Below are 57,671 nucleotides of genomic sequence, written 5' to 3' on the forward strand. Positions count from 1 at the left end.
ATCTGGACGGAATGAAGCCAAAAAACTTTCTCTATCCTGCTCACTCATGCCCGTGTCCTGTATCAAAGTCCGTATTTCAGGGTAATTCTCCGTAAAGGCTTGATATACATTTTGCAAATAAAGGTACGATGGAAAAAACACCAGATAATTACCCTTCTTAGAAACCATTTGATTCAACGCCCGAGTCAACGGAAGGAGGGACGCTTCCCGGTCATGATAACGCGTCGAAACGGGTAGCACGGTCACTTCCCACTGTTCCTTCTGAAAAGGAGATGAGACGGTTAAACTATAATCTTCCTCCACTGCACCGATCATATCCCGATAATACGATAATGGAGAGAGCGTAGCAGAGAACAGAATCTGACTTCGAAAGCTCTTGGACATTTGCCGGAGCAAATGCGAAGGGTCCAAATTGAATAACTTGATATACACATCACCGCGCCGTACCTCAGCATAGGTTATGTAGCGTTCATCGTAAGTTTTAAAGGTACGAAGCATCCCTTGCACTGAAAAATACGTATCCAGGAGAACATTCTCACCTTCTGCTTCCCCATTCAGAGGAACAATGCTGGTGCTTGGATGTATAAGCTCCTGTTCCGCTTCCAAGGAGAAATTCTCAAGCAAAGCGGGTAACTCCTCCGGGAACGCAGCCCATTGTCCCTGCCCCTCATCATTACATATTTTACGAAGGGAGATGAAAAAGGCATTCACCGATTTAGCTGCAGCACTCAAATTTCCGTTAACACCCTTGTACTGACGCTGGAGCTCTAGAAAAGGCGCCTTCAGCAAAGAGGCGGAGAACATCTCCCTTCCTCGGTCTACCAGATTATGTGCTTCATCTACTAGAAGCACCGTTTCTCTCTTTCTTTCCTCCGTTAGCCGTTTCAGGCTGATCCGAGGATCATATATATAATTGTAATCACAGATCACCGCATCGCAGGCATAGGCTGCATCCAACGAGAACTCAAACGGGCACACTTTATGTTTATGAGCATACATTGCTATGGTGTCTTTGCTCATCAATGTCTCATGCTCTAGCAAATCCATTACCGCATCGTTAATCCGATCATAATAGCCATCCGTATACGGACAGGAATCCTTGCCGCAAATCCCTTCCTCTCGGAAACAGGCCTTCTCTTTAGCGGTAAGTGTGATGACATGCAGCTGAAGTCCCTGCTTCAGCAGTAGCGAGATTGCTTCCTGCGCGGTAAAACGGGTAACCGTCTTAGCCGTTAAATAGAACAATCCTTTAGCTTGTCCTTCGCCCATTGCTTTTAGGGCAGGGAATAAGGTCGACATTGTTTTTCCGATACCAGTGGGCGCCTGAGCGAACAGACTGACCTTTTCCACAATGGATTTGTACACCGCTCCGGCAAAATGCCGTTGACCCTTTCGATAGGAAGGAAACGGAAAACTCAACTCACGAAGGCTCTGCTCCTTTTTTGTATCATGAAGAACCATCATCTCCGCATATGGAGCATATCTGGCCACAGTGTCATTAGCGAATGAGGTCAGTTCTTCTAAAGACAACGTTCGGTACAAGCTTTTTTGCTCATCCGTTGCCCGGTGGACATAGGTAAGCTTTACCTGTATAGAGGAATGCTCCTGCTCCAGTGACACCATATATGCGTACATCAGTGCCTGCGCCCAATGTACCTCATGTCCTTCGTCCAGCATATCCAGCAGTCCGGAGGTTGATTTGATTTCTTCTACCGTAAGACTCCCATCCTCCGAAATAAGCAAACCATCACAGCGTCCATCTACTATATAGAGTAAGCTACCATAAGGGATTTCTGTTCTCAGATAGACCTCCTTGCGGTCGCCTTCTTTATATTGCTTTTGAATCTTCTGATGAATTCGTGTGCCTTCAACCATAGAGGCAGTGCCATGAAATCCAGACTCAATACTACCGCTGCGGAAGACATACTCAACGAGAGTTCTAACGGATAGAGTGACTGTATGATCCATCAATCCTCACCTCCCTTAATTAGCTATATATTCTTTTTATTCCCAATGTCTATTTTGGTCCTTTAATCGTTATATAACTCCATGTGATAGCATAAACATGATCTTTCACCCATGTCTATTCAAGTTTACGCGCTCCACAAAGCTTATACTTGTATTTTCGTTTTTTGACTTTCTCCAGCTAGCCCTGCATAATAAATTTTATTACTATGGAGTCACTTTGTCTTGACGCTGTTTCGTCCTATTTGGGAAATGGCGTTTTATCATGTAGAAAGAGGGGGAAGCTGTGTCATCCTTTAATATTAAACGTTGGATCATTAAACCTTTTGTGTTTTTCACAATACTTTTTATTCTAAAAGCATTTTTGGCTTGGGGCGTCATTTTTGATGATGTACTGCCTTGGAAGTCATTATTGACAGAAATCCCTTTTGCCTGGGCGCTCTTCTGTATTATTGAGCGGTTCGCATCCAAACGAAAGCTTGGATATTACATGACAGTCAATTTATTAGTAACAGCTATCTTTTTCGCAGCTATCATGTATTTTAAATATTATGGGGTCATTGTAACTTACCATGCGGCGGAGCAGGTGAATCAAGTCACAGCCGTCAGCAACAGCGTATTCTCACTAATGGATCCTTACTACCTGCTGATTTTTACAGATATCATTGTCCTAGGAGGCTATTTCTTCTTTAATAAGAGAGGCCGGGTCTATAAGAAAGAAAATATCAACCGTCGTAACGGAAAAATAAAATATAGTGTTCTATTCGCAGTCTCACTTGGTATATGCTTGTTCAACATTTTGCCTAATAAGGCTAGTATGAACGAAATTAAGAAAGCTCAGGAGATGGGTATTCTTAATTATGAAGCCTATACGATTTTTGCGAAAGAAGAACCGGAGCTTGTGCAATCAAGTGATATTACACAGGATGCCATCAACCAAGTGAAGGGGATTGATACTGCGGCTAGTTCTCCACTTCATGGCATCGCTAAAGGAAAGAATCTAATTATCATTCAATTGGAATCCTTTCAGAACTTTTTGCTTGGCCTTAAGCTAGACGGGCAAGAGATCACACCGAACTTGAACAAGGTGATGAAGGATAGTCTCTATTTCCCTAATTTCTATCAAATGGTTGGTCAAGGGAATACGTCGGATGCAGAGTTCGTAGTGAACACTTCCGCCTACATCCCTCCACGTGGAGCGGCAACCATGTCTTATGTGGATAAGGTGCTTCCAAGTCTGCCGCGCTTGCTTAAAGACAATGGCTATCAGACTGCAACCTTCCACACCAATGTCGTAGAGTTCTGGAACCGTGGTGAGCTGTATGACTCGCTGGGCTTCGACCATTATTATGATCGTAAGTTTTTCGGTGAAGATGATGTTTTCTTCTTTGGGGCTTCTGATGATACGCTATATAGTAAAACAGCCGACAAGCTGAAAGACATGAATAGCGAGGGTCAACCTTTCTATGCTCAGATCATTTCAATGTCAGCGCATCATCCATTCACGATCCCTGAGGAAAAATACCGCATGAAGCTACCAGAGCGTTATGAAGGCACTTTTGTAGGTGATTATATCCGTTCCCAGAACTATGCAGATGATGCTTTTGGACATTTCGTAGAAAAGCTTAAAGCAAATGGCGTATGGGACAACAGCGTGATCATGATTTATGGTGATCATATGGGATTGCCAATTTATTCTCTCGATCATGATGATAAACAATTAATGACTGAAATCTATGGTCATGAATATACCTATGCGGATATGCTAAACATTCCGTTGCTCATTCATGCAGGAGACAATACAGCACCACAGACCTTAGAACAAGTCGGTGGCGAAGTGGATATCATGCCAACTGCTGCCGGTCTTCTTGGAATTTCATTAGAGAACAACCTGGTTTTCGGTCAAGATCTACTCAGTCAGACTTATAATTTGCTACCAGAGCGATATTATTTACCTTCTGGTTCTTTCATCTCCAACTCGGGTCTACTTATTCCGGGTAACAGCTTTGAAGATAATACCCAATATCCTATTTATAATGGAAAAGCACCGACTGCCACTGAGGATGAATACAACCGAGCATTGAGACTTCTACAACTTTCCCATAGCTACATTACGCAGCTGCCAGACAAACCAATTAAACCCTAAGCCATCATAAGATACGTATTACAAATGAAGGCCACCTTCTCTCCGGAGAAGGTGGCCTTCTTTCTGTATCTATAGAGCCAGAGATTTACCGTTTCTGATCCTCGATCATACGGTAGTACTCCGCAAACTTTTGCAGCTCTTCCGGCTTCAGTATAGATAAATGCTCAGCAAGCAATTGTTTTGAACGGAAATGTCCTTCTTCAAGTATTTGCTGACCTTGCTCGGTGATGGTCACCACAACCGCTCTCCGGTCCGATCCATCCGTCTCACGCTTAATAAAACCCAGCGCTTCCAGGCGGTCGAGCATCACAGTAATGGCACTGGATTTGACCTCCATAGACTCCGCCAGTTGTACTACCCGCGATTTCTTCTCTTTCGCTACTATATTTAACAGACCCATCTGAGGTACGGTAAGTCCAAGTTCTTTATGCAATGACATTTGAGACATTATCTTACGCTGTACTCTCCACATGGATAATCCAAGACGCTCTATTAACGGATCTAATTGATGCGGCATCCTTAATTCAACTCCCAATCCGTTTTTAATAACTCAAGCGTACCACTAGAACTGGTTAGGATTCAATGCTTTTGTCTACTAAAGATTTCATAATCGCGTTTATTCCCATAATTTTCCTACTGTTTTACAATATCCGACACAAAAATACTATATTCTATGTAAGGTTCTAGGCCTAACGATACGCTATAATCGTAGCAGTGAGAGCGATTGTCACCGAAAACATAATTTGTCAAGGTTGGTGCAAAGAATGAAATTGGCAACTAAATTAACTTGGATGATGTTCATCGTGTTACTTCTTGTTGGATCATCCATCGGGTTCTTCGGATACCGTACTGCGTACAAGCAAGTAGACGAAGCTGCAGGTATCGAATTGGTAGGATGCGCCAATATTACAACCGGGCTGATTGACCCATCAGACATTACCGCATTAATTGCAGGAGATCAAAGCAAACTGGAGGCTGTCGAGGACCGGATCGGTTGGATTGTGGCACATAAGGCTATTTTTAAAGAAGCGTTCATTTTATCGCTAGATGGAAAGATCCTCGCCGCAGATTCAAGCTTCAAAGCAAGAGGTTATAAAGCAGGCGACGCTTTTTATTTCTCAGATGAAGAGAAGCAAATGATTGCTAAGTCTAAGCATTCCGCATACTCCAAGGTTTATACATACGATGGTACCTCACTCAAGACGGGCTACGGCCCCATCTATCAAGATCATGACCCCTCCAAGCCTATAGTCGCTCTAATGGCTATTAACTTCGATGGCCCGTTAATTCAAGAACGGACCCGAGACATCATTGTTCAGCCTTTTATTATCGGGACTTCCATTCTAGTTATTGCTATTGTGGCAGCATATCTCTTAATCCGCCGAATGGTAAGTCCACTAACGAAGCTATCCAGAGGCGTAAATCTTGTTGCACAGGGTGATCTTACTCATGATCCTATTTCATTCAACAGCAAGGATGAGATTGGTACACTAGCTCGAAATTTCAACGGCATGACGCAGAGCTTGCGCATGCTCATTACCGAAGTTAATGAAACCTCCATGCAGGTGGCGTCTTCATCCGAAGAGCTCTCTGCCAGTGCACAGGAAACTAACCGTGCTGGTGAGTACAGTGTCAACGTTTCGATTGAACTTGCCGATGGAGCTAATACACAATTGCAAAATTTGGAGGGTGGATATAAGTCTGTACAAGACTTGTCACACTTCATTACAGAGATTGCAGGAAATGCTGATAACGCAATGAATAATGCTACCAGTAACGCCGAAAAGGCTCGTACAGGTCGAGAAGCAATGGATTCTACTACACAACAGATGAGCATCGTCAGTGACAGCATCACTGATTTAGCTGTCATTATTGAAACCTTGGGCGGCTACTCCAAGGAAATTGAGAATATTGTGGGCACGATTGCGAGCATCGCAGAAGAAACCAACCTGCTGTCGCTGAATGCAGCCATTGAAGCTGCAAGAGCCGGAGAAGAGGGAAGAGGCTTTGCGGTAGTTGCACAATCCGTACGCAAGCTTGCCGAGCGATCCGCCCAATCTGCTGCTCAAATCGGACAACTCGTAAGCATCATCGTAAATCAGATGGACCAAGCAGGAGAAACCATGAAGCGCTCTACAGAAGAGATGGATCAAGGCCGGGAATTAATCGTAACAGCAGGTCAATCCTTCTCCGAGATTGAGATGTCTGTTTCTGGGATGGCTTCACAAAGTCAGCAGATTTCCGGAACAGTCCGCGAGCTAGCCTCCATCTCCGATGGTCTCGTTACTACTCTACAGAATATTGTAGACGTCGCTAATCAGACAGCAAGCGGTGCAGAAACCTTATCCGCCTCCTCACAAGAGCAGCTCGCAGCAATGGAAGAAGTGGAATCGGCTGCTGGTTTCTTGTCTTCGTTAGCGGAGAAGCTGCAGATTCTTATCGAACGTTTCAAAGTATAATCTTTATTCATGTAAGTTCTTAACCTTAAAGGGGCTAGCGACCAAGCAGAGAAATTCTGCTTGGTCGCTAGCCCCTCTTCTATGTATTGAGATTACGACGCTGCCGTATTCGCTATAAACCACTCACCCAGCTCATGTACAGGCATCGGCCGGCCGTAATAATAACCCTGCATGACTCTACAACCCAGTGATTTCAGCAATTCGATCTGCTCTGGTGTCTCCACACCTTCTGCCACGACTTCCATATTCAGATGGGTCGCAATCGCAATAATATTGCTGATAATAGCTTTCTTGGAATGCATTTTGCTGTTACGAATAAATACTTGATCAATCTTGAGTGTGTTGACTGGGATCTCATCCAAATTACCAAGGGAGGAGAAGCCTGTCCCAAAGTCATCCAGCGATACTCTTACCCCAAGCATTCGAAGTCTAGACAGCTGTGCAACCGTCTCTTTCATGTTATGCATCGCAATGGACTCTGTAATCTCCAGTTCGAGGAAGTGTGGCTCTAATTCTGAACATGTGAGTGCTTCCGCTACAACATCGTATAGACTTCCATCCTCAAACATCCTTGCGGACATATTAATGGATACCGGTACGTTAGCTATCTCTTCCTTATGCCAGAACTTGTTCTGGCTGCACACATCATGCAGCATCCAATAGGTAATCGGAACGATCAGTCCGGTTTCCTCTGCAATAGGAATGAATTCAGCTGGTGAAATGATCCCATGCTCCGGGTGTCTCCAGCGCAGCAATGCTTCAAGACCTACAGTAACATTCATATAGGAATCCCATTTGGGCTGATACACCACCATAAACTCAGAACGAGCTAACGCTTTACGAAGATCTTTTTCTAGCGACATCCGTCGCAGCTGATGGCGATTAGCTTCCTGATCAAACACACTGAACTTGTTCTTACCCGAATCCTTAGAAGTATAAAGAGCCGTATCCGCAGCTTTCATTAGCGTTGAGCGATCAGTCCCATGCAAAGGTGTCATACTGATTCCAATGCTTGCAGTAACATAGAGCTCATTGCCCTGAATGCGATAGAATCTCTTAAGTTCATGCATAATACGTTCTGCCTCTAACTGCGCATTTTCCAGCGTGCAATCTGGGAGAGCAATCAAGAATTCATCGCCGCCTAAACGGAAGACCTTCCCCTTATCTCTTACAGAACGAATTAATCTTACAGCAACCTCCTGTAGTAGCATATCCCCTATATCATGTCCAAGCGTATCGTTAATCGATTTAAAGCGATCCAGATCCACAAAAAAAACAGCACCCGATCTACTTCCGAAAAATTCATTTTTAAAATAGTGTTCCAATCCATGTCGATTCGGCAGCTCTGTTAATGAATCTTGATAGTCCATTCTCCCCGCGCATGCCTTAAACTTATAAAACATCAATATTCCAAGATAAGCGGATACTACAACAAGAGCTACGGCAGCACCTTGAGTCCACACATCATAATAAACCTTTGCCCCGATCCTTAAAGAAAACAACCCGATATAATGCATGGCCGAAATTCCGCTACCCAAAAGAATACCGCCTACTATTAAGCGCCATACTCCCAAACGTGTATCAGACGTTATATGGAATGCCAAATAACAGAACAACACACCAACCAATAGCGACAGTATAGATCTACCTGGATAGTAATTAACTAAGGGTAAATAGCTCGCCATGATCCCAACATAATGTAGCACCCAAATACCGCTACCAAGCACAAAAGCCCCCGAAATCAGCCATATGCGTCGAACTTTGCCGTTAGAACCGGAAACTTGCGCAATCAGATTCAGTGCGGAATAAGCAGCTGTCGCCACTAACGCCAATGATAGTAAAACAACCCAAACATTAAAGTGGATTCCCATTTTATCCATTAGTTAACCTCTTCACCGGTTTTGAATCCCGTAATCGCCCAGCGTATTTCTCAAGTAAACAATCCGTACACGAATATCAAATATGGAAGAGTGCGTAAAGATTATAGGTGATCCCCAAAAAAGAAACTTTAGATGTATTCTACTCTGTATTCAGAAGATTGTCTAAGTAAATACTGGAATTTATACCCTTTTTTATTACGCAAAAAATGTCCATTTTTGACACAACCACTCAGGCCGGAAAATTTGAACTATGACTTGTTGGCGATACGTTTTTTGGAAAGGTAATTCGCCATATCCATAGATTCAAAACTACCAGAACTAACAAGTAAATATATACTCCACCCGTAAACAAAGTGAAAACATAATGTATACCTGCCATCCCCATCAACAAGAATAACAACCCAAAGGAGTTTGCGGTGTAATCCTTCTGTTTAGCTGCCTCATAACGCTCTGAGAAAGGTAATACTGGGGGATAAGAACGGAAGCAAATGACCGCATAGATCAGCATTGCGAACAGCACTACTACTAAATCCGGCACAATCCGCGACCCAAACAACCAAAGATATACTATCGCTTCTATAGCGAATAAAGGGACTAGTAAGCGAACAATCGCTGCCTTGAGCATTCCACGATATATAAGTGCGGTGTTCGGTAGAGGAATCAGCTTATAAATCCAAGAACCTTTATAATTCGCAGAGTACCTTAGCATTAGGACAACCGTCTGAAGTAACGTCGCACCGAAGTAGATCATCAGATATGTGTTTGAATCCTTAATAGTGGATGCATTACCATCCCAAAAGATCCCAAATATAAAAATGAATGGGAAGACGATGGAATAGCCGATTGCCGGATAGACCTTTAACTTGAAGTCACGTTCATTCTTCATCATTGACCAGCTAAAACGAAAGAACATACCCTCTACCGGGTTGTTACAAGTTATTTTTGACAACCAGTCCACCATTCGGTCGTTACTTTTACCAACGTTGCCTTGCTCTGAAAGCTTCTGTAAGCTCTTTTCGAATAAAGGCATTAGCTTAATATAAGCCGCAATCAGAAGAACCGGAATTACTAAAGCTAACACCGAAAGCACCACGAAGTGTGTGTCTCTCGCTCCGCCAATCAACATCTCAAATGGAGCTGCAAACCAAACCGGAGAAATCAAATACTGCCACCATGCCGGTTTAAAAGAGAGGCTCAATTCAGCAATATCGAACAGTCTAACAACGAGCTGATACCCTACTGTAATCCCTATAGTCAAAATGATCTGTACATAATTAATAATATCCTTAAGCTTCTCCCCGTCGAAAAATTTCATGATCAGTAAATAAAGCAGCGCTGTAATGACGAGGATAAAGCAGTCCATCAGAATGATCTCAACAGCATATAGCAGGAAAAAAAGTACTCCCTGTTTGAACAAGCTAAGAATTAGCGAAGGGCCTGTCAATGTCAATGTCACTGAAAATAAATAAATAAGAATGTGGATACTCTTCGCCATGTTTAAGGTACGGCGGTTCACTGGCTTGGAAGCCAGTATGTTTTTATCCCGAAGATCAAGCATTACGGAAGAGAAATCAGAGATCAGTGTGGTCGTAATCATAAACATCACTACACCAAACACAAGGCTCATTTGCAGCATATAGTTGCCCGTTAACATCATAAGAGGAATTAACATGACGCCAAAAAGTAAATAAATCCATTGCACACGCAGCGGGGAGCCCTCTTTCTTCTCCTCCTTTTTCTGCATTCCACCAAGCACTGTTGGTGTTCTTCTGCCGTCCATCGTTAATTTGACCTGCAGAATACTTCGCATCACGTCATAATCAACACCGATTCGGCTAAACCCACCCCGCAGCTTATCCAGAAGCTTCAGCACATAGAAATCAGTCATGAGAATATCCCTCTTGCATGACCGCAACAAATTCCCCAGCAATATCACGGTATTTATCAAATCCAGTTAATTGATTAAAAATATCCTCCAGCGAACCTTCACGGCCTTTCTCTTGAAGCTCCGAAAAACTCCCATCCGCCACGATATCTCCACCATCGATCAAAACAATACGGCTACTGATCTTCTCCACCACATCCATGATGTGTGAAGAATAGAAGATGGTCTTCCCCCGTGCCGCCAAAGATGCAAAAATCTCCTTTACTACCATTACACTATTAGCATCCAGACCGCTCAGCGGTTCATCTAGGAATAAAATATCGGGATCATGAAGCATACTGGAGATCAGCAGTACCTTTTGTTTCATCCCTTTGGAGAAGGTTGCGATCCTCGAATCATAGGCTTTCTCAAGACCTAGCAAAGCCATTAACTTTCCAGCTTTATAGTCGACATCACTACGCTTCAATCCATACAACTCGCCTACAAAGGTTAAATATTCTCTAGCGGTGAGGCTATCATATAATTCAGCGACCTCCGGCACATAACCTATTCTTTTCTTATAAGAGACATCTCCATCAGCGATATCCCTACCGAAAATCTCTACTTTGCCGTTATAACCTTCTACCAGACCGAGCATAATCTTAACAGTTGTACTCTTTCCCGCACCGTTAGGGCCGATATAGCCAATGATTTGTCCTCTGTATACCTTAAGGTCAATGCCCTTTAGCACCATTCGATCAGTGTAGTTCATCCATAAACCAGAAATCGCAATGACTGGATCATCAGTAAGGCCCATATCCTAATCCCCTCTCTAGCGACTAATTGACGATGTTAAAAATTACTATTTCATACAATTACAATAATTGTATCATTCAACTGAATCCCACTCCATAATTTAACTCACTAATCTTATATCTATGAATGCTAATGCCCTTTTCAGCACAAAAGGGAGAACCCTTGGTTCCCCCTTAAAGTGTAGAGATCATCCCCCGCGAATTATTCCGCTCGATCCACTTGATCATATGAAGCTCTAGCCTGTTGAACCAATTCGTAATTTTTACTCGTCCACTGATTTAACGCTCTCATAGGTTCAAGTAATGATTCCCCTAAAGGAGTTAGAGAATACTCTACGATGGGTGGGACGGATGGTGTGATCTCGCGCTGGACCAGCCCATCTCGTTCCAGTTGCCGCAATGTTTGAGTTAGCATTTTTTTAGAGATGCCCTCAATTCTTCTTCTGATATCACTGTAACGAATGATTCCATCTTCCATGGCATAGATGACCAAAGCTGTCCATTTATTAGAGATAATGTCAAGGACCTTACTGTACCCACAAATCGATAACGAGATATCAGGCTCTACGGCATTCGTCGAAAATGGATGGTTCATATGAAGTCCTCCTATGCACTTTTTGGTTCCCTGGACACTATAAAGTGCCTTCTTACTTATGTGTAGTTTATGGATTATTGTATGTCTATGCACTTCAAAAAGGAGAGATTGCTCATGAAAGTATACGAAATTCAAAGTGAATTTGGCCTAGATCGCCTGAAGACAGCCGAACGTCCAATTCCTAATCCTGGTCCTGGTGAAGTTCGTATAAAAATGCGGGCAGTTTCCCTTAACGCTAGGGATTTAGGTGTGATTGATGGCTTTTATAACCCGATTTTGAGCTCACCATTAATCCCGGTATCGGACGGTGTGGGTGAAGTGGTCGCCTTAGGTAAGTATACGTCCAGATTCAAGATTGGTGATCGGGTAAGCGGTATTTTTACTCAAAGCTGGATTACGGGAGAACCTTCACAAGAAAATTGGGTGAGCTCGCTAGGAAGTCCGCTTGATGGGCTGCTAGCAGAATATGTTGTGCTTCCCGAGAAGGGGTTGGTTCGTGTGCCAGATCTTTTGACAGATGAAGAAGCGGCAACACTTCCTTGTGCAGGTGTTACAGCATGGCATGCTATTGTTGAAGAAGGAAAGGTGAAAGCCGGAGAGACTATAGTGATCCAAGGAACAGGCGGAGTTTCGCTATTCGCGCTTCAATTTGCCAAGCTTCACGGTGCACAGGTGATCATCACATCTAGCAGCGATGAGAAGCTTCAGCGGGCCAAGGGTTTGGGAGCAGATTTTGGTGTCAATTATTTAACAACCTCTGAATGGGATAAGGCTGTTCTTGAGCTGACAGGGGGACGCGGAGCAGACCATATTGTTGATCTCGGTGGATCTTCCACATTAAATAAATCAATCGGGGCGCTGCGGGTGGGTGGAAGGATCAGTCTGATAGGCGGTCTGTCGGGGTTCCAGGTGGAAGGCTTTGAAATTATCCCTGCAATTCTGAGAAAAGCGCGCCTTCAAGCCATCAATGTTGGAAGCCGTGACATGTTTGAGACGATGAATCGTGCGATCGAACAAAATGGACTTCGCCCGATCATTGATGCTGTATTTCCATTTGAACATTCTATTGAAGCATTGCAATACTTAGCTAAGGGTTCAACCTTTGGAAAAATTTGCATTAAATTTTAAGATTAGAAACCCCCTGCCTTTTTGCAGGGGGTTCCAATGTAATATACAGCTGCTGCTTAATTATCTCGACAGCAGATTATAAATGACCTGTGCCGCTTGCGCTCTTGTAGTGACTTCTTTAGGACTCAGCTTGCTATTCGCTCCGGTTACTACACCTCTTTCCACCAGCGCCTGAAGGGCTTCCTGTGCATAGCCAGCAATCTCCCCTGCATCACTAAAATCAGAAAGAGCTGCAGCCTTCTTCTCGGATGGCAGTTCACCTAGCGCTACGAGCGAGCGGTACAAGAGTGTAAATAGCTCCTGTCTAGTGATCTGAAACTCTGGCTGGAATTGATTATCCCCCGAACCTGTGGCTACCCCAAGGCGCTTAGCAGTCGCGAGATAGTTCGTGTAATACGTATTGCCCGCATCCTCAAAATTATCAGTTGCGGTAGCGTCCGGTGTGATGCCGTAAGCATTCAAGAGTAAGACAATAAATTGCCCTCTAGTTATTGCAGCATTCGGACTGTAATGCTCTGCATCCGTACCGGATGTGATACTGCGTGCCGCAAGATAACCTACAGCACTGCTATACCACGAAGTCTCTGAAACATCCGCAAAGCTTACCTTGTTATATCCAATAATATATTGGGAGAAATGTGTGGTAACAAAATCTATGGTTCCCTTTGCAGCGTTATAATTCCCGCGTACATTCTCCAAGCTTCCGTTGGTATTGATATGGTATACGATGACCGCATCTTTCTGTTCTCCTGCTTGCAGCGTATAGGGTACACTGATGTGGACACTGCCCCCACCAAAGGTAGAGATGGTGCTTTGGCCCGCCTTTACCGATAAATCATAAACCGGTCTGTCGCCGAGAACAGCCTTACCTTCTGCCGTTAACGAAACCTTAGCGATCGTTATGACAATATCCCCCGCATCCGAGGCTGCGCTAATACTTGCCAAAGATTTGGCATCGAGTGTAATCGTACCTACATTCTCATATTGAATGGTAATCTCGGCCTTTGTACCAGAGACTAACTCATTAATTATGCTTCTCGATAGGGTAAGCTCGGCTGTTTTGGTATCAGAAGTAGCTGCTACTTTAATTTCCAGTACAGCTTTCTTCCCATCCGCTTCTGCCTTTTTAGCAAGGTTCACTAGCTCGATAGCCGCTTCTTTCGTGATTGTAGCTGTGGTTACTCCTGTAGTTTTATCCGTTTTGGTTGCTGCTGTTGATGATAAATTCACAGTATTACCGGTTGTTGTTGCAGCAACCAGTTGAGGGCTTGCTGTTGGTGTTGGTGTAGCCGTGCTAGGCGCAGAATTGCTGCCGCCAGGCCCACTTGTTCCTGGGTCTGAAATAGATACATAAGCAGGGACAACGATAGCGGTCACTGGACTTGCCTTATACCCTTCTTTCGCTGCGTATCGAACTTGATACGTACCTGGTATTAGACCTGTAATCTCTTTATCTGGTGCATACACATAATTTGTCACACTGGACAGCTTATATTCTAAGGCTGTTGTGGTTCCTGTAATTTTCCCATCATTGTTCGCTGTAGAGGTAGGTGCTACCCCCTGCAAACCGGATGGCGCTGCTTGCTCTGCAGTGAATACTGGAACAATCACTTCTGCTGCTCTGCCCGCATTAAATCCCTCTTTGGCTGCATATCTTACTTGATATATCCCCGGTACCAATCCAACGATCTCTACATCTGTTGCGTAGACATAATCGGTTACCGTTGATAGCTTATATTCCAAAGCTTTCGTAGTCCCAGTGATTTTACCGTCATTATTGGCTGCGGTAGTCGGCGCTACGCCCACTAGCCCTGTAGGAGCTGCTTGCTCGCCATAGGCCGGAACTTCAACAGTAGCATCTTTACCTACGCTGTATCCTTCTTTTGCCGCAAATCTCACCTTATAAAAGCCCGGAGTAAGACCTGTGATGGCTACGCCTGTTACAGGCTTATAATCTGCTTCTCCAGCACCTTTATACTCCTGCCCCTCAACTGAGCCCGTAATTTGACCATCATCGTTAGCTTCAGAAGTAGGAGCTACCCCTAATAGACCTGTTGGAGCTGCTTGTTGATGGATATAAGCAGGCACCTCTACACTTACGTCTTCTCCAGCATTATAAGGAATGATCGTTGGTCCCGCTGCATTCGTTGGACCTTGATATCCTGATGTAGCCGCATATCTTACTGTATAAACACCAGGCGCAAGCCCTGTAATCGCTGAACCTGATACTTGCGTATATGCCGTATCTCCAGCCAGCTTATATTCCAAGGCCGAACTTGTGCCCAAGATTTGCCCATCCTTACTGTCTGCTGCGGTTGGTGCTACACCTGTAAGTCCAGCAGGCACAGCTTCAAGTTTTGAGAATAGCTTATCCAGCGCTGTTGTAGTGTTAGTGTATCTGGCTCCAATTGGGTAATTAGCCTGCACGTAATCCGGTTGGATGTTCGTCCAGCTATACATAAGCTCAATATGCCCTAGAATAGGTGCATTAGTACCACTTGCATCTTTGTTGTCCTTGTTATACGTGAACAGATATGGAACCTGAAGTCTATCTCCTATCACAGTATTTCCAAGCTCATTCACATAACTAATCACAGATGGTTTAGCTGCTGTATTGTTCTCGGTCTTAATATTGGTCAGATAAGTACGGACCAAATCAACATACAAATTTGCATATGGATGATTGGTTGTTCTAATCTGAAGCTCATTATTATTGTGCGGATTGGCATTGCCCTTGGTGCCGCTGTTGTTGCTTGGTTCAGCAACCGTCACCCCAGAGTCGAGCTTCGTATCGAAGAAGTAGACCTTATCGATATTATGCTTCTTGGCATACTCGTTAATATATTTGATAACCGCTTGTGTGTTGGGGCACCATGAGCCGCCTAACAAAATCGCATAGTTGCCATCACTCGCCAAAATTTGCTTCAGCTGATGATAGGTCACATGTTCATACACGAGCGTACCGTCCGATTCGTTGAAGATCGTAGGTTTGCCCTCATTTTCGCCCTCATAGTTCTTGTTAAATGCGGCCTTGATATAAGCAGATTCATCGATCGTGCTATACCCAGAAGCGGCACTAAGTACCTCTCTTACTGATGCTTTATAAGCATTAACTTTCGTAGCATCAAGCGTTCCGTTCGTTAGGAACTCATTCCACGAATAGCTCTTATCCAGATAGGATACAACAGGAGCACTATTTCCTTGTGCATCCTTGTGATCCTTGTTGTATACCAAGAGAAATGGAGATTCGATCTTATTAGCAGTTACGACATCCCCATTTTTATTGGTATAGCTAACATTGCGTTCTGGAACGTCCTTCGAGGACAGATTCAAATTCTTTAAATATTTGTTTACCAGGTCAACGTATTTGTAAGCAAATTTATTATTGCTGTCTGCAATCTGGAGCGTGTCACCGTCCAGCTTAGTATCAAAGTTATAAATCGTAGAGATGCCATATTCTTTAGCTACTTCATTGATAAAGCCGATATCGGCCTGTGTATTCTCGCTCCAAGCGCCGCCAACCAGAACAGCGTAAGTGCCTTCACTCTCAAAAAGATGAACGATATCCTCATAGGTTGCCGTTTTAAATACATGACTAGCATCATTCAAACGGTCATAAACATGACTGAAATAATCAAAGTGGCTTACACCGCTATTTGAGGCTAAAGAGGTTAGTGCCTCTGCGTTATCCGTTTCGGCATTAGCTCTGCCCGCTTGAAAAGGCAGGACAAGTAGGGAAGCTGCTAGAAGCAGCGTTACAATTTTTTTGAATCGCAATGGTTTTATCATTTATGTGCACCTCGCCTTATATCGATTTATGTGATGAATTTGCTGAAAGGAATCCTGAATGAGCACGCGCCCCATCAAGGACAAACCTCTTCCTCAGCGGCAGGTGCGGGTGCTTGAGCCGGTTCCGCTGGCGCTGGCGCGCTGACGGTGGATGATGGTGCATTAGTAGAAGTCTTTGGCTGAGCTACCTCAGCCACTGGAGCGGCCGTCGCTTTAACCACCTCAGTTGTAGAGAAAGTAATGGATTTCGATTTCGAAGGTGCTTCCGTTGCCGTTACTACAGGAGCCGAAGTTGCCTTTGGCTGAGCAGATACAGCAGGAGCAGACGTTGGTTGAGCCGCTTTGGCGGTTACGATTGCTTTGGGAGCCGTCGTAGGCGCAGCGGTTGGAGCCGGTGTTGCTGTCTGGGTTTGTGTTTTGACAGTAGCAGCAACCGTGGTTGTAGTTGTTGCAGCCTTAGCGGTGTCCGCCGCTGGAGCTGCGGTCGCCTTAGGTGCAGCTTCACCCACTACAGGAGTAGCTGAGGCAACGGTCTTAGTCTTTGAATCTACTGTGGCATCTGGAGCAGCAGTCGCTTCTGCCGAGACAGTCTCCACTGCTGGAGCTGAAGATTCCGGCTGAACCGTTTCTACAACTGGTGCCGATGTGGCTTCTGCTTGAACAACGACTGCGGCCGCTGCAGTAGCTACAGGTGCAGCCGCTGCAGAAACAGATACTGCTATATTACTGCTTGCTTCAATAGATGCTGCCTCTGCTGTCTTTTTATTAGCGGATACTGCGGCATACGTCAGTGCGGAGAAGACGACAGTAGCAGCAACCAAAGAGATCGTAAGCTTTTTCATATGTGTATCATCCTTTTCAATTAAAATAAGACCCAACACGGCACGTATTACGTACCTGTTGAATCTCTGGCTGTCCAGTAGATCCATGCTTCTTAACTACCATTGTTGTACCTTAACCCCTTATTTCTCCTTTCTCTAAAATAAAAAGAGACTCAACGAGACGCCTAACTAAGCGTCTTTCGTTGAATCTCCGGCTGTCCAGTCGATTCCAATTGGTCTAACGATTAAGTTCCATATTATTCATGCAAGAGTCCCTTGTCAATCAATTTTTATTTTTCGCATGGTTTTTGTCGGGATTGATTATTTTTAACATATTATTACATTGACTTTACTATAAATTCTATATAGATTGATCTCAATAGGATTAATCATATTAAAAAACTAGGTTTAAGGGGGTATTGGTAGTGAACATAGATAACAACTTGTTATCCGCCATCGAAACGAACTGGTATGGATTTGTAGCCTCCATATTTGTTTTTGCAATTTTGTTTCTACTGGCACGTAAACGCATTGGATTTGGTACTCGCGTACTCATCGGACTTGGCATCGGACTAATTGCCGGAATATTCTTTCAATACTTCGATTTAGAGACCAAAGCCATCAGCACATTCGGCAGCATTTATGTCAGCTTGATCCGCATGCTCGTCATTCCTTTAGTATTTGTACTCGTATTGAACAGTATTTCTTCCTTAACCAATCTGGAGTATTTGCGTAAAATAGGAATCAAAACCTTCGCCTGGTTCCTCGGAACGACGGGTATCGCTTCTATTATTGGCCTATCTGTTGCATTACTGTTCAATCCTGGTCAAGGGATACAACAGGACGTACCTGCAGATTTCGCCGCTCGGGAAATTCCGACCTTCTCTCAGGTTATTCTGGACCTTGTGCCATCCAACCCTGTGAATGAAGCAGCTACAGGCAAGGTTGTGCCTCTGCTCATTTTCGCTATCTTCCTAGCAGTAGCTATAATCAAAATTGGCTCCAAGAAACCGGAAGCCGTGAAACCTGTACGTGATCTTATTGAATCCCTGACACTGATACTGCATCAGGTCGTGAAATTCATTATTCGCTTGACGCCTTACGGTGTCTTCGCACTGATTGCAGGAATTACCGCGCGTTATGGCTGGGAAACGTTGCAGGAGCTGGGCAGTGTAATTATTACCTCATATGTCGCAATGATTATACATTTTGTTCTTATCTTTGGCGGGTTGGTTCTATTAGTAGCGAAGGTGAATCCAATTCGTTTCTTCCGCAAAATCTATCCAACCATTACCGTTGCCTTCACGACTAGAAGCAGCTACGCAACACTTCCTGTCAATCTTGAAGTCATTACGAAGCGCCTTCATGTCTCCCCGCGGATCGCTAGCTTTATTGCGCCGTTAGGAGCATCGGTCAACTTCAATGCGTGCGGTGGCATTTGGCCGGCAATTGTGGCTGTGTTTACCGCCCAAGTATTCGGTATTGATCTGAACTGGACTGACTACATTACGCTGGTCTTAGTAAGTATTATCTCTTCTATTGGTGTAGCTGGCGTACCTGGACCAGCCGTAATCTCCACTACGGTAGTCTTAACCGCTCTTGGTCTGCCGCTTGAAGGAATCGCTATCGTTGCAGGTGTAGAAGCACTCATCGATATGGGTCGTACCGCTGTAAATGCAACAGGAACAGCTGTAACCGCGTTGTTGGTCGCGAATTCAGAAGGTGAATTTGACCGTGAAGCCTTTAATAGCAATGATGACGAAGATGATATTCTTTTGAGCACAGTTTAAAATCCGAACATGCAATCAATAACGCCTTCGGCGTCCCTAGAGGACGGTAAGCGTTTATGCGAGAAATATAAAAAACCTTCGACTATCTGCTTATAGCAGAAAGCCGGAGGTTTTTTCGCATACATCTATATTAGATTCAGCTGTTACAGCATGCTAATTCTTTGCCGTTGTTTTGCTGAAGCAAGGCAGGTTTCAACCAGCCGCATACTTAGCACCGGATCCTCCGGTGCAATGAGTCTCTTACCTGTGAACACAGCGGTTGCAAAATCATCCACCTGCCGAATGTATGGATTAGCCCCTGTGGCATCGACCCGTCTCACCTCATCACCAGTGTACACAAAGAATTCCGCATCCTCGTCTCTAGCATTGAAAGGCATAGGCACCTCAATTCGCCCCTCAGTCCCAAGAATCTCCAAGAGCTGACGGTTATATGCCCACATGCCGCAATCAAAGATCAAGCTTAAACCATTTGGAAACTCTACCAGCCCTGAGGCCATCATATCTACATTATCATGCTCAGGGGAGAACTTCGCATGCACAGACACAGCTTCCGGCTCCGTTCCAAACAACAGTCGCGCCGCGCTTAACGGATAACAACCAACATCATAAAGCGAGCCGCCACCCCAAGCCGATTTAAAACGAATATTTGAAGTGTCTGTAGCATCATTGTAAGTAAATGTACCTCGAATCGAGCGTAATTCTCCGATTTCACCGCTAGCGATAATGTCCTGGAGTTCAGCAATCCGTGGATGATGCCGATACATGTACGCTTCTGCTAAGTGAACGCCTGCATCATTGCATGCTTTCACCATCTCTGCGGCCTCTGCACTGTTCAGCGAGATCGGTTTCTCACACAACACATGCTTACCTGCTTCTGCCGCACGGATCACCCATTCTCGATGAAGATGATTAGGGAGCGGAACATACACCGCATCAATTTCTTTATCCGCAAGTAACTCTTCATAACTTCCATATGCCTTCTCTATTCCGAACTCTGCGGCTACAGCGCTGCTTTTTTCCAAGCCACGACTTGCTACCGCTGTAATCACTCCTGAATCTGAATTCATGATAGCTGGCATCACTGAACCTGTCGCAATCTGCGCACAGCCTATGATTCCCCACCGAAGTTTTTGTACCATGATGGCTACACACCTCTTCCCTTGGATTAGTTACTATACTTTAAGACACCTTATCATAGAATGAAACTCATCACTAATAGAAAAGAACTGTTACAACGCAAAAAAGCAGCAGCCAAAGGAGCTTAGACTCCGATGGATACTGCTTTTTAATTCAGGCGAAAAATTACATTATCCTATTTAACAGCACCGCCGCAGCAAGCACAGCAATACGCGCCGCGTTCAGCAGCACGAAGTTTTTGACGGCAAGAATAAAGGTACTCGCCTTCTCCTGCTTCCGTGTGAATACATCGATATTTCGGTGTAGTGGAATCAGTGTAAGTAGAATCGCCAAGACAAGAATAGGGTTAATCCCCAAGATCAGCAGCACTACAAGATCCAGATAAGAGACATAGTAGAGATATTTAAACAGCACGAGCGCATTGCGGCGGCCAATATAGACCGGAAGCGTATACCTGCGGTTCTCCACATCTTCATCAATATCACAAATATTATTAGCGAGCATAATCCCTGCAATCCCCAGAATCGCGGGAACAGAGAACCAGAACAGGTACAGCACTTCCACAATGTTGATATTCAGACTGGCCCAACCGCTCTGAAGCACCAGGGATACCACATGATTATCTGTATGAATATAGGCAGAGATAAAAATAATGACAAAGCCCATAAACAAACCTGAGAACAGCTCACCTAACGGCATCCGCGAGATCGGAATCGGCCCGAACGAATAAAGAATACCTATTAAGAACGACAGCCCACCCAGCAAAAAGACCAGCAAACCCGTCTGCGTAACAAGCGCAATCCCGCCCCCTGCAGCCAGAACTAGCAAAATAACAATCGTCGCCACAACGGTGCTCTCTTTTAGCTTAAAATGTACAATCGCATTATGTGTCTCATAGCCATAGCCGTGGGTTTTGGAAGCTTTTTTGAAATCGTAATAGTTGTTAATCGCCGTTGTCGCCATATCAAAACTAAGCAAAGAAACGAACATCATCGCAAAACGTAACACATAAAAATCCTCAAACCGATACAGGGCATACAGCGTTCCCATTAGAAAGGGAATCATACTGGCTACTTTTGTCGGCAGCTCCACAAATCTTAGAAAGCTTTTAATATTCACACCATACACCCTTATTTATCAAATGAGCCTGCAAGGCATTACTGTTCAGTCGTTGTGATCTTCACTGGGGACCATTCTGCAATAACCGTTTGTCCATGCACAGACACGCTGCCTTCAGGACTCAGATCCTTCTCTGTCATAATTCCGAGCGCCACTGTAAAGTTGTTGAATTTGATCGGGATATTTTTCTCACGGCGTACTTCTTTGCCATTCAAATAGAATACAGCCTCATCGTTGCCACGGTGGTACGTAATGCGGTAAGTGTTAAATTCACGTGGTTTGAAATCCGTATCTTCTTTAAAGATGCAGAAATATTTCGTGCCTGTGCTCTCTGGTACTTGTACCCCCGGGAACGGCAGAATACCATACACACTAGCGTATTTATCATTTCCCGCAAAAAAGTCAAGCGCCGCACCTGTCGTAAAATCAAGCAAGTTCAGCGATACATAACCGTCGTACAAATCTCCAGGTGCCGTTCCTTGTGTACGGCTGCGAATTTGCAGCTCAAAGCTGATCTCTCCCGCCTCAGGAATTACCACTGGCTCCGCGGAGTAATACATATGCTTAGCATTGTCTAGAATTTGTACTTGATGGTTCTCACGGGATAATTTCGCCCGTACATAGAGCGTATCATTACGAACAATAACTACCGCTTCCGGTTCACGATAAGCCCAGAACGATCCATCAGGCAGTGTAAATCCACCTGTCTTCCAAACCTTTCCTTCTTCTAAAATAGAGTGGAAGTCTCCAAGAATCATTTGGCTGCCTTTAGCGTTTTGTTCTTCCTTCATTAATTCCTTGTCCTTCTTTTCCATGAAAGCTCACTCCTTCTGTATGTTAATTATTAGTACAAGCAAAAACGCCTTCAGCGTCCCTAATGGACGGTAAGCGTTTATGCGAGAAATATAAGGATAATGTATAGCGTGAAACCTATATATTCTTATATTTTCAGAATAATCCTTGAATTAGTAATGCTGCTGCCATCACCACTCCGCAACGAACGGAGGCTTTTTGTGAAGCACCCATGAGCGGGATATAAGCTGGCGAAGCATTATGTGGCTTCAGTCCACGATAAATACGAATCGGCCAGAAGGCTGTAACCAAGGCCAACAGTGCATAAACTGGAAGTACGCCCATCAGTACACAGATTACAACAGAGGCGTAACCGGTGAAAAGAAGTACACGTGAGAATACAAGTGCCTTTTGTTCCCCCCATACTACAACAAGCGTAAGCTTACCCGCCTGCTCGTCTGCTTTCCAGTGTAGGAAATGGTGATTAAACAACAGTAATGTAGTCAAGAATCCAACCGGCAATGAAAGAATTACAGGCTTCAGACTAAAATGACCGGTTTGTACGAAAAAGGAACCTAACACAGGCATAATCCCAAAAGCTATAAAGATAGCCATCTCGCTGTATCCCTTACCGCGATATCCATAACGCAGTGGCGGGGCTACATAGAAATAAGCAATTAAAGCACCCACAAGCACAAACCAGAGGATGTTCCAACCGCTATATATACTTAGAATTCCACCGCAGATTAGGGCAATCGCCAGCATACTCCAGGTCATCCTTGCATAAAAAGACTCCGAGAGGATCCCACCTGTGAGTAGCCCGGAGTTTGTGCTGATTTCACCAGCGGAATTCTTTGCTTCTGTATCCGTTCCATTGCGGAAATCCCACAGATCATTCACCATATTGGAGAATAGATGCGCCGAAATCGCCCCTATTAAGGTAAGAATAAATAAAACCGGATGGAAAGTCCCTTCCCATACATATGCCCCAACGGTCCCCAAAACAATCGGGATGAGCATAACAGAAAAGCTCCAAAACCGGGTCGCCTTGGTAAATAATGTCCATTTGTTCACTTCAAGCTTACCGCCTTTTCTTTATGACTTGATAATAATTATCACTGACTATTATACATCAATTTTCAACAGATTGTGAAGAATATCACTGCATATAATGTCTAATCTTGGCATAGTTTCTCCGTTTGTTTGGCTTAGGAGCCTGATAATTGAAGCTGGACCTGACAATAACTTCTTTATTTATCATTAGACCACCATTTTACAACAAAAAATGAGTGTTGTTTTATAGGCAAGCACATACCGATATGATATGATAGGCAAGCCTATGAGCAGCGCTCTTTGAGTGCTGTTTTTAAGAGCGTAAAACTATATATAATAATGGAGGCTTTTACTGTCATGTCAGCGCAATCCCCTAACACCCAATCTGTCAAAATCGTCACCGCAGACCCTAGCGCCATCGGGCTTTTCGGACTGGCTATTGTCACATTGGTTGCTTCTTCACAGAAGCTTGAACTTACAACAGGACTTAGCTACGTCATTCCTTGGGCTATCTTCCTGGGAGCATTCGCTCAACTATTCGCCGCAATTCAAGATGCTAAGCACAACAACACCTTTGGTATGACCGCTTTTGGCGCCTACGCTTTCTTTTGGTTCGGCATGGCTAGCAGCTGGCTAATCAAGCTCGGCGTATTCGGCCCAACGCTTGCAGAGGCTGTAGATCCTAAGCAGCTCGGATTTGTATTTCTGGGTTACTTGATCTTCACGATCTTTATGACCATTGGCGCGGTTGAGGCTAATAGAGTTTTGCTTATCATTTTTGTATTGATAGATTTCCTCTTTCTTGGACTCACTTTTGATTCCTTCGGCATTGCTCCTGAGTTCTTCCATAAGCTTGCTGCTTGTGCCGAACTTGGAATTGGTGTCGTGTCCTTATACGGATGTGGCGCTTCTGTGCTAAACGCTCATTTTGGACGCACTTTCTTACCGATCGGAGCTCCGCTAGGTATCTTCAAGAAATAGTAATTCACCTTTTTTGAACCCTAACTTTTGCAAGCCGAAAGGATGCCTGAGACCATGCATGTCCTATCCTCTTCTGAATTAGCCGTAACCGCTATATTTGCGCTTATTCTCGCAGTTATTGCCTATTTGATCATTCGGAATATCCCAAAGATGACTGGAGATATTGCGGCTTTTCGCAAAAGAACAATGGTCTGGACCCAGGTTTCGCTTGTACTAACGGTTCTCCAGCTGAACTTCAAAGCAGGCGACTGGCGATTCTCTATCGTGCTTGGACTCATCGTATTATTTACCGGAAGCATTTGGCTTTCCGCCCGTTACCATGATATCCGCAGCACCTTAGATCCAGAATCCAAAGATTCTGAAGTACATTAGTAGAAGCTAGGTAACAAAATAAAGGTTATGAAGCTCCCGTAAGGGGGCTTTTTTTGTAAATTCGAAAGGTACCTTCGCATACTTCTCCCCTCCATAACCATACTAATGACATTCCAAGCTAAAACGCCTTCGGCGTCCTCTTAAGGACGCTAAACGTTTATGCGAGAATTATAAGGATAAAGTATATCGTGAAACTTATACTTTCTTATAATTCAAAATAAGTAACGGGAGGACTATGCAGGTGAGTAAAAAAATAAATCTTCTGATGTTCAGCGGAGAATACGATAAAGCTATGGCTGGACTGATCCTAGCGAATGCCGCGCGAGATATTGATGTCGAGGTTACGATGTTTTTCTCTTTCTGGGGCCTGTTTCTGGTGCGTGATCCGGAAAAAATGACACTCGAGGATAAGAGTATTTATGAGAAGCTGATGGATGTTATTACGCCAAAGGGGCCTGGACAGCTACCTCTCTCCCATTTGAACTTCAGCGGGCTGGGCCGAATGATGTTAGAAGAAATGATGGAGGAGCAAGGCGCACCGAAGCTGATTCATTTTCTGAAAGGGGCTCGTAAAAAAAACATTAAATTCTATGCCTGCAAGCTCTCCGTCGAGATCATGGGCTTTAAAACAGAGGAACTGCTGCCCGAGGTCGAGATTATCGATGCTGCGGCGTATATAAAAGATGCACTAGAAAGCGACGTCCAATTATTTATTTAAATGATATCGCTAGGCTTTAACCCAATTCTCCAAGCAAGCATATACTGGTGCCATAGAAACTACTGGTACGCCGAAAACACACTATAACTTTAGAATAGACGGTGTACGGGCTGGAGGGAAATCCGTGCTAAACATCATCCACAACTCTTCTGCAGAGACGCCCGCTTCACTACAAAACCATTTCGAAACTTTTCGCGAGCACACCATTGGAATTCGGCATCAGATCACCACACCTTATGGTAGACAGCCACTGCTGTATGCTGATTGGACTGCAAGCGGACGTTTATATGAACCGATCGAACGGAAGGTGCAGGAAGCCTTCGGTCCATATGTCAGCAATCCGCATACAGACTCCAACACTACCGGATTAACCATGACACTGGCTTATCATGAAGCACGACAAATCATCAAAAGGCATGTAAATGCCGGCCCTCAGGACGTCCTGCTCTTCTGCGGAAATGGAACAACGGGAGCCGTAAACAAGCTGCAGCGTATCATGGGTTTAAGACTCCCTGAGTGGATTCAGGACTATAGCTCCCATTCGATGGAGGAACGTCCTGTGATCTTCACCAGCCATATGGAGCATCATTCCAATATCCTTCCCTGGCAGGAGGGGATTGGTGACGTTGTGACTGTCCCTCCCGGAGAGGACGGGAATGTAGATCTTCAGCAGCTTGAAGCGCAGTTAAAGTTATATCAGCATCGCCACTGGAAAATCGGTTCATTTACGGCTTGCTCCAATGTGACCGGAATTCAGACTCCCTACCAAAAGCTTGCCGCGATGATGCACCGTCACGGAGGCCTGTGTTTTGTAGATTTTGCCGCTAGTGCTCCCTATGAGCCTATCGATATGCATCCGGTCTCACCACTGGAGAAGCTGGATGCGATCTTTTTTTCTCCGCATAAATTTCTGGGTGGACCGGGCACGAACGGAGTTCTAATCTTTGATGAAGCACTAAGTAATGGGCGTATTCCTGACGAACCGGGTGGAGGTACAGTGGCTTGGGTCAATCCTTGGGGAGGACGCCGTTACACCAATGAAATTGAGATGCGGGAAGACGGGGGAACGCCGGGGTTTCTGCAAGCCTTTCGAACGGCATTATGTGTGAAACTGAAGGACCAAATGAATGGAAACGGTCATTATATGGCGATTAGAGAGCACGAGCTGTGCCAGCAATTAATGAACGGACTCCGCTTCATACCCGAGTGCTCTTTACTGGCTGGGCATCATACAGAACGCCATGGGATTGTCTCTTTTACACTACGTGATATCCATTATAACTTAGCAGTCCAACTACTGAATGATCGCTTCGGTATACAAGCCCGGGGTGGTTGCTCTTGTGCAGGTCCTTATGGGCATTACCTTCTTGAATTAGGGTGGGCGCAATCTGCTCAAATCGCTGAGGCAATTACCGTAGGAAACCAGTCGCTTAGACCGGGTTGGATCCGCATCTCTCTACACCCCATTATGACGAATCAGGAGGTAGAGAGAATTGTATCCGCTATACGAAATATCGTGATCCATATCCAGCAATGGAAGCAGGATTATCTTTATGATGCTTCAACGAACAGCTGGACTCATATCTACAATGAGGATCCCGCTGAAGCGAAGGTCAAAGCGCTTTTTTCGGTGTAGTTTCCAGCTTATTGCGCAGTATCCTTCACCATGTCCAGATCAGCAGCACTGGCGTTGGAAATAACCTGTTCTACATTCTTACAACCCGGAATCACACTGGTTACTGCGGGATGCTGAAGGCACCACGCCAAAGCCCACTGCGCCATATCAAGACCCGAAGGCACTTCGTTGGCAGCAATTTCAGCTACAGCCCGCAGCTGCTTTTGTCTTACATCCTCTTTATGGTTAGCGCGCACATCACCCTGACCAAATACCGCATCCGGCTTGTACTTGCCGCTTAAATAACCACTCGCTAACGGAACACGCGCCAACACACCTAATTGATTCTCGATGCAGAGTGGAAGAATCTCTTCCTCCGGTTGACGATCCAGCCGATTATATACTACTTGTATGGCCTCTGCCTGCACATCCGCTGCCGCAGAGGTCTGATGTACACCCGAGCCCGATGCGCTGATCGAGACACCAAGGTGACGGATTTTGCCTGCCTGCTTTTGTCTGTCGAGCATACTCCACAGCTTGTCATTATCGAATTGCTCATCGGTTCCGGAATGGAATTGATAGAGGTCGATATACTCGGTCTGGAGTGCACGCAGTGAATCATCCAGCTGCTTCAGCACATCCTCAGCACGCCATAGCTGTTCCCGCTGCAAATGACCCTGAAAATGATGCCCGAATTTCGTAGCCACAATCCAGTCCTCACGCTTCCGGCGAGCCAGATAGCCCCCGATGAACTTCTCAGACAAATGATCTCCATAACACTCTGCCGTATCAATCAGATTAATGCCCAGTTCTCCAGCCTTATCCAGCATAGCGTCAACTTCCGCTTGAGTGAAATCCTTGCCCCATTCTCCACCGAACTGCCAAGTACCCAAGCCGATCACCGATACATTCATCCCTGTACTGCCAAGTTTACGATATTTCATCATCATTTCCTCCTTTGTTCTATCAAAATAATTCATTCACAGGACTAAGCGACCTTATTTCCATCTTGCACCGTTCTAGCGAATCGCGCCTCAATAGCTTTAACTCCCCATAACGACAGTCCAATAAATACTAAGACATAGATGATCTCCCATGGTTGGCGAATGAAGCGTTCCAAGTCATTGCCAATGTATGAAACCGCAAATACCATGATTGCTTTGCCCACAGTCAGTGCAAGGAGATATGAGCGAAATCTCATCCCAGCAAGACCAGCAGCCATATTAATTACAACGAAGGGCCCTACCGGGAATATACTAAGCAGAAACACATAACTGAATCCGCTTTGCCGCACCCAAGTCATACTTTTGGCTACCTTTGGCCGTTCTGCCCATTTTCGCAGATACCGATGCGAAGCTACTTTGCGAATAATCCAAAATGTTGTCACACAGCCCGCAACCAAACCGAGCCAAGAATACAAAAAACCTAACCATAAACCATATACAGCCCCGTTTAATCCTACGATTGCAATAGTTGGTAGTGGTGGTATAAATGATTTCATAAACGTTAATGCGATGCCCGGAAAGGGCCCAAACGAACGATATTGTTCAAGCAGATGCCGCAGATTATCCTCTGTAAGCCAAGATATAATATCAAGATAGTACATAACCAGCTGATCTCCTCATCCGATTGGAATTCTTAACACCTGGTCTCAATTATACACGAAGTTTCGATCATTCCTACAGCCCTTCCAATATAAAGAAAACAAGCTAGAACTACATGAATGACAGCAAGCTAATCATCCGTTACCATAGATAGAAAATACATATGAGACAGGGGCGCATGGTTATGATTCTCCATTCAGAAGCCTTGGATCTACAACGCACCACTAAGCAGGATTTAGCGTTCGTTCTAGCCATTGAACAAAGTGAACTAAACCGCGTCTACATCGGTCAATGGAGTAAGGAGGAGCACACTACAGCTCTCCAAGATCCAGATATTCTACACCTTACAATTTGGGACAGCACAGGGAAAAGAGTCGGCTATATGATCGTAACAGGGCTTCAAGACACCCATCTTACCGTTTGCATTAAAAGAATAGTCATCCATTCCAAGGGGTTTGGGTATGGCAAGCTGTCGCTTCGTCTCGTGACCGACTGGATCTTTTGCAGCACTGAAACGCATCGTCTATGGTTAGATGTTAGAGACCACAACACCAGGGCACGGCATGTCTATGAAAGCTGCGGCTTTACACTGGAAGGCACTCTACGTGATTGCATAAAAGTAGGTGAACGCTTTGAATCTCTGCATATCATGTCCATCTTACGGCATGAGTATATAGCGCGTACAGAGCGTGAGCAGAAGGATAAATAGATTAGGGAAACCCTCCCTAATTATTGGTCTTTTAAACGATAAAAATTGCACTTTGGGGAACCCCCCCCTAATTTTTAGCGGTTTGGAACAAAATCGGCCTTATTTTAGTGTTTTTTAGGGAGATTTTCCCTAAAACATCTAGTTCGGGCCGTAATCGGTTAATTTTGGGGAGAATTTCCCTAAAAAGTATATTACGAGCCGCGAAGCAGCTACGGACACACAAAAAGCCGAGCACCAAGCCTCCTGATCTAGAAGCTTACTACTCGGCTTTCAATTCATTCACCTCAAACCTCTCCACTGTAACAATTGGCCTGCTCACCAGCCGCCATCAAACCCGCAACCACAACGGTGGTCACATACTTACGGGCATCTGCCGTCAGCAACAATAGCTCTATCGAGCTCTTGGCCGGTTCCCCTCTAACAAACTTTATTCGAGCGCCGTCCAAGTCCTCTTGGATACTGGCAATTGTATATCCTTTAAAGAGCAGCCCGTCGATCTCTTGCTGTTCTTTGGCATATTCCGCATAAGCAGACATTAGACTACACCTCCGCTAATTTCCGCCTTAGACGGAAGAGCGGCCTCCGATGCAAAACGCTTGCGTTTTAAATATTTTCCCGAACCGGCCTTGCCGACAAATTGCTTATCTCGAATTACAAACTCGCCTCGACTGAGGACGGAAACAGGCTCTCCCTTTACATCAAACCCCTCAAACGCATTATAATCGACGTTCATATGATGCGTGTCCGCAGAAAGTGTTCTTTCTACAGAAGGATCAAAGATGACTAAGTCAGCGTCGCTACCTACCGCTACTGTGCCTTTTTGCGGATACAATCCAAACAGCTTGGCACTGGAGGTCGATATGATGTCTACGAATTTGTTCAACGAGATCCGGCCTTTCTGCACCCCTTCCGAATATAGAATCGTAAACCGATCCTCGATGGTCGGGCCACCATTCGGGATTTTGGAGAAATCACCAAGTCCCAGATCCTTTTGTCCTTTGAAATCAAAGGAGCATTGATCCGAGCCAATCGTCTGCAAGCTTCCGCTCCACAGCGCATCCCATAGCACATCCTGATTCCACTGCTCACGCAGCGGCGGAGACCACACGTATTTGGCGCCTTCGAAATTAGGCTTTTCCAGCGCCGTCTGATCCAGCACTAAATACTGTGGACAAGTCTCGCCGTAGACACGCAGTCCCTTTTTACGCGCTTCAGCAATCTTCCAAGCGGCTTCCGCACAGGTCACATGTACAACATACAGCTGTGAATCCGTCAGTTCGGTTAAATAAGCCGCGCGTCCTGTGGCTTCACCTTCCAGCTCCGGTGGGCGGGTCAGCGCATGAAAGATCGGGTCGGTATTGCCAGCGGCTAAAGCCTGCTCCACCAGGTATTCAATGACATCCCCATTCTCCGCATGCACCATCACAAGCGCACCTTCTTTTTTCGCGGCTTGTAGCGTCTTAAAAAGTGTGCCGTCATCTGCCTGAAAAGTATTCTTATATGCCATAAATACCTTAAGTGAGGTAATGCCTTCATTCTCAATAATCTCCGGAAGCTCGCCCAGTACTTTATCGTTTAATTCCGAAACCATAAGGTGGAAGCTATAATCAATAACCGCTTTATCCTGCGACTTATGATGCCATGTATTGACGGCTTGCTGTAGCGGTTGTCCTTTGGTTGTTAAGCAAAAATCAATAACTGTAGTCGTTCCGCCATATGCAGCCGCAATGGTTCCCGTCTCGAAATCATCCGCTGTAACTGTACCGCCAAAAGGCATATCCAAATGCGTATGCGGATCAATACCGCCAGGAAATACATAACACCCAGAGGCATCTATAATCTCCGCACCTGGAGACTCCAAATGGAGACCAATCGCTGTAATAACACCATTTTCAATAGCCACATCGCCTGTATAAGTATCTGCTGCGGTAACAATGATTCCATTCTTAATAATTTTCTTCATCCTTACACCACCTCCGCTTCCGAATAGGAGCCGTTCAAACTACTGATCACTTTCTGGCGTTCATTCCAGGTTAAAGGCGCAGCCCCAGTGTCCACTGGAACCATATCAATCGCCCCGTCTGCTGGACAGACAATAGAACAAAGATTACAGCCTACACAGTCTTCCTCGCGCACCTGTAGAATAGCTTCCCCATCTGCATTCGTTAACATATCAATACATTGATGTGAAGCATCCTCGCAGGCAATATGGCATTTATTACAGTTAATACAATTCTCTTCATTAATGCGTGCAACGACCTTATAATTGAGATCCAGATCTCCCCAGTTGGAGTATCTGGATACCGATTTTCCGATTAGCTCTGTTACGGAAGCCAACCCTTTGTCATCTAAATAGTTGTTCAGCCCATCGATCATTTCTTCCACAATCCGGAAGCCATGATGCATAACCGCTGTACACACTTGAATGCCCGTAGCGCCCATTAACATAAATTCAACAACATCCTGCCAGGTTGAAATCCCCCCAATGCCTGAAATAGGAATACCTACCCCACGGTCACGAGCGCACTCAGCCACCATACTAAGCGCAATTGGCTTCACAGCCGGACCGCAATAGCCGCCATGCGCACCCTGGCCCCCAACGTTCGGAATCGTATTCCAGCTATGAATATCTACCCCTGCAAGACTGTTGATGGTGTTGATCATACTAATCGCATCCGCCCCACCCTTAACCGCATGACGGGCAACGACAGTGATATCCGTAATGTTGGGCGTCAGCTTCACAATCACCGGAGTGGTCGCCACTTCTTTTACCCAAGTGGTCTGCGCCTGCACCAGATCAGGCTGCTGCCCCGAAGCCGCGCCCATCCCACGCTCAGCCATCCCGTGTGGACAACCAAAGTTAAGCTCCAGACCGTCTACGCCGACATCTTCTACCCGCTTAACAATCTCATGCCACTTATGCTGCGAAGGTTCTACCATCAGGGAGGCAATAATAGCGTGATTCGGAAATCTCTTCTTCGTTTCATAAATCTCCTTCAGATTGACCTCAAGCGGACGGTCGGTGATCAATTCGATATTATTAAAGCCCGCAACACGTTGCCCGTTGAAATTCACTGCCGCAAAACGCGAAGAGGTATTAATAATCGGATCACCGAGCGTCTTCCACACTGCCCCGCCCCAACCTGCTTCGAAGGCCCTTTGCACTTGATAACCTGTATTCGTAGGCGGCGCAGAGGCAAGCCAGAACGGATTGGGTGATTGGATTCCTGCGAGATTAATACTTAAATCTGCCATTGATGTTCCCTCCCTGTCTTGTATGATCCAATTTGATTTCTAAGCTCAACCCGCAGATCTAACGACAACCTCCTGCTGGCCTGAGAACTGTTTCACAATTGCATAGGCTGCATCCTTCCCCTGCTGCGCAGCTGATACCACCATCGCCTCACCTTTACCTGAGCCAAATATGATATCACCAGCGGCATAAATTTGCGGATCGGAGGTTTGGCAAGTAGCCTCATCTACCCTCACAACGCCGCGGTCATGCACAAGGTCTAAGGAATCTATTAGATCCAGGCGACGCTTTTGACCAATAGCAATTACAACCGCATCTACAGGAATCAAGAATTCAGAACCCGCTATAGGGATAGGCACTGGACGTCCATCCTTGCCCAGCTCATCCGTCAGCTTCATCTGCACACATTCCAGTGCGGTTACATTCCCAAGCTCATCCCCCACGATACGTTTCGGTAAGGTGAGCCAGCTAAACTCTACACCTTCCTGCTTCGCAAATTCATATTCAAAGTCATAAGCCGTCATCTCTTCGCGAGTCCGGCGGTAGACCATTTTTACATTAGCGGCTCCAAGTCGTACTGAGCATGTAGCTGCATCAATAGCTGTATTACCTGCACCAATGACAGCAACCCGCTGACCCATCAGCTCTAGCAGAGGAATGCCAGTCTTAGTCGATTCTACAAGCGCAATGGCATCATATACACCAGCCAATTTTTCACCTTCAATCCCTATCGGAGGTACATAACCCATACCCGCTGCCAAAACGATGGCATCATAGTTCGACTTCAACTCTTCTACAGAGACATCTACTCCAACTTTTACACCTGTACGTATTTCTACACCCAGCTTCTCTACCTGCTCCACTTCCCAGAGCGATATAGCCTGCGGAAGCCGAAATGACACAATCCCATGCGTATCCAATCCACCTGCCAGCTCTTTCGCCTCGTAAATCACTACAGCACAACCTTCACGAGCGAGCTCCCTAGCCGCTGACAATCCGGCAGGACCACCGCCGATTACAGCTACTTTTTTTCCATTAGGAATACCTGCTTTAAATAATTGAACTCCGCTATTCATCGCCCAATCTGTCGCATAACGCTGCAGCAGTCCAATTTGGATCGGCGCCGAAGCATCATTTAACACACAGGCTCCTTCACACAGTTCATCCGTAGGACAAACACGAGCACAGCTGGCACCCACAGGATTGGAATCCATAATCGTCTGTGCTGAGCCCTTCAAGTTGTCAGTAGCGATCCGTTTAATAAAAGAGGGAATATTAATACTGGTCGGACAAGCTTTTATACAAGGGGCATCGTAGCAATATAAACAGCGATTGGCCTCATCCATGGCACCCTTATGGGTCAGAGGCGGCTCAGCCTCGGCAAAGTTACGCATAAACATATCTGGTGTAAATGCTGTTAACGGAGAAGAATGCTCCATCACTAGTCCCTCCTTATGGATAATTTTTCTTATTTGTGTTATATAATATAACACAAATTCAACTTTTGTCTGAATATTTTACTTACATCCTAGAATTAATGTAGTAATATAAGCATTATCAGAAAAAAAACCTTCACTTTCTCCCTGATAGAGTTATATATACTAACATCTGTTAATCAAACTATAGTCATTTCGAATTTTTGATGCATTAGACACTTTGTCTAATTTCAAAACCGTATTTTTTACGTGTGAGAATAGGCTGAGAATAACAAGACCTAAACAGAGGGTAGCGCACAGAACCGCGAGGGGGAATATCTATGGATTGGGAGCTTGTATTAACCATTCGTGACGCTTTAAAAAGACCACTATTCACAGAAGCCGAAGTCATCGGCGGTAAAAGCGGCTTAAGCCGTGCGATTCGTTGGGTACATGTACTGGAAAGTGCCAATTTCGATACCCTGATTCATGGAGAAGAAATGATTTTGACTACGGGGATTGGTGCAAGTGTCGATCTGTCCTCCTCCTTGGAATTTATGCAGAATTTAATTGATAAGAATGCAGCTTGCCTATGTATTGAACTAGGTACTTACTTCAGCACCATCCCGCAAGAAATGATCGACTTAGCCAACACAAATGACTTCCCGCTGATCATTTTCACCCGAACGGTCCGCTTCGTAGATATCACTCTGGACCTCCACTCCATCATCATCAATCGGCATCACCGGATGCTGCAAGAACTCGAAAGCATCTCTCGTGAATTCCATCGTCTGACATTGACCTCACAAGGAACAGTGAAGGTGCTGCAATTATTATGTAAAAGCACCCGCACACAAATCGTCTATATGCAGCTGCAAGGCAAGCCCTTATTCTTCCCGGCGCTTTCTCCCGAAGAGCAAGCACCTCTGCTGGATTTCTTCACCGCCTTCGGTGACGAGCTGGAAGGCATTCAACCAGACACCGCTCCTTACACCCGAGAATACGGGCAAAAGACGATCGCCGTTAAACCTGTGGGCGCGCTGGATCAGACCTGGGCTTACATCCTGATGGTATGCAATCACAAGCCACAGGAATTTGACTGCCTGCTGCTGGATTCCGCCTCTCTGTCCATCGCTCAGGAGCTGCTGCGTACTCGGTATATGGAGGAGCGTAAGCTTTTTTCAGAAAATCTATGGGTCGACGAGCTAATCAACGGACGCATAGAGGATGATAACCGCCTAAAGGGACTGATCGGAACGAGCTTCAACGTAGTCAATGAGCTCCCTTACCGTGTATGCCTTATCGAGATCAAGAACCCCAGAGATGTAAAATGGAACAGCTCAGAGAACGAATGGGAATCCATCACCTTCCACCTTTCGCTCATCCTGCGTTCCATTTTCGAAAAATATTCCCTGCGTCCGCTGATCACACTCAAGAACAATCGCCTCACCGTCATCGCACTCGACATTCAATCGAAAATGCCTGGAAAAATGCGACTTCAACAAGCACTCGAATCCCTTCAACATATCCGCTCCGACGAGAAGCTGAAGGATTTACAGCTAGTCATCGGAGTCAGTAAATCGCATAAGCGTCTAAAACAAGCCTTTACCGGATATCAAGAAGCGCTGCAAGCTTTGTCGCTATACTCTTGTTACCAGAAGTCACTGCTCTTCTACGAAGAACTTGGCGTATTCCAGCTACTGCTTAGCCTAAATGACGGAAAGACATTACAAAATTTCATCCGCAGCTATCTGGGTCCGCTGATTGACCACGACCAAACTAAGGGCAGTGAACTACTCCTCACTCTGCGTGTCTATCTGGATCATGATGGTTCCAAACAGATTGCCGCGCGAAATTTATTTATCGTCAGGCAGTCACTGTATTATCGTCTCGACAAAATAACAGAGTTGTTAGGGGAGGACTTCATGCAGCCAGAGAACCGAATCTCCATTCAGGTCGCTCTACGCGCCTATCAATTCCTGTACCCGGACAAAATTACTTTGCCCAGCCCCCGTTCAGTACAGATTTAAACGTATCGATAATGAACGCTACATCTTCATCCGTCGAGGATAACGGAGGAGCGAAGGTAAGCACATTATTGAACCCGGCTACTGTATCGCCATTCTTACCGATAATAAGTCCCTTGGATTTGCATTCAGCAATGATGCCTTTAACGATATTCAGCTCAACCGGCTTTTTGCTAATTTTGTCTTCAACCAGTTCAACCCCTGTCACCAAACCAAAACTGCGGACATCACCCACAAGCTTGTGATCCAGCAACTCGCTGAATGCAGCGTTAAGCCTTTTGCCCAAAAGCTCTGCACGCTCCACCAGCATCTCCTGCTCAATAATCTCTAGATTACGAAGCGCCAGTGCACAAGAGGCAGGATTGCCACCAAAGGTATTCACATGGCGAAAATGACCGTAATCATCACTATTATCTTTGAACGCCTCGTAGATCTCTTTACGCACAGCAGTGGCAGACAAGGGAAGGTAAGCACTAGTCAGCCCCTTAGCCATCGTAACAATATCAGGCTTCACGTTGTAATTGTGGTGTCCGAATTTCTGTCCGGAACGGCCAAATCCGCATATGACCTCATCGATAATGAGCAGCACTCCATGCTCACGACAGATTTCCTGCACTCGATCCAGATAGACCTGATGCGGTACAATTACACCGCCACCAGTAATCACTGGCTCCATGATTACCGCCGCTACCGTCTCCACACCTTCCCAAATAATCATGTTCTCAATGGACTGTGCACACTGGAGGTTAAATTCTTCTACAGACATCCCTGCCGGGCGGCGGTAGCTGTCCGGGGGAGCTACATGCAAGAACCCACCCGTCAGCGGTTCATATTTATATTTGCGCTGCGCCTGACCCGTTGCGGACAACGCGCCAAGCGAACTGCCATGATATCCACGATAACGCGCAATGAATTTATGGCGATAATGCTGGCCGATTTGCTGCTGATATTGGCGGACCATTTTGAAAGCAGCCTCGTTGGCCTCTGACCCACTATTGGAAAAAAAGATCACGTACTCGTCTCCAAGCCACTCATTTAGCTTCTCCGCCAGCGCAATCGCCGGGAGATGACTTTGTGTCAGAGGAAAATAGGGCAGGGTCAGCAATTGGTTGTATGCAGCTTCTGCCAATTCCTTGCGGCCATACCCCACATTTACGCACCACAGACCAGACATTCCATCCAAAAATCGATTGCCCTGAATATCCGTAATCCATGATCCGCTCGCCGAAGCGGCTATCATAGGCGGGTTTTTCTCACTATAAGGTGTAATATTGTGCCACAAATATTTCTGATCCTTGTTTACCGCAAGCTCGCTATCATTCCCCAGACTCTGCATAACTCTTCTCCTCTCAACATTCCATTCTCATTAATAACGGGCAGTAATCATCTTTTTGCGCGTATAGAATTCCACCCCATCACGCCCATTGGCATGCAGGTCTCCATAGAACGATTTCTTATAACCCGAGAAGGGGAAAAAGGCCATCGGCGCAGGCACACCCAGATTGACGCCCAGCATCCCTGCATCAATTTCTTCCCGGAACTCGCGGATCGCTTTTGCACTATCTGTGTAAATACATGCCCCGTTCGCAAACGGAGATTGATTCGTTACTGAAATAGCCTCACTTAGACTCTTCACACGGATCACTGACAATACCGGTGCAAAAATTTCATCCTTCCAGATGGTCATTCCCGGCTGCACATGATCAAATATTGTCGGTCCGATAAAATAACCAGCATCGCCGGTCGCAGCATCTTTCCGCCCATCCCGCACAAGCTCAGCTTGTTCAGCCTCGCCAGTCTCAATATAATGCAGCGTTCGATCCTTATTGGATTGACGGATCACAGGACCTAGAAACACTCCAGCCTCGGCGCCATTGCCGATCTTTAATTCATCCGAAGCTGCCACTAGACGACTAACCAGTTCTTCAGCGATATCCTCATGAACTACCACAACCGAGCAAGCCATACACCGCTCACCCGCAGAACCAAAGGCTGCCGCGATAATATTCTTCACCGCATTGCCCAGCTCCGCATCAGGTAGCACAATCGAATGATTCTTGGCTCCAGCCAGTGCCTGCACCCGCTTTCCCTGCGCCGTCCCAGTTTTGTACACATATTCCGCTACCGGCTGGGAACCCACGAACGAAATCGCCTTCACCTCTTCATGCGCCAGCAGCCCGTTCACAACCTCATGCGCCCCATGAACGACATTCAGCACGCCTGGCGGAAAGCCCGCTTCAGCAAACAGTTCAGCTAACCGATTAACCAGCAGCGGCGTACGCTCAGAAGGCTTCAACACAAAGGTATTGCCGCAAGCAATGGCGAGCGGAAACATCCAGCAAGGGACCATCATCGGAAAATTGAAAGGAGCAATCCCACCGATAACGCCTAGCGGATAGCGGTACATCCCGGATTCAATTCCCGTAGCGATATCCGGAAGCTGGCTGCCCATCATCAACGTGGGGATGCCTGCGGCAAATTCCACACATTCAATGCCGCGCTGCACCTCGCCTTGCGCTTCTTCCAGACTCTTGCCGTTCTCCAGCGTAATCAGCTCCGCCAGCTCATTCCAATGTTCTACCAATAGCTGTTGATATTGAAAAAAATAACGCGCACGACGCGGCACAGCGACTCTTTTCCACGATTGAAATGCCGTAGCCGCAGCCTCGACCGCCATACTAAGCTCTTCTTTGCTTGATATAGGCACATAGGCAATCACTTCACCAGTCGCGGGATTGTATACCTCTTCTTCCAGTCCGGATAAAGATTCTACCCAAGCTCCATTCACATAATTCTTAACTTTTTCAACCTGCGTTACTAGGAGAGACATAGCTCGCACCTCTTTCTCTGTTTCAGATGCACTGATGGACTGCTGATTACAATAGATGACCGCCAAATCAGGCGGTCATCTACTATAACACTTGAGCTCAACTGGTTATTTTCCTGCCATTTCTACGATTTCGTTCGTGTAAGCTTCATCCACTTTAGCAGGCTCTTTAATGACACCGAACTTTTGCGAAATATCAGCCGTTTGCTGGAATGCAACCGCATCGGTATACCCCATCTTGGAGCTGTCGAAGCCCTCAGGGAGAATCAGTTTGGCAACCTCAGTCATCATCGTCAACTGATGTTCCTTCGTTGTACTGCCGTCTTCCGCTTGCTTCATTACACTGTCTACTGCCGCCGCAGGATCGGCAATGGCATCCTTCCAGCCTTTCAATGAGGCACGAACAAACTTCGCCGCAGTCTCTTTGTTCTCCGCAAGCCATTCTTTGTTGGCGAACAAGTTATCCTCAAGCATCGCAACACCTTCCGTGTTCATATCGATGACATTCAGATCTTCCGCTTTTATGCCCGACTCCAGCACAACTTGATACTCGTTGTAAGTCATTGCCGAGGCTGCATCGATTTGGTCACCTAAGAACTGATCCATTGTGAACCCTTGCTTCGTAAAGCTTAGATCTTTGTTCGGATCAAACTTGTATTTATCAAATAGGGCCAATAATTCAAATTCATTCCCCCCCATCCAGTTGCCGACCTTCTTACCCTTAAGATCAGCCGGGGAGTTGATGCCTGCAGATTTCTTGGAGACTAGGACAAGTCCACTCTTTTGGTAGATCTGAGCAATTTGCACGAGTGGCATCCCCTGTTCAAGACTCGGAAGCAAGCTGGCTACCCAGCCAACACCGATATCCGCTGAGCCGCCTGCCACTTGCTGCTCCGGAACAATATCCGGGCCACCAGGCATGATCTCTACATCCAGTCCTTCCTCCTTGTAATATCCTTTATCCTGCGCCACAAAATACCCTGCAAACTGTGCCTGCGGTACCCATTTCAACTGCAATTTCACTGTAACCGGATCAGCCACTGGTTCGGTAGCTGCACTTGCCTCAGGAGCTATTGAAGCCTCAGGTGCAGTAGTTGCCTCAGTGGCCGAATTATTATTGTTGCCTCCACACCCTGCCATTAAAGAAACTACCAACATCATCACTACCGCCAACATTCCACCACGAAATTTGCGTTTTTTCCCGTTCATCAATCGAACTCCCCCTACCGTAATTTTGTTTGTAACAAGCATAAACGCCTTCGGCGTCCTTACAAGGACGATGAGCGTTTAAGCGAGAAATATAAGGAAGATGTATAGTGTGAAACTTATAGCTCCTTATATTTCAAGACGGCACAGTATGGACAATCATCGTGGTGCGTTTTATGCATACAGCCGTGGGCGGTTTCTCTTTTCCCTTCCCACTAGGACCGGATGTAATGATGTTATAGAGCTCATTTACGTTGCGAAGGATGCCACTTAATGAACACTTTCTCAAGCCGCTCAACCACTAAATAGAAAAGCACGCCGGCAATTGCGGCCAGAACGATACACGACCAGCCCAGCGGCATTTTGGCGACTTTAATGGAATTGGAGAGTAAATACCCAAGCCCTTTGGAGGAGAAAAAGAATTCTCCAACAATCGCCCCAATCATACTAGCCGTTGCGTTGATCTTCAGCGCCGTAAACACATAAGGTAGACTGTTCTGAATCCGCAGATAACGGAACACTGCAGGTTTACCAGCCGCATAGGAATGCATCAGATCCAGCGCCAGCGAATCAATCGCAGCCATTCCCTTATAGGCGTTAATTGCCATCGCAGCCATCGTCGTTGCCGTAACAATGGCAATTCTTGAACCAATCCCATCTCCGAACCAAAGATTCATAATGGGCGCGAGGGCAACGATAGGCACAGCGTTCAGTGCAGCAACTAATGTTAAGCTTCCACTGCCCCAACGCGGCCAAGCTGTAGCTGCTAAAGCAACTAAGAACCCGATAGCCGAACCAACCAACATTCCCAGCACAGCCTCAGCAAGGGTGTATCCGGTATAGGACAACAACAAGCTGAAATTATCCTTCATCGTCTCGGCAATTGCTGTGGGTAGCGGCAGCTGATATTTTTTCAAATCAAAGATCTTATGAAAAAATTCAAACTCCCATAGCCCAAGAAACAACACACCCGCCAATACAGGCAGTAGCACCCCTGCACTAAACGCCTTCTTTAGCCCACGCGAGCCGCCTTTATGTTTCGCAACCACTACAGGGTGCGAGCTTGTCACAGCATTCTTCTGTGTAGCCGTTAATGCCGGCTGGGTTATCTCTGTACTAGTAGAGCCAATAAATGAAGCCTCCCGAACGGAGCCCGTTTCCATTAGCGGTCCCCCCCTTTCGGTCGAAATTCAGGTTGCCACGGCGTCACCAACCGCTCGATCAGACTGATCAACCAGTAACTCACAATTCCAAGCAAGGCGCCTACAATCACCGTAGACCAGAACATGTAGGTATGAGAGCTTCCATAATAGAGATTACGTAGCATAATCACGCCAATGCCATGCTGAGCACCCATAAGCTCCACAAGAATCGCACCCGTAACAGCGAGTGGAGCAGCAATCTTGAGTCCTCCGAACAACCCAGGCAAAGCTGCCGGAAATTTTAGCTTCCAGTACACAGCCCAAGGCTTCGCAGCATAAGAATGCATTAATTCCAGCGCGGAAGGGTCTACACTTCGCAAGCCACGCAGCATATTAAGAGCCACCGGAAAGAATGTAATATAACCCGAGATAATAATCCGCGAAGTCTGCTCATCTCTCACAATCCCATAGATGATTGGTGCCAACCCCAGAATCGGAATCATCTGCGAGGCGATAGCGTAAGGAAATGTTAACTGTTCTATCGTCTTCGATAAGCTCATCAGAACTGCCAGCGAGGCACCAGCCACCGCACCTATCAGGAAGCCAACACCCGCATTTCCAAAGGTGGCAGCCCCCTCCTTCAGAAGTGTGCCACTATACTTCCACAGCGTGGACAGCACCTCATGAACGTAAGGCAACTTGGACTGAGCTAGCGGCGTCTCCACCACATGGAGCAACATCCATGAAGTTCCTTCCCAGACCAGCAGCAAACCAAATATCCAGACAAACAACGGCAGCAGGCGACCTCGTACAAAGATACTGCCCCCTTTCATCTCTACACCCCTTCGAAGCTGTCGCGAATACGCGCGATCAGTTCGAAAAATTCGGGGCTGTTTCTCATTTCCGCTGTACGCGGACGCGGCAGGGGAATATCAACCACAGCGGACAAGCGACCCGGATGTGGGGACAGAACGAACACCCGATCAGAGAGGAATATCGATTCAGGAATACTATGGGTTACGAAGACAATTGTGTTCTGCACCTTGCTCCAGACGGATAACAGCTCTTCGTTCAGACGCTCACGTGTAAACTCATCCAGTGCTGAGAACGGTTCATCCATAAGCAGAATTTCCGGTTCCATCGATAGGGCCCTGGCAATCGCAACACGTTGCTGCATCCCCCCACTAAGCTGCCAAGGGTATTTATCTGCGAAGCTCTGTAAGCCCACTAGGTCAAGAAGCTCTAACGCCTTCTCCTCACGGATCGACTTTTTGACTCCCATCAACTCCAGCGGCAATGTGATGTTATGCTTCACCTTCCGCCAGTCATATAGCACAGGACTTTGAAAAACAATCCCATATTTCTGCGCCAACCTTGCTTCTCTAGCGCTTTTCCCAGCTACTACAATATTCCCACCTGTTGGCGCGATCAGATCGGCCATCAGTCTTAAAAGCGTTGTTTTACCGCATCCGGAAGGTCCGAGCAGTGAGACGAATTCCCCCTTTGCAATATCAAGACTCACCTGATGCAGCGCAAGCACTTCCGCAGCTTCCGTCCTATAACGCATTTCAACATTTTCCAGCTGAATCTCAGGAATATTTGTCGCGAGCAATGACATCCCCAGCCCCCCTTATCAAAATAAGCTATGCACTGAATGTTAATTAACCTTACTCATAACAGAGATATTCGAGTCTGAATCTTCTCTCGCGTAGTATTAACTAACATGTTACACGCTGTTCACTGGACTCACACTAGACAATTAGTAAAATAGCTCCCGATAAATTACGTCATTTTGTCTAGGGGACATTTTTTAAAGTTTTGCATTAAAGTGATTTTTAAATATTTGTAGATATGTGGTAATATTTATCCATATCTTTCCTCAGTAGGAGACAATAGACCCATGGGATCTGTAATTTCGAATTATATTGTTATTGTGGCTATATCAGGTGTTCTGAGTGTCTTACTAGCCCTTTTCGCCTATTATAAGAAAACTGATTTCTTAGGAATCAGAGCCTTTGTTATAAGCTCCTGCACTTCCGCAATTTATACCTTCGGCTTCGCGCTAGAGCTGTCGGGAAAAACACTGGAGGAAATGAGTTTTTGGATTAAGGTAGAGTATCTGGGGATGCCTTTTATAGCGCCGGCTAGCCTTATCATGGTAATGCATTTCGTGGGACTGGAAAGTCTATTTAAAAAGGGCATGCGAGCAGCGCTGTACATCATACCGTTCATCACAACACTGATGGTGTGGACCAATGATTATCACCATCTCTTCTATAAGTCCATTTATTTGCGAGACAACACCCCCTCCCCACTCGTTGATGTAGTAATGGGTCCTTGGTATATCGTTCACGGCAGCTTTACCTTTGGCTGTCTACTGGCAGCCATCTGCCTCATGTTATGGCAGTGGAATCGGATGAAACGGGTATACCGCAGACAAATCGTTACCATTCTAATTGGACTAAGCCTCCCAACGTTAGGCTCTTTTTTATATTTGATGGGTCTAACTCCTTACGGCATGGATCCCGTTCCGATCATTATGAGTATCACCTCCATCCTATATATCTGGTCTATCCTATCAAGAGGCATGTTAACAGCCGCCCCTATCGCTCGTGAGAATTTGTTCGAAAGTATGAGAGACGGGGTGCTTGTCACCGATCGTTCGGATATGCTCGTCGATTACAATCGCGCAGCCGCGGATATGATAGAAGGACTTAATTCCTCGGCGATTGGCAAACCGCTGGCACAACTGTTTCTTAATGCAGGTAAAGATGCCTTGTCCTATGTTATGGATGCAGAGCCGCTGCTACGCGAAGAACGGGAAGTGGCTTGGAACAAAGGAGACGAGATTTGTTACTATCAAATTCGATCCTCTCCCGTACAGAAACAAGGGGGATACTTAGCAGGACAAATGATCATGCTGATTGACGTAACTGAACGAATACTGCTTCAAGATAAGTTGCGTCAATTGGCAACGATGGACAGTCTGACGGGGATTTATAACCGTACCTATTTTTTGGAGCTGAGCAGAGGGCTTCTAATTCAGTCCGCGAGCGATCGGAGTTCATTATCAATTATTCTGCTGGATGTAGACTTCTTCAAAAGTATTAATGATCGATTCGGACATCAATATGGAGATCAAGCCCTTCAGCACATTGTCGAGGTATGCAACAGACATATGCGGGAAGGTGACATCTTCGGCCGTTATGGCGGTGAGGAATTTGTGATCTGTCTTCCGGGCACATCCTTAAAGCAAGCCGCATTTCTCTGTGATACTATCCGTGCGGATATCGAGCATAGTACATTACATACCATGATCGGCCCTATTCATGTGACTGCCAGTTTCGGAGTCGTAGAGGCCTTAAGCCTAGAAGATACACTGGAAGAGCTGCTGTCAGAGGCCGACCATGCCCTGTACAGTGCCAAACGAAACGGGCGTAACGCCGTCCATCTATCCCAGAGATCAGAAATTACACTTTTCAAGCCTATATAAATCGCATCTTTGTCCCTCCCATCGCATTCATCAGCCTGCCTTATTTTTCATAGTCTGTTTTTACGTTTAATAAGAGTTATCTGAAAATCTAATCAGAGTGTAGAAAAAATTCGCTTTATGGATATGGAGGCGCAAGAAATAATGAGGAACCATACAATGATGCAATTTTTTGAATGGCATGTCGCTGCGGATGGGAAACACTGGGATCGCCTGAAAGAAACAGCTTCCGCACTAAAAGCCGTAGGCATTGATTCTGTTTGGGTACCTCCTGTGACAAAGGCCGTCTCCGCCGACGATACAGGCTATGGCGTGTATGATCTATACGATCTGGGCGAATATGACCAAAAAGGTACGGTACGCACCAAATATGGCACCAAACAAGCCCTAATTGAAGCCATATCGGAATGTCAAAAAAATGGGATTTCCGTGTACGTTGATTTGGTCATGAATCACAAGGCAGGAGCGGACGAAAAGGAAGTCTTCCAGGTGATCGAGGTCGACCCTAATGACCGGATGAAAGAAATCTCCAAGCCTTTCGAGATAGAGGGCTGGACTAAATTCACCTTCCCCGGCCGCGGTGATGAACACTCTTCCTTTAAATGGAATCACAATCATTTTAACGGCACTGACTTTGACGCCAAATCGGGGCGAACAGGTGTATTCCGTATCACAGGCGAGAATAAAACATGGAACCAGAATGTTGACGACGAGTTCGGCAACTACGATTATCTAATGTTCGCAAATATTGATTACAGTCATCCAGAAGTCAAAAAAGAAATGATCCAATGGGGAAAATGGCTGGTGGACACGCTCCACTGCAGCGGCTTTCGTTTAGATGCCATCAAGCATATCAATCATGAGTTTGTGAAAGAATTCGCGGTCGAAATGTTTAATAAATGTGAGAAGGATTTCTATATCGTGGGTGAATTCTGGAATTCGGATTTAGAATCCTGCCGGCAATTTCTAAATACCGTCGACTATAAGATCGACCTCTTCGATGTCTCCCTTCACTACAAGCTGCATTCAGCTTCCTTGGGGGGTAGAAACTTTGATTTAACCAAAATCCTCGACGACACACTGGTGCAGACCCATCCTACCAATGCCGTAACGTTCGTGGACAATCATGATTCTCAGCCCCATGAGGCTCTTGAATCGTGGGTAGATGATTGGTTCAAGCAAAGTGCTTATGCGCTTATCCTGCTGCGACGCGATGGATATCCTGTGGTCTTTTATGGAGATTATTATGGGATCGAGGGACCTACACCTGTGGCAGGCAAAAAAGCGGCGATTGATCCACTACTATATACCCGCTACCACAAGGCTTACGGTGAACAGAAGGATTACTTCGATCACCCGAACACGATTGGTTGGACCCGCCTCGGCGTGAAGGAGATTGAACACTCTGGATGTGCGGTTGTGATCAGTAACGGTGAGAACGGTCAGAAGAGAATGTTCGTAGGGGAACAACGCGCCGGTGAAGCATGGGTAGACTTTACTCATAATCACAAGGCGACCATAACGATTGAAAAAGAGGGCTGGGCGACCTTCCCGGTCAACGGTGGCAGCGTATCTGTCTGGGCCCTGCCTGATGCAGAAGTCGACGAAAAATAAAGGTTGTGCTGCTCAAAATAGATGAGGCTGCTCTCGAAAGTAGTGAATGCTGCTTACGGGGCAGCCTCATCTATTTTATGGAATAGTCCAAGTAAGGATCTCACTTAGCCATTAACCCTTTTCAGATTGGGTGATGATGGCAGACGATGATGAGGATATGGAGCAGGAAAGTGCGTTGGAAATGTGCTGCGGGGACGTAAAATGACCGCGGGGATGTGCAGTAGGCGTTTTTGCGGTGAGCGGAGTGGGTTTAGCCACTAATTAGGGAAAAGCTCCCTGATAATATTCGATATTCGCTTATAATTAACGAAATTAGGGAATTGCTCCCTGAAAATTAGGGTGATTGCTTGAAATTCCACCAAATCAGATGAATTTTAGGTATATTTTCCCTAATTGTAAATATAATGACCAGTAATCTAAGAATTTCAGGGAGAAATTCCCTAATTATTGAATTGGTGTTTCACTCAAACCAGCATTTGAAACTTCAATTAACCTTTAACGCAAAAAAAGGGTCGTCCCCAAGTAGCTAAAACTACTTTGAGACGCCCTCTTCTTCTTTAGTTGCTTCAATGTACACAGAGACTTCACCCTCGTCTCCCTCTATTCCTCCGCCTTTGGATGGCGGGATACTAATCTCACCAGATCCAGCGTCAAGATCGGCAACGCAATGGAAGCCGGATAAGCCAGGTAACGCGGTTCCCACTCCGGACTGAACTTTTCTTTGTATCGGCGAAGTCCGACAAAGCCGTACCAATGCCCCCCTCTTTTAAATACGAGATGAGCCAGCTTCTCCTCTTTCAAAGCCCCAGCATTCTCACCTACACTGGACAGAGGCGCATTACCTAGATTAAATCGATGATATCCCTTAGATTTCGCCCATTCTAGTAAACGGACAAATAAGTAATCCATCGTTCCGTTCGGCACATTCTTTCGATGGCGCATCAGATCAATCGATAGGGTCATGCCCTGATCATACCCATATGCAATAGAAGCAAATGCCAGTATTGTCCCCTTGGCATTCCGCAGCAGCGCGATCGGAGCCAGCTGTAGATAGGGCTTGTTAAACCAGCCCAGCGAATACCCTTTTTCGGTGCGCCCATTCAGCCATTCATCTGAAACGGATCTCAGCTCATTAAATAAATCTTCATTGTGCGGTACCTCTGCAACATCAAAAGTATATCCTTCCCGTTCAAACCGGTTGCATACGCTGCGCAAATCACTGTTCTTCTTGCCACTGAGCGTGAAGGTATCGAGCATTACCAACGCCTCTTCCCCCAGCTTGAAAAAGTGATATCCCTGCTCATGATAGATCGATAAAAATTCAGGTGTAGCCTGATAAAAAACTACTACCAGACCGTATTTATCCGCAGCTTGCCTAAATTCACTGATCGCCTCATTCATGAGGCTTCTATCTCCCAATGGATCACCAAGGACGACAAGTTTATCCCTAACTCTGGCGAAAGCGAGCAGCACTTTGCCGTCTTGTGCCCAGAAGAAGCTTTTATCACCCAAAAATAACATATGAGTTAAGGGATTGCCTTGAAACTCCCCTAGAAAACGTTCCAGCCTTGCCATATCAAAGTTTCCGAATAGCTCCTCTGGCTTACGGTGAGGTCTGAGAGTGATCAGTAAAGTAAGAATGATCCAAGAGAAAGCCAGCCCCCCTACAGCCGTAAATGCAACATCACTATGCCGTTGCAGCCACTCTGGCTGCACACCGGGTGGGAGATGCTTCAGAAAACCGCGATGTACATGGCTTCCCAATAGATAGTAGCTTAGGGCAATTACCGAAGTAAGCGCAAGCCACCAGATCGTACTCTGTCTGCTAACGGGAGCACTAATTCGGTAGAACCGGGATCTGGAGATCCACAAAATGAGTGCGACGAGAAGCAGAAACAGCGCCTCTTCATAATCAAAGCCTTTAGCTACCGCAAATATAGACCCAGAAAATAGTAGAGCACTGGTCCAAATGTATGCGCTACGGACCCTTAATGTAATACCTCGCGACAACAAAATGAGCATAAAACCAATAAGTACAGATAAATGATGTGAAAGCTGCATGATCGGGAATGATAATATTTCCTCTGTAATCTTCAGCCTATACAACAATCCAGGTGTAGCTGTTGATAGTAAGAGAATAAGCCCGCTAGCTAGTACAAGCTTGCCTAGAGCCCACACACCAAGATCGCTCAGAAAAGTATACTGCCCTGGCCAACCCCATATCTTTTGCCATATGTTAAGAGAGGGTTCAAACCCGGGGGCTGAACGATCTTGTCCCTTTTTTCCTTGCAAACCAAACTCCAATGCAGCAAGCACCAATCCGATCAACCACGGAATGAGATAATAGAACAATCTAAAAACGACAAGCACTGCCATAGCCTGATCACTTTTGAATCCAAGCTGCGTAAGACCCAGCAATGCGATAAGGTCAAAAGCACCGATACCGCCAGGTGCCATACTCAAGATGCCCGCAATAGCCGCTATTGTAAAGATGCCGAATATGACTGGAAAATGCACATCGTGCAAGAGATGGCTACTGATTGTCCAAAAGGTTACCCCGGCAAAACTCCATTCTAGAAAGGAAGCACCCACAGAGGCAACAACTGTAAGCCATGGCGTTCTGCCCTTTCCCCGGTTAATCCACTTTGCATAAAGCGACGAGCGCTGTACAAACACGAAAAACGGCAAATAAAGCGCCATACCCCATACCGCAAATACTAACCAATGATGCTCTTCGAGCAATGCCGTTGCCGGCAGCAGGCCAAAGATATTTGCCCAAGAAAGTAAAGATAACCCGGTTATCATTAGCGGCGAAAGAAATACGATTGCCGGCGTTAGGACGGAAGTTGGCACACCGCTTTTTTTATACATCAACGTCCGTAAACCTACTCCAGCCAGACCCGCAAAACCAATCAAATTATTAAACGTATTAGCAATCCAGCCATAACGGAAGGTGTCCCAGAGCCCTACTTTTAAACGGAAATGTGCCCGAATCAAATAATCATAGGCACTCATGACAGCTACTGCGAGAAGTGCGAATCCGATCATTTGCAAGACAGCGGACGTAGGTAATCTTCTTAATTCACGCATGATAAGTCCTAAATGGACCTGCTTCAGCTCATGCTGTCCCTCCCAGTACACCAGCGCTATGATAGCCACTGGAAAGAGAGCTCTCACCGCCCGTATCCGGTATATGGATAAGAACAGTCTTACAATTTTAAATCTTTCTAATGTCTGTTGTTTTGAATGCATGAGGCCACCTGCCTTTACCGCTGACACACGTTGTGCTAGACAAATTTTCAACCATTTCATTATAACAATTATTGGAATAAAAAACCCATGATAATCAACACCTATTCAATTAGACTCCCAGTACAGCCCCAACCCCTGCAATAGTTAAAGATTGTTATTGGAATTCTATACCGCTAAAGGGCATTGAAACTGTAGTTTACACATAAAAATGCATAACAAAAAGGACATCCCTCACGGCAAAGGATGCCCTCTCTGTTATGTAACATGGGTCTTGCTAGCGTTTATACTCGAATATCAAATCTGCCTTTACTATCCGTTGTTGCGGTAGCGATCTCTTGCGGACTTGCTGCAGCAAGCGCATTGTTCGCTGGTTTGGCAGGTGCCTCTACTCCACTACCTGCGGTGGAAGCGCTGCTCTGAGACTTTTGTGAAATTTGTGCCTCGATGGTTTTGATCTGTTGCTCAATTTGCTTCGTCTTCGTTTCTTTGGTCTTTTCATCGTCTGAGCTGGCATCAATCTTGTCTAGTTCAGCTTCCAGCTTCGCTTTTTGTTTCTCAAGCGCACTGGTATCTGTAGTGCTTGATGTCGAGGTGGTATACGATGCGGAACCTGAAACTGCTGATATACTCATGGTCATCCCTCCCTTCCTTACCTCCAATATAATCCTTTTGCAGATAAGGAACGTTAAGACCCGCTGAAAGTTTGCTGAAAGTACTACTTGCTAGGTTACAATGATAGACTGCTAGGTGCTGGCTTTTCCCCGTCTAACAAGCAGCAGATAAGACAAAATGGAGAGAACTCCAGTACATGCTATCACTATGGCCATCGGAAGTGCTGACTCAACTCCCCCAAGACCAACAAGTGGCGCTACACAGCTACCTAACAGTAGAGGAATTAAACCGATTAACGCCGAGGCACTGCCTGCAGTTTCGCCTTGATCTTGCATCGCCAATGAGAAGCTGGTCGCTCCGACAATCCCCACACTGGAGACAACTGCAAATAGACAGATCAGAATTGGGATTAATCCTCCTCCTACTAGAATCGTCAGCAGCAGCAAGATACCTCCCATCGTACAGAGCAATAGTCCACTAAGCAGCAGCTTAGTCTCACTTACCTTACCAGCAAGTCTGCCGGCAATTTGACCCGTAATAATAATCCCGATCCCATTCATAGCAAAAATCAGACTATATACCTGCGGGGTAACCGCAAAAATATTTTGCAATACAAAAGAAGAACCTGAAATATAAGCGAACATAGATGCCGTTACAAAACCTTGAGACAAGGCATAACCCATAAACTTACGGTTGCCCAGCAATACTCGGAAAGTAAGCAGCGTACCCTTCAGCCCGCTCTTAGAGCGTCGCTCCTTCGGCAGTGTCTCCGGCAAGCGCAATAAAATTGTTAAACAAAAAATAATTCCGGCAGCAAATAATACGAGGAATATCCCTTGCCATGTGGTCACTCTTAACAGCTGACCCCCAATAACCGGAGCTAATATCGGCCCGAGACCATTCACAATCATCAATAGCGAGAAGAACTTCGTGAGCTCAGAGCCACTATATAAATCACGAACAGCCGCTCTGGAGACAACCACACCTACTGAGCCAGCAAGACCTTGAATAAACCGCAAACCGATCAGCAGTCCGATCGAAGGACTAAAGGCACATAATACTGAGGAAACGGCATAAATGAACATCCCTATAAGCAGCGGACGGCGGCGGCCATATACATCACTCAGCGGTCCAGCTACCAACTGACCTGAAGCTAGTCCCAACAAAAAAAAGGTCAGACTAAGCTGCACTAAAGCAGCAGTCGTACCGAAATCCGCGACAAGCGTAGGCAGTGCCGGCAAATACATATCAATCGACAGCGGGCCGATCGTTGTAATGGAGCCAAGAATCACAGCGAGCTGCAGTCTCTGCTTCCGTGACGGTCCATCAGCGGTAAGCTTATTACCCTTTTGAATTCCAATCATGATTCTTATTTCAACCTTTCTAAAGCAACCCTAGGGCTTTTTTTGTATTCTTCATACTAACGTAAAGGAAGTGAATTGATCAATCCTTTTATGGAGGGTTATAGGTGGCTGTATAACAAGAATAACCGCCATTCGGCGGTTATTCTGATCGTTTTATGCATTTGTGGATGTACTGCGCATCTGCAACCAATCTCTGGCGGCTTCAGCCTCAGCAACACTCAGACGATGACCTTGATTACCCCAATGTGTTGTAACCTCTGCGCCTGCCTTCTGCAAAATAATCTCCAAATCCTCAGTCTCCGAAGAAGCAATGAGTGGATCATTCGTGCCTGCTCCAATGAAGATAGACACGCCTTCCAACGAAGGAAGTGTAATATTGCGGAGCGGCACCATTGGATGCAGTAGAATGGCAGCGCGGAAAATATCCTTATAATGAAACAGCAAGCTACCCGCAATGTTCGCACCGTTAGAGTAACCCACGGCTACCAGATTGTCAGCATCGAATCCGTACTGTGCGGCGGCATCATCCAGAAACTGCTTGAGCTCATGCGTACGGAAGATTAGATCTGCCTCATCAAATACCCCTTCAGCCAGCCGTCGGAAGAACCTCGGCATTCCATTCTCCAGTACATTTCCTCTGATGCCCAGCACTGATGAATCGGGAGATAATAAGCCGGCGAGCGGCAGCAAGTCTTGCTCATTGCCTCCAGTACCATGGAATAATACAAGCGTAGGTTTCGTTACATCTTTACCTTTATGGAATACATGAATCATCCCTGCTTCACCTCAATTTCTCTTATTTGAATAGGACTTAAATTTTCTTCGATGACCGCACGATGCGGTTCATACCAAGATGGCAGCATCAGCTTCTCACCCAACGCATCCGCGGCTTCATCACGGGCAAAGCCCGGAGGGTCCGTAGCAATCTCGAAGAGGATTCCACCTCTTTCGCGGAAATAGATCGCATTAAAGTATTGGCGGTCTTGAACCGGTGTCGGATGATGTCCATGACTCTGTACATGATGCGCCCATTCCAGCTGCTCAGCATCATCTTGTGCACGCCAAGCGATATGGTGAACGGTACCAGTACCTCCTGCTCCTTGCGGAACCGGCGTTGTCTTTAGATCAATAATATTACCCAAATTGCCAGTAGTTCTATAACGACTGTATCCATCTCCGTCAGCGATATGCTCCATTCCCATCGTATGGACAAGCGTTTCTGCAGTTTGTAGCGGATCGTTGCTATAGAGCACAGCACCTCCAAACCCTTTGATCGCATGCTCGGTAGGAACCCCACCGAAAGACCATTTACTAAGCAGCCCTTCCTCACGTTCCACCAGTTCAATACGCAAACCGTCATAATCAGCAAAGGATAGATAAGATTCCGAGATTCTATTTTTAAGAGTAACTGAAATTTGATATGCGGCAAGACGCTGTTCCCAGAATGCCAGAGAGCCCACCGGTACCGCGTAAGTCGTTACACCAACCTGACCACTGCCGATTCTTCCTTTACGCCCTACAGGTGAAGGAAAAAAAGTAATAATCGTTCCCGGAGCACCTGCCTCATTTCCAAAATATAAATGATAGACTTCCGGAGCGTCAAAATTAATCGTCTTCTTCACAAGCCGTAGTCCCAGAATGCCGGCGTAGAAGTCAACATTACGCTGAGCATCTCCAACAAAAGCGGTAATATGATGGATTCCTGCAGTTTGAAGTGTCATAATAATAAACCCCCTTCTTAGTTAAAAATCAATGCGTCCAGAGAAATCGAACCTGGCCCTGTAAGTGCTATACCTGCAGCAACTACCAGTACCGTAAGCGGAAACTCAATTCCGTTCGAAGTAGACCAGAAGCCATTTGGAGCATGAACCTTAATGATAGCCCCCAGCATAGTGGCAACAATCAACACCGCTGCAACAGGTGTCAGAAGGCCTGCCGCGAACATGAATCCGCCTACCAGCTCCATTATTCCTGCCAGTATTGCCATAGTAACCCCCGGTTTAATGCCGATGGACTCCATCCACCCACCTGTACCCTTCGGGCCGTAACCCCCAAACCATCCAAATAACTTTTGTGCACCATGTCCTATGAATGCAATCCCGATCACTAATCTCATCAATAATATTCCTACACTTATCATTGTTAATCCACTCCAATTTTCTTTGATTTAATTATCTTAACATTAAGATATATGATAAAAATTTTTGTCTTTCAGCGGTAAGAAGCAGCGAACTGCTTCCGACCTTATAGATGTGCCCTTCATTACGCTATTTCAGCGCTCCTATACACCTTTGCCTAGCTTCTTCAGTAATTCGATAGCCTGCCCCTTCTCATCCTTATCCAGTCCACGCATCAAATCATGAATCGAAGCCACATGACGCGGAAAAATCTGATCGAACAGCTCACGCCCTGCATCCGTAATCTCCGCATAGGTCACGCGTCTGTCCTCGCTACACGGCACACGTTTCAGCAGACCTTTCTTCTCCAGCTTATCGATATTATAGGTGATGCTTCCACTCGTAACGAGAATTTTCTCCCCGATCTGTTGCAGTGGAATACGGGTCCGGTGATACAGCACCTCAAGCACCATGAACTCGGCAGATGCCAACCCATAACTCTTCATATCCTTCACAGCTTGATCCATCAAGCTTCTATAAGCCTTAGATAATACAACAAATAACTTTAAAGAAGACGCCTGATCCATCTCCGTAGTATTCTCTGCATTACGTACGTTCTCTTCGGTACTACTCATCATTTCCACCTCCACTCGGACAGCCTTGTTGTTCAATACAATGTAAATGTCTTTACATTAAATATCTTTAAGTTAAGATAACTATACTTCTTCACACTATCTTTGTCAACCTCGCCGCTAAAAAAGATTAACTAAGCGGCCTAACGAACTGCTTATGTTTTATTTGCGATCTTTTACGAACGTGATGAAAATCACTCTAAGTTTGACCTGATCCCTAAAACGGCGTATTCTTGTCTTTACGAATGACTATTTAGGAAGCGATTTCACAACCCTTAAAGGAGGCAGCCTGATGGTGGAGCAACAAGCTGGAACGCGGCGCGTGCTGATCGTAACAGCCGTAGCCGCAGAGCGGGACGCGGTCCTGCGCGGCCTGCAAGGCAGCGACAGGTTCCATGTGATTGCTGCCGGCGCAGGTACGGCAGCAGCGGCGGCGGGAACCGCCGCGGCACTCGCAGCCGGGTCTTACGGCTGCGTAATCAGCGCTGGGATCGGCGGCGGGTTCCCCGGGGTGGCACCTTTAGGCTCGCTGGTCGTTGCCAGCGAGATGATTGCCGCCGACCTCGGGGCCGAGACGCCGGAGGGCTTCCGCAGCGCTGCCGAGCTCGGCTTCGGCAGCGTGTCCGTGCCGGCTGACCGCGGCACGGTGCAGGCGGTTTCGGCCGCGCTGGCAGCGGCCGGATTGACCGTAAGCACGGGGACCGTGCTTACGGTCTCAACGGCGACCGGCACCGCGGAGACGGCCGCCGCCCTCATCGCGCGGCATCCCGGTGCCGTCGCGGAGGCAATGGAAGGCCACGGAGTTGCCGTGGCCGCTGAGGCGCTGGGGCTCCCGGTACTGGAGCTCCGCGCTATTTCGAACCCGGTCGGTCCCCGCGACCGGGCTGCTTGGAAGATCGGCGATGCAATGGAAGCATTAACGGCGGCAGCCGCTATACTACTGGAGGTGCTGTAATGACAACTGAGCTTAATATCGCTTTTTCCCCTTGCCCTAACGATACCTTTGTATTTCATGCCTGGGCACACGGGCTTGTCCCGGATGCACCACAACTTAATGTAACCTATGCCGACATTGATATTACTAACACACTCGCTGCTAACGGAGAAGGACCTGAGGTCCTTAAAATCTCCTATGCCGCTCTACCTTGGGTTCTTGATCGCTACAAACTGCTGCCATGCGGCGGTGCACTGGGTCGTGGCTGCGGCCCGCTGCTTCTTACAGCAAGTGGCCCAACAGCGATCAAACGTCCCGAGAAGCTGGCCGGGCGCCGGATTGCAGTGCCTAGCGAACGCTCTACAGCATATTTACTCTTCAGATTATGGGCAGCACAGCATGTGACGGGAGGCATTGGCGAAATCATTGTCATGCCTTTCGATGAGATCATGCCTGCCGTTCGCGATGGACATATCGATGCCGGGCTGGTGATTCACGAAGCCCGCTTTACTTACGCGTCTTATGGTCTTAATATGCTGACTGACCTTGGCAGCTGGTGGGAAAGCGATACCGGATTGCCAATTCCACTGGGTGCGATCATTGCTCGCCGCGATCTGGATGCCGATGCCATTACTGGCTGGATTCGCAGCTCTCTTCAATATGCGTGGGATCATCCTACCGATTCTAGAGACTATGTGCTTAGTCATGCTCAAGAGCTGGCTCCAGAAGTGGCCAAATCTCATATTGATCTCTATGTGAACGACTTCTCGATGAACCTAGGCGATGACGGTTACGCTGCAATTTCCGCCTTACTAAATCGCGCTGCAGCAGAAGGACTTGTCCCTGCGATCGATCCTGCATTACTTCGGTAGCATGTACTAGACGTTCTTAGCGTACTATAAAATTAAATATTACCTAGATCCCCGATTACACCCATAAGGTGTCCTCCGGGGATTTTGTTTATTCTAAGTAGCATTATCTGCGATTGCCTGGTGACCATTATTTGGCATGTTGGAGCAATGGCTATACAATAGACCTATAAATAGGTTCTATGAAGGAGGATCACATGATACCTGAAAACAATAGCAAGCAGAATATCGACCGATTCCTAGGCTTTCAAGATGACTATGACCGCTACCGCCCCGAAGCTCCTGCCATGATTATCAAACTGCTGACCGATTACTTAGGCACCTCACCTTCACTCATCGCAGATATAGGCTGTGGTACGGGCTTATCTACTTTTCTGTGGAAGGGTGTCGCGGACAACATCATCGGCATTGAACCAAATCGAGATATGCTAGGAAAAGCAATCGATAAATTAAGCCAAATAGAAGATCCCCAATCCATCACATTTGTACAAGGTTATTCTAACCAGCTTCCACTTGCAGCGGACAGCGTAGACATTGTGACCTGCTCACAGTCATTCCACTGGATGGATCCTCAAAGTACACTTCGAGAAATATCCCGGGTCTTAAGAACGGGTGGCGTCTTCGCAGCCTACGATTGCGACTGGCCTCTCCCCCTTCATCAGAAAGTAGAAGAACGTTACAACCAACTAATCTCCAAATCAGAGGAACTGCTCGCCTCACTCTTACCTGATGCAGAGAGAGCTTACAAATGGGACAAAGAAGGGCATTTGTCACAGATTCAGGCTAGTGGCGCATTCTCTTTTGCTAGAGAAATCGTATTTCATAATCTAGAGTCCTGCGATTCAGAGCGCTATGTAGGACTCGCTCTAAGCCAAGGTGGAATACGAACCGTGCTGAAGCAAGACGCTGCCTTACTCGATCAAGACATTGCTGATTTCAGCGCTGCCGTCGAAGATCATTTCCAAGGACGCACCTTAGAGGTTCTGATCAGCTACCGAATGAGAATCGGCATCAAATAATCTCTACCCATAACGCAAAAACGCCCCGATTCTCCCCTTAGGAGGAAGGTCGGAGCGTTTTCTTATTTTATTTGACTTCTTCCATGAACAAATTTAGGTTCTCAACGATTTCCTTAGATCTGGAATGGTGTAAATAATGTCCGCCTTCGAATGTCATCACTTTTCCATGCACAGATTCCTTAACTTGCCCTTCATGCAGAGGAATCCAATCTTTCACGGTTGTATTATTCGCTTGTATAAAGAATATAATGGGAAGATTCTTGTCGAATTTCAACCCTCTGGCTGCGACAAAGTTAGGATATATATGTTCCATTTCATTTAAGGTAGTGGAATTATTCATATTTTTGAGCGATATCAATTTCATTTGTTTTTTGGTCTCATCATCAAATGGAAGTCCATCATAAGGGTCACCGCTTAATTGCAATCCCAATCTAATGATACCTGAGTCTTTGAGCAGCTTTAATTTTTTTATCGGGAATTTAACATCCATACCGCCTTGTTCAGGAACACTACTATCAACCCCTACAAATGCACTCACTTCGTTTG

47 protein-coding genes (2 of these 47 cut by a window edge) are annotated in these 57,671 nt (G+C 46.1%); 15 read left to right on the forward strand and 32 right to left on the reverse strand.

What is annotated here, in order from left to right; genetic code table 11:
• Positions 1 to 1,968, reverse strand: partial view of a helicase C-terminal domain-containing protein gene (locus NST74_RS28030; protein ID WP_341115528.1) — the 5' portion only. It extends 345 nt beyond the left edge of the window; only the first 1,968 of its 2,313 coding nucleotides appear in the window; the start codon lies at positions 1,966 to 1,968; its stop codon lies beyond the left edge, outside the window.
• Positions 1,969 to 2,251: 283 nt separating this feature from the next.
• Between NST74_RS28030 and NST74_RS28035 the strand changes: the two genes are divergently transcribed.
• Complete coding sequence (locus NST74_RS28035; protein ID WP_341115529.1) at positions 2,252 to 4,111, forward strand: LTA synthase family protein; 1,860 nt, start codon at positions 2,252 to 2,254, stop codon at positions 4,109 to 4,111.
• An 85-nt stretch (positions 4,112 to 4,196) separates the two neighbouring features.
• Here the strand turns inward: NST74_RS28035 and NST74_RS28040 are convergent, their stop codons facing one another.
• Positions 4,197 to 4,628 (reverse strand): MarR family winged helix-turn-helix transcriptional regulator, encoded by a 432-nt coding sequence (locus tag NST74_RS28040; RefSeq protein WP_081389929.1) that lies wholly within the window; start codon positions 4,626 to 4,628, stop codon positions 4,197 to 4,199.
• Between the two features lie 247 nt (positions 4,629 to 4,875).
• Here NST74_RS28040 and NST74_RS28045 point away from each other — a divergent pair, with 247 nt between their 5' ends.
• A complete protein-coding gene (locus tag NST74_RS28045; protein ID WP_341115530.1) occupies positions 4,876 to 6,570 on the forward strand; it encodes a methyl-accepting chemotaxis protein in 1,695 nt (564 codons plus the stop codon).
• A 92-nt stretch (positions 6,571 to 6,662) separates the two neighbouring features.
• Here NST74_RS28045 and NST74_RS28050 read toward each other — a convergent pair whose 3' ends face one another.
• The 4 genes from NST74_RS28050 to NST74_RS28065 form a co-directional block, all read right to left on the reverse strand.
• Positions 6,663 to 8,450, reverse strand: coding sequence for a putative bifunctional diguanylate cyclase/phosphodiesterase (locus NST74_RS28050; protein WP_341115531.1), 1,788 nt, complete (start codon positions 8,448 to 8,450; stop codon positions 6,663 to 6,665).
• 229 nt (positions 8,451 to 8,679) lie between these two features.
• On the reverse strand, positions 8,680 to 10,338 hold the full coding sequence (locus NST74_RS28055) for a hypothetical protein (RefSeq protein WP_341115532.1): 1,659 nt from the start codon (positions 10,336 to 10,338) through the stop codon (positions 8,680 to 8,682).
• Positions 10,331 to 11,131 (reverse strand): ABC transporter ATP-binding protein, encoded by an 801-nt coding sequence (locus tag NST74_RS28060; RefSeq protein WP_341115533.1) that lies wholly within the window; start codon positions 11,129 to 11,131, stop codon positions 10,331 to 10,333. The genes NST74_RS28055 and NST74_RS28060 overlap by 8 nt, the downstream gene beginning before the upstream one ends.
• A 200-nt stretch (positions 11,132 to 11,331) precedes the next feature.
• Positions 11,332 to 11,724, reverse strand: coding sequence for a winged helix-turn-helix transcriptional regulator (locus NST74_RS28065; RefSeq protein WP_341115534.1), 393 nt, complete (start codon positions 11,722 to 11,724; stop codon positions 11,332 to 11,334).
• Between the two features lie 114 nt (positions 11,725 to 11,838).
• Between NST74_RS28065 and NST74_RS28070 the strand changes: the two genes are divergently transcribed.
• Positions 11,839 to 12,852: a zinc-dependent alcohol dehydrogenase family protein gene (locus tag NST74_RS28070; protein WP_341115535.1), complete on the forward strand. Its 1,014-nt coding sequence runs from the start codon at positions 11,839 to 11,841 to the stop codon at positions 12,850 to 12,852.
• A gap of 60 nt (positions 12,853 to 12,912) precedes the next feature.
• Here NST74_RS28070 and NST74_RS28075 read toward each other — a convergent pair whose 3' ends face one another.
• Entirely contained in the window at positions 12,913 to 16,641 is a 3,729-nt protein-coding gene (locus tag NST74_RS28075) for an S-layer homology domain-containing protein (RefSeq protein ID WP_341115536.1), read from the reverse strand.
• A 74-nt stretch (positions 16,642 to 16,715) separates the two neighbouring features.
• Positions 16,716 to 17,483, reverse strand: a complete 768-nt coding sequence (locus tag NST74_RS28080) for a hypothetical protein (RefSeq protein WP_341115537.1) — start codon at positions 17,481 to 17,483, stop codon at positions 16,716 to 16,718.
• A gap of 410 nt (positions 17,484 to 17,893) precedes the next feature.
• Here NST74_RS28080 and NST74_RS28085 point away from each other — a divergent pair, with 410 nt between their 5' ends.
• A complete protein-coding gene (locus tag NST74_RS28085; protein ID WP_076120251.1) occupies positions 17,894 to 19,252 on the forward strand; it encodes a dicarboxylate/amino acid:cation symporter in 1,359 nt (452 codons plus the stop codon).
• A gap of 143 nt (positions 19,253 to 19,395) precedes the next feature.
• Here NST74_RS28085 and NST74_RS28090 read toward each other — a convergent pair whose 3' ends face one another.
• The 4 genes from NST74_RS28090 to NST74_RS28105 form a co-directional block, all read right to left on the reverse strand.
• Positions 19,396 to 20,391 carry a Gfo/Idh/MocA family protein gene (locus NST74_RS28090; protein WP_341115538.1) on the reverse strand — a complete coding sequence of 332 codons (996 nt, stop codon included), beginning with the start codon at positions 20,389 to 20,391 and terminating at the stop codon, positions 19,396 to 19,398.
• Between the two features lie 163 nt (positions 20,392 to 20,554).
• Positions 20,555 to 21,508, reverse strand: coding sequence for a 1,4-dihydroxy-2-naphthoate polyprenyltransferase (menA, locus tag NST74_RS28095; RefSeq protein WP_341115540.1), 954 nt, complete (start codon positions 21,506 to 21,508; stop codon positions 20,555 to 20,557).
• 38 nt (positions 21,509 to 21,546) lie between these two features.
• Positions 21,547 to 22,323 carry a DUF6081 family protein gene (locus NST74_RS28100; RefSeq protein ID WP_341115542.1) on the reverse strand — a complete coding sequence of 259 codons (777 nt, stop codon included), beginning with the start codon at positions 22,321 to 22,323 and terminating at the stop codon, positions 21,547 to 21,549.
• Positions 22,324 to 22,456: 133 nt separating this feature from the next.
• Positions 22,457 to 23,374, reverse strand: a complete 918-nt coding sequence (locus NST74_RS28105; RefSeq protein ID WP_076120223.1) for a prenyltransferase — start codon at positions 23,372 to 23,374, stop codon at positions 22,457 to 22,459.
• Between the two features lie 336 nt (positions 23,375 to 23,710).
• Between NST74_RS28105 and NST74_RS28110 the strand changes: the two genes are divergently transcribed.
• The 4 genes from NST74_RS28110 to NST74_RS28125 all read left to right on the forward strand — a co-directional run bounded on the left by NST74_RS28110 (position 23,711) and on the right by NST74_RS28125 (position 27,060).
• Positions 23,711 to 24,334, forward strand: a complete 624-nt coding sequence (locus NST74_RS28110; RefSeq protein ID WP_042131454.1) for an acetate uptake transporter — start codon at positions 23,711 to 23,713, stop codon at positions 24,332 to 24,334.
• A gap of 54 nt (positions 24,335 to 24,388) precedes the next feature.
• Positions 24,389 to 24,706, forward strand: a complete 318-nt coding sequence (locus NST74_RS28115) for a hypothetical protein (RefSeq protein WP_341115544.1) — start codon at positions 24,389 to 24,391, stop codon at positions 24,704 to 24,706.
• A 241-nt stretch (positions 24,707 to 24,947) separates the two neighbouring features.
• A complete protein-coding gene (locus NST74_RS28120) occupies positions 24,948 to 25,424 on the forward strand; it encodes a DsrE/DsrF/DrsH-like family protein (protein ID WP_341115545.1) in 477 nt (158 codons plus the stop codon).
• 124 nt (positions 25,425 to 25,548) lie between these two features.
• Positions 25,549 to 27,060: an aminotransferase class V-fold PLP-dependent enzyme gene (locus tag NST74_RS28125; RefSeq protein WP_341115546.1), complete on the forward strand. Its 1,512-nt coding sequence runs from the start codon at positions 25,549 to 25,551 to the stop codon at positions 27,058 to 27,060.
• 8 nt (positions 27,061 to 27,068) lie between these two features.
• Here the strand turns inward: NST74_RS28125 and NST74_RS28130 are convergent, their stop codons facing one another.
• Together NST74_RS28130 and NST74_RS28135 are read right to left on the reverse strand one after the other, a co-directional pair.
• Complete coding sequence (locus NST74_RS28130) at positions 27,069 to 27,983, reverse strand: aldo/keto reductase (RefSeq protein WP_076120221.1); 915 nt, start codon at positions 27,981 to 27,983, stop codon at positions 27,069 to 27,071.
• Between the two features lie 44 nt (positions 27,984 to 28,027).
• A complete protein-coding gene (locus tag NST74_RS28135; protein WP_341115549.1) occupies positions 28,028 to 28,645 on the reverse strand; it encodes a TVP38/TMEM64 family protein in 618 nt (205 codons plus the stop codon).
• A 182-nt stretch (positions 28,646 to 28,827) separates the two neighbouring features.
• On the opposite strand from NST74_RS28135, the gene NST74_RS28140 reads away from it, so the two are divergent.
• Positions 28,828 to 29,352, forward strand: coding sequence for a GNAT family N-acetyltransferase (locus NST74_RS28140; protein ID WP_341115551.1), 525 nt, complete (start codon positions 28,828 to 28,830; stop codon positions 29,350 to 29,352).
• Positions 29,353 to 29,636: 284 nt separating this feature from the next.
• Here the strand turns inward: NST74_RS28140 and NST74_RS28145 are convergent, their stop codons facing one another.
• From NST74_RS28145 to NST74_RS28160, 4 genes are read right to left on the reverse strand one after another with little or no spacing between them, the layout of a single operon-like run.
• The gene (locus NST74_RS28145) at positions 29,637 to 29,888 is read right to left on the reverse strand and encodes a hypothetical protein (protein ID WP_076120218.1); all 252 of its coding nucleotides are present in this window, start codon (positions 29,886 to 29,888) and stop codon (positions 29,637 to 29,639) included.
• Positions 29,888 to 31,315 carry a dihydropyrimidinase gene (gene hydA / locus NST74_RS28150; protein ID WP_341115556.1) on the reverse strand — a complete coding sequence of 476 codons (1,428 nt, stop codon included), beginning with the start codon at positions 31,313 to 31,315 and terminating at the stop codon, positions 29,888 to 29,890. The genes NST74_RS28145 and hydA overlap by 1 nt, the downstream gene beginning before the upstream one ends.
• 2 nt (positions 31,316 to 31,317) lie before the next feature.
• Positions 31,318 to 32,607: an NAD-dependent dihydropyrimidine dehydrogenase subunit PreA gene (gene preA, locus NST74_RS28155; protein WP_341115558.1), complete on the reverse strand. Its 1,290-nt coding sequence runs from the start codon at positions 32,605 to 32,607 to the stop codon at positions 31,318 to 31,320.
• A gap of 45 nt (positions 32,608 to 32,652) precedes the next feature.
• Positions 32,653 to 34,044, reverse strand: a complete 1,392-nt coding sequence (locus tag NST74_RS28160) for an NAD(P)-dependent oxidoreductase (RefSeq protein WP_341115559.1) — start codon at positions 34,042 to 34,044, stop codon at positions 32,653 to 32,655.
• A gap of 317 nt (positions 34,045 to 34,361) precedes the next feature.
• Between NST74_RS28160 and NST74_RS28165 the strand changes: the two genes are divergently transcribed.
• Positions 34,362 to 36,050, forward strand: coding sequence for a PucR family transcriptional regulator (locus NST74_RS28165; protein WP_341115560.1), 1,689 nt, complete (start codon positions 34,362 to 34,364; stop codon positions 36,048 to 36,050).
• Here NST74_RS28165 and NST74_RS28170 read toward each other — a convergent pair.
• The 6 genes from NST74_RS28170 to NST74_RS28195 all read right to left on the reverse strand — a co-directional run bounded on the left by NST74_RS28170 (position 36,016) and on the right by NST74_RS28195 (position 42,840).
• Positions 36,016 to 37,383 (reverse strand): aspartate aminotransferase family protein, encoded by a 1,368-nt coding sequence (locus NST74_RS28170; protein WP_341115562.1) that lies wholly within the window; start codon positions 37,381 to 37,383, stop codon positions 36,016 to 36,018. The two genes, NST74_RS28165 and NST74_RS28170, sit on opposite strands and share 35 nt — an antisense overlap.
• A 30-nt stretch (positions 37,384 to 37,413) precedes the next feature.
• A complete protein-coding gene (locus NST74_RS28175) occupies positions 37,414 to 38,877 on the reverse strand; it encodes a CoA-acylating methylmalonate-semialdehyde dehydrogenase (protein WP_341115564.1) in 1,464 nt (487 codons plus the stop codon).
• A 105-nt stretch (positions 38,878 to 38,982) separates the two neighbouring features.
• Entirely contained in the window at positions 38,983 to 40,083 is a 1,101-nt protein-coding gene (locus NST74_RS28180) for an ABC transporter substrate-binding protein (RefSeq protein ID WP_341115566.1), read from the reverse strand.
• A gap of 242 nt (positions 40,084 to 40,325) precedes the next feature.
• Positions 40,326 to 41,243 (reverse strand): ABC transporter permease, encoded by a 918-nt coding sequence (locus NST74_RS28185; protein WP_341115567.1) that lies wholly within the window; start codon positions 41,241 to 41,243, stop codon positions 40,326 to 40,328.
• Positions 41,243 to 42,055, reverse strand: coding sequence for an ABC transporter permease (locus NST74_RS28190; RefSeq protein WP_341115569.1), 813 nt, complete (start codon positions 42,053 to 42,055; stop codon positions 41,243 to 41,245). The genes NST74_RS28185 and NST74_RS28190 overlap by 1 nt, the downstream gene beginning before the upstream one ends.
• Before the next feature lie 2 nt (positions 42,056 to 42,057).
• Positions 42,058 to 42,840 carry an ABC transporter ATP-binding protein gene (locus tag NST74_RS28195; protein WP_339288475.1) on the reverse strand — a complete coding sequence of 261 codons (783 nt, stop codon included), beginning with the start codon at positions 42,838 to 42,840 and terminating at the stop codon, positions 42,058 to 42,060.
• Positions 42,841 to 43,122: 282 nt separating this feature from the next.
• Here NST74_RS28195 and NST74_RS28200 point away from each other — a divergent pair, with 282 nt between their 5' ends.
• Together NST74_RS28200 and NST74_RS28205 are read left to right on the forward strand one after the other, a co-directional pair.
• Positions 43,123 to 44,715, forward strand: a complete 1,593-nt coding sequence (locus tag NST74_RS28200; RefSeq protein ID WP_341115571.1) for a histidine kinase N-terminal 7TM domain-containing diguanylate cyclase — start codon at positions 43,123 to 43,125, stop codon at positions 44,713 to 44,715.
• Between the two features lie 138 nt (positions 44,716 to 44,853).
• A complete protein-coding gene (locus tag NST74_RS28205) occupies positions 44,854 to 46,326 on the forward strand; it encodes an alpha-amylase (protein WP_341116006.1) in 1,473 nt (490 codons plus the stop codon).
• A gap of 600 nt (positions 46,327 to 46,926) precedes the next feature.
• On the opposite strand, the gene mprF is transcribed toward NST74_RS28205, so the two are convergent.
• The 7 genes from mprF to NST74_RS28240 form a co-directional block, all read right to left on the reverse strand.
• Entirely contained in the window at positions 46,927 to 49,578 is a 2,652-nt protein-coding gene (mprF, locus tag NST74_RS28210; protein ID WP_341116008.1) for a bifunctional lysylphosphatidylglycerol flippase/synthetase MprF, read from the reverse strand.
• Between the two features lie 281 nt (positions 49,579 to 49,859).
• Complete coding sequence (locus tag NST74_RS28215; RefSeq protein WP_339288479.1) at positions 49,860 to 50,210, reverse strand: FlxA-like family protein; 351 nt, start codon at positions 50,208 to 50,210, stop codon at positions 49,860 to 49,862.
• A 111-nt stretch (positions 50,211 to 50,321) separates the two neighbouring features.
• Complete coding sequence (locus NST74_RS28220) at positions 50,322 to 51,554, reverse strand: multidrug effflux MFS transporter (protein WP_341115573.1); 1,233 nt, start codon at positions 51,552 to 51,554, stop codon at positions 50,322 to 50,324.
• Between the two features lie 153 nt (positions 51,555 to 51,707).
• Positions 51,708 to 52,328, reverse strand: coding sequence for an alpha/beta hydrolase (locus NST74_RS28225; protein WP_076120208.1), 621 nt, complete (start codon positions 52,326 to 52,328; stop codon positions 51,708 to 51,710).
• Entirely contained in the window at positions 52,325 to 53,275 is a 951-nt protein-coding gene (locus NST74_RS28230; protein WP_341115576.1) for a ring-cleaving dioxygenase, read from the reverse strand. The genes NST74_RS28225 and NST74_RS28230 overlap by 4 nt, the downstream gene beginning before the upstream one ends.
• A gap of 17 nt (positions 53,276 to 53,292) precedes the next feature.
• Positions 53,293 to 53,694 carry a DoxX family protein gene (locus NST74_RS28235; protein ID WP_341115578.1) on the reverse strand — a complete coding sequence of 134 codons (402 nt, stop codon included), beginning with the start codon at positions 53,692 to 53,694 and terminating at the stop codon, positions 53,293 to 53,295.
• 141 nt (positions 53,695 to 53,835) lie between these two features.
• Positions 53,836 to 54,306, reverse strand: a complete 471-nt coding sequence (locus tag NST74_RS28240) for a MarR family winged helix-turn-helix transcriptional regulator (RefSeq protein WP_269321975.1) — start codon at positions 54,304 to 54,306, stop codon at positions 53,836 to 53,838.
• 289 nt (positions 54,307 to 54,595) lie between these two features.
• Here NST74_RS28240 and NST74_RS28245 point away from each other — a divergent pair, with 289 nt between their 5' ends.
• From NST74_RS28245 to NST74_RS28255, 3 genes are all read left to right on the forward strand, one after another.
• Positions 54,596 to 55,258 carry a futalosine hydrolase gene (locus NST74_RS28245; RefSeq protein WP_076120204.1) on the forward strand — a complete coding sequence of 221 codons (663 nt, stop codon included), beginning with the start codon at positions 54,596 to 54,598 and terminating at the stop codon, positions 55,256 to 55,258.
• The gene (locus NST74_RS28250; protein ID WP_076120203.1) at positions 55,258 to 56,109 is read left to right on the forward strand and encodes a 1,4-dihydroxy-6-naphthoate synthase; all 852 of its coding nucleotides are present in this window, start codon (positions 55,258 to 55,260) and stop codon (positions 56,107 to 56,109) included. Before NST74_RS28245 ends, NST74_RS28250 begins: the two co-directional genes overlap by 1 nt.
• 194 nt (positions 56,110 to 56,303) lie before the next feature.
• Entirely contained in the window at positions 56,304 to 57,125 is an 822-nt protein-coding gene (locus NST74_RS28255; protein ID WP_339288489.1) for a class I SAM-dependent methyltransferase, read from the forward strand.
• Positions 57,126 to 57,192: 67 nt separating this feature from the next.
• Here NST74_RS28255 and NST74_RS28260 read toward each other — a convergent pair whose 3' ends face one another.
• A protein-coding gene (locus NST74_RS28260; RefSeq protein WP_341115582.1) for an alpha/beta hydrolase crosses the window boundary here: on the reverse strand, positions 57,193 to 57,671 show its 3' end. The gene runs 502 nt beyond the window's last position; 479 of the gene's 981 nt are visible here — the last part of the coding sequence; its start codon lies beyond the right edge, outside the window; the stop codon is at positions 57,193 to 57,195.

The sequence above is a fragment of the Paenibacillus sp. FSL F4-0125 genome (assembly GCF_038008565.1).
In the GTDB taxonomy this organism is placed as follows: domain Bacteria; phylum Bacillota; class Bacilli; order Paenibacillales; family Paenibacillaceae; genus Paenibacillus_AQ.

Coding starts and splice junctions, on each gene's coding strand:
- NST74_RS28040 (WP_081389929.1), bottom strand. CDS start 4,628: ATGCCGCATCAATTAGATCCGTTAATAGAGCGTCTTGGATTATCCATG.
- NST74_RS28045 (WP_341115530.1), top strand. CDS start 4,876: ATGAAATTGGCAACTAAATTAACTTGGATGATGTTCATCGTGTTACTT.
- NST74_RS28050 (WP_341115531.1), bottom strand. CDS start 8,450: ATGGATAAAATGGGAATCCACTTTAATGTTTGGGTTGTTTTACTATCA.
- NST74_RS28055 (WP_341115532.1), bottom strand. CDS start 10,338: ATGACTGATTTCTATGTGCTGAAGCTTCTGGATAAGCTGCGGGGTGGG.
- NST74_RS28060 (WP_341115533.1), bottom strand. CDS start 11,131: ATGGGCCTTACTGATGATCCAGTCATTGCGATTTCTGGTTTATGGATG.
- NST74_RS28065 (WP_341115534.1), bottom strand. CDS start 11,724: ATGAACCATCCATTTTCGACGAATGCCGTAGAGCCTGATATCTCGTTA.
- NST74_RS28070 (WP_341115535.1), top strand. CDS start 11,839: ATGAAAGTATACGAAATTCAAAGTGAATTTGGCCTAGATCGCCTGAAG.
- NST74_RS28075 (WP_341115536.1), bottom strand. CDS start 16,641: ATGATAAAACCATTGCGATTCAAAAAAATTGTAACGCTGCTTCTAGCA.
- NST74_RS28080 (WP_341115537.1), bottom strand. CDS start 17,483: ATGAAAAAGCTTACGATCTCTTTGGTTGCTGCTACTGTCGTCTTCTCC.
- NST74_RS28090 (WP_341115538.1), bottom strand. CDS start 20,391: ATGGTACAAAAACTTCGGTGGGGAATCATAGGCTGTGCGCAGATTGCG.
- NST74_RS28100 (WP_341115542.1), bottom strand. CDS start 22,323: ATGGAAAAGAAGGACAAGGAATTAATGAAGGAAGAACAAAACGCTAAA.
- NST74_RS28110 (WP_042131454.1), top strand. CDS start 23,711: ATGTCAGCGCAATCCCCTAACACCCAATCTGTCAAAATCGTCACCGCA.
- NST74_RS28115 (WP_341115544.1), top strand. CDS start 24,389: ATGCATGTCCTATCCTCTTCTGAATTAGCCGTAACCGCTATATTTGCG.
- NST74_RS28130 (WP_076120221.1), bottom strand. CDS start 27,983: ATGAAATATCGTAAACTTGGCAGTACAGGGATGAATGTATCGGTGATC.
- NST74_RS28135 (WP_341115549.1), bottom strand. CDS start 28,645: ATGTACTATCTTGATATTATATCTTGGCTTACAGAGGATAATCTGCGG.
- NST74_RS28140 (WP_341115551.1), top strand. CDS start 28,828: ATGATTCTCCATTCAGAAGCCTTGGATCTACAACGCACCACTAAGCAG.
- NST74_RS28145 (WP_076120218.1), bottom strand. CDS start 29,888: ATGTCTGCTTATGCGGAATATGCCAAAGAACAGCAAGAGATCGACGGG.
- hydA (WP_341115556.1), bottom strand. CDS start 31,315: ATGAAGAAAATTATTAAGAATGGAATCATTGTTACCGCAGCAGATACT.
- preA (WP_341115558.1), bottom strand. CDS start 32,607: ATGGCAGATTTAAGTATTAATCTCGCAGGAATCCAATCACCCAATCCG.
- NST74_RS28160 (WP_341115559.1), bottom strand. CDS start 34,044: ATGGAGCATTCTTCTCCGTTAACAGCATTTACACCAGATATGTTTATG.
- NST74_RS28165 (WP_341115560.1), top strand. CDS start 34,362: ATGGATTGGGAGCTTGTATTAACCATTCGTGACGCTTTAAAAAGACCA.
- NST74_RS28170 (WP_341115562.1), bottom strand. CDS start 37,383: ATGCAGAGTCTGGGGAATGATAGCGAGCTTGCGGTAAACAAGGATCAG.
- NST74_RS28175 (WP_341115564.1), bottom strand. CDS start 38,877: ATGTCTCTCCTAGTAACGCAGGTTGAAAAAGTTAAGAATTATGTGAAT.
- NST74_RS28180 (WP_341115566.1), bottom strand. CDS start 40,083: ATGAACGGGAAAAAACGCAAATTTCGTGGTGGAATGTTGGCGGTAGTG.
- NST74_RS28185 (WP_341115567.1), bottom strand. CDS start 41,243: ATGGAAACGGGCTCCGTTCGGGAGGCTTCATTTATTGGCTCTACTAGT.
- NST74_RS28190 (WP_341115569.1), bottom strand. CDS start 42,055: ATGAAAGGGGGCAGTATCTTTGTACGAGGTCGCCTGCTGCCGTTGTTT.
- NST74_RS28195 (WP_339288475.1), bottom strand. CDS start 42,840: ATGTCATTGCTCGCGACAAATATTCCTGAGATTCAGCTGGAAAATGTT.
- NST74_RS28200 (WP_341115571.1), top strand. CDS start 43,123: ATGGGATCTGTAATTTCGAATTATATTGTTATTGTGGCTATATCAGGT.
- mprF (WP_341116008.1), bottom strand. CDS start 49,578: ATGCATTCAAAACAACAGACATTAGAAAGATTTAAAATTGTAAGACTG.
- NST74_RS28215 (WP_339288479.1), bottom strand. CDS start 50,210: ATGAGTATATCAGCAGTTTCAGGTTCCGCATCGTATACCACCTCGACA.
- NST74_RS28220 (WP_341115573.1), bottom strand. CDS start 51,554: ATGATTGGAATTCAAAAGGGTAATAAGCTTACCGCTGATGGACCGTCA.
- NST74_RS28225 (WP_076120208.1), bottom strand. CDS start 52,328: ATGATTCATGTATTCCATAAAGGTAAAGATGTAACGAAACCTACGCTT.
- NST74_RS28230 (WP_341115576.1), bottom strand. CDS start 53,275: ATGACACTTCAAACTGCAGGAATCCATCATATTACCGCTTTTGTTGGA.
- NST74_RS28235 (WP_341115578.1), bottom strand. CDS start 53,694: ATGATAAGTGTAGGAATATTATTGATGAGATTAGTGATCGGGATTGCA.
- NST74_RS28240 (WP_269321975.1), bottom strand. CDS start 54,306: ATGAGTAGTACCGAAGAGAACGTACGTAATGCAGAGAATACTACGGAG.
- NST74_RS28245 (WP_076120204.1), top strand. CDS start 54,596: ATGGTGGAGCAACAAGCTGGAACGCGGCGCGTGCTGATCGTAACAGCC.
- NST74_RS28250 (WP_076120203.1), top strand. CDS start 55,258: ATGACAACTGAGCTTAATATCGCTTTTTCCCCTTGCCCTAACGATACC.
- NST74_RS28255 (WP_339288489.1), top strand. CDS start 56,304: ATGATACCTGAAAACAATAGCAAGCAGAATATCGACCGATTCCTAGGC.